Source organism: Paenibacillus sp. FSL R10-2748 (assembly GCF_038005565.1).
Lineage (GTDB): Bacteria > Bacillota > Bacilli > Paenibacillales > Paenibacillaceae > Paenibacillus > Paenibacillus polymyxa_B.
In genome coordinates this window covers 288,357-346,027 of the sequence record NZ_JBBOTK010000005.1, presented here as the reverse complement: position 1 = coordinate 346,027, position 57,671 = coordinate 288,357, and the positions used below count along the sequence as shown (strand labels likewise).

Sequence of the window (57,671 nt, the reverse complement as noted above, 5' to 3'; positions counted from 1 at the left end):
TGCCGCGTGGGTACGGGTGAACACGCATAACGGCTGGGCACGCCTGTTTGATTTTGGAGCAGGCACGGATCGGTATATGTTTTTGACACCCAAGGCCGAGGGAACTGGCATGCGCTTTGCTATCACCGTCTCGGGGAACGGAGAGGAACAACAGTTGAATGCGCCAGAGCTGGCAACTGGGGTTTGGAAGCATGTCGCTGTGACTTTGTCAGGCAATACTGGAATGATGTATGTGGACGGTGTAGAGGCGACGCGTAACACCAACATGACGCTGAAGCCTTCCAGCCTTGGACTGACAGACCGGAACTATATTGGGAAATCCCAGTTTGATGATCCCTACCTGAACGGTGCAGTGGATGAACTGATCATTTACAACAGAGCCCTGACCGCTCAGGAAATCCGGGGCTTGGCCTCTGCAAGCAGCACCATTACAGCCCATGATGAGGGAGCCCGTTCATATGCCGAAGGAGCAGATTAGAATACATTTACGCATTCATTCATGCCGTTAACGTTTTAGATTGTGAATGATTTGTACTGTGAATCATTTGTGTCGTGAATCATTTGCGTCGTAAATGATTGGTATCGTGAATGATTCTTGCTTATATTAGCTCTACCCCCGGATTTCTTAAGTTAAGTCTGTAATCAGGGGAGAAATCCGGGGAGATGATGCTTCCGAGCGAGCCACCCTATGGAAAGCATTTAAAGCGACCGCCTTACCGGGACGATCAGCGGCAACTTTTCCATCTGGAGGGCGTTTAGCTCCGTCTAATGCGTGTCGTCCTTGGTCTTAGGCGAACCAGTTCCTCACTGGTGAGCTGCCTAGTATAAGAGCGAGGGGAAGATCCTGTATCTACCCTGAGCACCCTGCCTGCCCCGTTGGGGCGGGCTACCCGTGTGTTGAATACCTGCATGGCCCACTGCACCGGAAAGGCTATGGATAAGCGACCATCTGCCGTGCCTGCATAGTTGACCGCAGCTGCATAATTATCTGACTGTCTGAGCCATACAGAGCCAGAATCCCCAGGTAGTGATACGGGAGTCGTACCTCTAATAACCGTCTGATCTTCGAAGGTTAGTAAGCCCAACTCTCCACCATAATTGATTTGCAGGTCCGTATAGACGGACTCTACCGTGCCATTGACCCGCCCGGTCGTACGCCCTACCTTCTTCAATCTTTCCCCTATGCGATATGCGGTCACATGACCCGGAATCGCTCCTACTGTAGCATAACGCGGATTGAGCAGGTTGTTGCGGGTCGGAAGCGAAAGCGCCGCATCAATCAGGTTCGTTCCGGTGGTATTCAAGCGTACGTAACGATAGAGCCGTCCTATACGATCCTGGGCAACCGTCCCACCATCGGCTCCGCCTGGCTGAATTGTAGCCTCTCGGTTATCTGTATTGGAGGGATTGAGGACATGGTTATTGCTAAAAAGATAACGTGTCGCCGGCGCTCCAGTTGGGGCAACGATGAGTCCGGTTGAACCGGAGCCTTCAATCGTCCCGACACTGTAGCCGGCGATGACCGGGCGTATGCGCACTTTGTAGTCCGTGGCATTGGCTCTGATCTTTCCAGTCTTTACAATTCGGACTGGAACGTTCGTTTTCTTTCCTAATGCGGTGGCCGACAGGAGTCCGGTAGAGGCCGAAACGAGACGGTCTGTGTACACAATGACAGCGGCTCCTCTTTTGGGATGGGCAGGGTCCCTGTACCCTACGCCAATGCCGTGGACACCGGACATTTTTAAGACTCGCTTGGCCATCCGCTTTTTCACTTGAAGCGCGGCCGAGAAGGTAGCCAACATAATCATCTCCTTTTACATTCAGATGAAATATTGTATGGCTAAGGCCGCTTCGCGTTCCATTTGATCATACGATCGCTGTATTGAAAGGCATATGAAAACATTCCAAAAAATGGTATACTCATTTCCGAAATTGACATCTTATCATTTGATTCTGATGTTCAAGGAGGTACTTTATGTTTTCAATCATGTTGACATACAGCATACAAGCAATTGTAATTTTACTGATTATCTTTGAATTGTTGAGAAAAAACAGAAAAAAAATAGGCTGGGGATCACTTTCACTGCTGTTATCTCTTCTTGGCATGGCTGTTTCTTTCGAATTTGGCAATTACGTATTGGGAGACCAGTTGCTTTCCTTTTTAGGATTGCCCGCCTGGTCTAACAGTGTTGATAATACTAGGTTTCACTACACCATTTTTCTATCCAGTATTTTTTTTATTCCCAGTTTAATCATTGGATATAAAAATCCTAAGGAGTTTGGAGCTACAATCGGAAAACGGATTTCCAGTATATATCTATTTTTGATCATCATTTCACTTTTATTTTTATTATCAGCATTTTCTTGAAGTGAAAGTTGTCTTAGCGGAGGTTGTTGTTTTATACATTAAATCCGAACAATCCGGGGTGAGTAATTAGATCAAGGAGTTGGTATTATCTATAATTCATTTACCTCCATATTCTTTCCGGCACTGACTGCAATCATCCTTATAAAGATGCCAATATTGGAAACAAGAGTGGACAAAGGTACGATGTTGAAAGTGAGAATTACAATAATAACAGTCCTGCTTATCGGAGTCGTGTTGTATATAATTGATACTCAGTGGTGGATTGTGATTGCTTTTGCAGTATTTTTCTGCATACTACTTGTTATAAAACTTTTGAAAAGGCGTAATAAGCCACATTGATTTATGATTCTCATACTCAGCGTCTAACAAAAGCCCTCCATTAATGGAAGGCTTTTTATATTACGTAGCATATTTAAATTCCCAACTTATTAAAACACCCCACCAGCGTATGCCAGCAGGGTGCTACCGATGCTTTCGGATTTATATGGGAAGTATATAACGTTTGGGTGATTATGTAAATAAATATATAGATTAAGCTGATCCCCTCATATTATGACACGTTCTACCCAGTTCCAAGTACCTTGGCTTGTTACTTTGATTTTATCCCCTACGACAAAAAGGCCATATTTATCGTTACTAACTGAAATTTCTTTGCGCTCATTGCTTTCGAACTCGCAAGTTATATAAAATGTTTTTGAAGACGATCCTTCAGTCCAATCTACCCGCTTATCAACCACCTCACCTATACGTTCTATTCTCGGTTGTTTACGATTATTGCTCGCAATCCGAGAACCGCCTATAAACGCTGAAAGAATAAGTCCCACGACTATAAGTAAAAGAATCCAAAAGACCATCTATAATCCTCCTAAGTATTCATTAGTTGGTAATTATGATATCGGCTTTTCAACTGTTTATTTTGATATCGATTGAAAAATGAATATAAAAACACCCCACCAGCTTAGCCAGTAGGGTGTCACCGATGCTTTCGGATTGCACAACAGTACTTCCGTATTCGTTTTATCAATACGATTGGTTTGGATAAATTTGTAAATACAATATGTATGGTTCATGCTGATCACCTCAAGATAGGTATTCGGTGATTGATGTGTTAATTCCTCCAAAATAACAAATCACCGCCAACCACTGGATGGCGGTGATTTGTTTGCTTACGCTTAAGCACCTCCATGCTGTACATGAGGCTGTATATCATGCGTCTGGGCAGGTACAGTAACAATAAACAAAAAACTAGCTGCAATCATTAGCAGTACCATTTTTTTAACATTGTCTAACCATTCATTCTAAAATAGAGGGCATAAATATTAATAGTAAAATAATCTTTCTCTTTGCCCTACACTAACTAAACTTTCATACTTTATAAAAGTTCTAACGTCAGCAAATTGTTTAAACTGCTCAAATAATCTTATGCATCTAATGAAGAAGGATTCTTTGTTATTGGCTAATGATTTAGATAAAACGTCTAGCAGGTATCTGAAGCCATAAGAGTAATTGCCTCTGTTCAAGTAGTATTTAGCAAGTTCATATTTAAAACGTGTTGTTTGCTCTGGTACTACCTGATAGGTATACATATCCGATGATGGCTGTTGTACAAAAGAATCAATAATCATTTCAAACCGTTTAAGTATATCATTCACGTCTAACTGAAATCGGTTAGCTGCAAACATTACGTTCAAAAGCTTTACGATCATTTCCTTATCGACTTTATCACTTGATGCAATAATATATTGAACATAATCGTTTAGCACGCTTACATCTCCAGATAAAAGCTTATATACGTACGTGTTACCTTCTGCCCAGTTTTGGAACAAGCCCATCCAGTATTGGGTGTCCTCGTCCTTCTCCAAAACCCAATCTAAATTAGTGTAGGCGTATGTATACTGTAGGGCTTGGTGGTAATCGCCTTTAGCTTCGCAAGAACCTGAACACAACAAATCAGCATAAGCGATGTACACAAACAGTGGACGACTTAGTTTCTTGGAAGACTCATCACGCATTCGACTCTGCTGTTGATGTTCCAAAGTATATTGGATTTCAGCTTTAGCTCTCATTGTTCTAGCTACTTCCTCAACCTTGTCCCATTTACGCAAAGACCTGTACACGTTTGCTAAATCCTTCAGCGCGTCAAGCTGTTCTATTTCATCCAGACGTTCCACGAAGGATTCAAATAGCGTTGCTGCCTTGAGATTCCGGCTTTGATCGTTTCCAACTTGAATCGTGAATATACGATATTGGCAGACTGCCAATCGTTCAGAATGTTGATACTTCTCCGCTTCAGCCACACCCTCATAGAGCAGTAGTGCAGCCGCATGTCTTCCCTGCTTCAACAATTCTTCTGCAATTTCAAATAGCTTGGGCGAATACAGTAGATTGTCCATGATGGCTCCCACCACTCGACTAATCGCATCCAACTTGTCCAACTCCGCACAACGAAATAGAAATGGCTCGATTCGCCTCATATTCGGGGGGGTGTCGATGATGTAGTTTTCTATAAACAGATCGTAAAAATACCCTTCTGGTAAATCCATAGCCTCAGTGATTAGGTCAAGCTGGTTAACAGACATTGACTTATTCCCTGTCACAATAGCACTTACTATTCCCCTATTCATGCCTGCAAGTTGTCCGAATTGCGCTAAGCTCAAACCCTTTTGTTGTAGGTAACTATCTAATTCTGCTCTAATCGTAGGTGTATGCTTCATGTCATATCCACCTTCCACACAGAAATTCCAAAACTTTTTATTATTGCATTCTATTTTTGTCCATAATTTAACAGTTGTCAATAAGCTTTGAAATATATGTCATGCAATATTCGAATAAAATATATATTTTCGAATATTAATTCTTTTTACCATTTTGTTAACAAAAATATACACTATATTCCTTTTTTTAATGATATACTTGGTCAGTAGTACAAATTATACCAATCGAGAGGGCGATTTTTGATGAAGTTTAAAAACACAGTAATCATTCTTACAGGTGTATTGGCTCTTACGGCAGTAGCTCCGCTGGCTGCTACTGCCGCACCAGTTACGGGGATTAAAGTATCGAAGGATCATGGAGGTATAGTTATCCAACAAACTGGTCAAGAGGTACATGAGGTTCTTGGTGGGACAAGTCCGACGATGGACTTAACTGTTGATAAAGGTTATGGACATGTAAAGATTAAAGTTCGGAATCAAGGAACATCAACTATCTCTTGGAGCTTGCAGGGTAACGGGAAAGAATATGTCTATAAAACTGTTGGCAAAGGAGGCTCATTAACGTGGAATAGTCTTAATTCATTCCCTAATGGGATGCCTTCAGGGAAATACGTAATTCAATTCAGAGCCGACGGAAACAAAGTTGATGGCGAGGCTTGGGCTACTACTGGTCAGTACCCATCAGACATTAACTAACCGTTATTACAAGCAGGGGAGCGTCTTGGAGTTAAATCCAAGGCGCTTTATTTAATTTTTCCAAAAAAATAAAGGTGAAGGTAGCAAAACACCTGATGTAGTGATAATTGTTGGTTTAGTGATCGGAGTTCTCATAGGTATCGCTCCTGTCTTTCTTAGTGGAATACAAGAGTGGACTTGGCACACTACAGTCCTTGTACTTGGTTCTGCGCTTGTTATTGGTCACATCCTTTATAGTTGGATAAAGGAAAAGATAGTATATGAGACAAACTATGTCACGGTATTCGTAAATTAAAGCCCTTGTTGCAAATGGAAGACCTATTCATTGTAATGAAGAGGAGAGAGTGATGAAAAAGAAATTTTTTATCGTAATTGGAGTTATAATAGGCATCCTGTTCTTCTTTTACTTGTTAACTTTATGGGCGGCAAACAATCTCCATGTGCCCTCTAAATAGATTAAACAAGTTATATCGATTTTGTTTGATGTTCATTTACAATTCACATAAACGTTCCTTTCCATAAAGAGTTGCGTTTGCAATATACTCAAAAGTAAAGGAATTGTGGCTAACTTCAAATGAGAAGCATATCTTATTACAAGTAAACTCTCAACATTTTAAGCCCAGTGGAATATGAGGTATGCATAATAATCAAGGGAGCTGATATTATCTATAATTCATTTACCTCCATATTTTTTGCTGCGTTAACTGCAATCACCCTCATAACGCTGCCAAAATTAGAAGCTAGGGTGAGTAAGAGAATAATGTTGAAAGTGAGAATTTCCATAATAACAACAGTTCTGCTGATCGGAGTCGTGTTGTATATCATTGACCAGTGGTGGATCATTGTAGCCTTTGCAATTTTGTTTGTAACCCTTCCTATCTTTTTATTGAAACGTTGGCGCGAAAAAAGCTGAATCAGAGAAAAAGCCTTCCTTGTTGATAGGAAGGCTTTCCACCTTATCCCTTAACCGCTCCCTCCGCAATGCCCTCCATGATGAATTTCTGAAAGAAGGCGTAGATCAGGATAACCGGGATGGAGGTCAGCACAAGTGCGGCCAGAATAAGCGACCAATCCTTGTTGTACTCTCCAAACAGCATATTGGTCGAGAGAATCAGGGTGTAATGGTTCACATCCGTCAGCATTAACAATGGAAGCAAAAAGTCATTCCAAATCCACAGAAAATCCAAAATCGCAATGGTAACTGTGATTGGTAGCAGCAATGGAAATATAATGCGAAAGAATGTTTGAAACTCATTACAGCCGTCCATTTGTGCGGATTCTTCCAGCTCACGCGGAATGGATTTGACGAATCCATGATACAAAAAGATCGCCATATTCACACCCAAGCCGATATAGATCAGGGCCAAGCCGTACGTACTGCCCTGAACGGACAAATCTTTTGCCATTCGCGTAAGCGGTATCATAATAGAGTGAAACGGTACCAGCATCGATGCGACAAACAGGAAGAAAATCGCACTGCTCAGTTTCCCCTGTGTACGAGACAGCTTGTAGCCTGCCAGTGCCGAACAGATCACAATGCCACCAATGCCGATAAAAGAAATAATCGTGGAATTAAGGGCGCTGTTCAGCAAATGAGTCTGATGAAAAGCCTGACTGTAATTTTCAAAGTGAAGCTTTGTCGGCAGCGCCGTAAAGGATGCAAACATCTCACCCTGTGTTTTAAACGAGTTAATTACCGCCATGTAGATTGGGAAGAAGGACACGACAGCGCCCACGCACAGAATCAGCGTAATCAGCAAGGAATTAGCTTTCTTCAGCCTCATGCCTCCACCTCCCTCTTCTTCATGACACGCAGCTGAATCAGGGTGAAAATGAGAACGATTGCGAACAAAATAACGGATTTGGCGCTCGCATAACCATAACGGAAGTTGTTGGAGAACGCCTCCTCATAAATGTTCATCGTAATCACCTGTGTACTGCGCCCCGGCCCCCCGCCAGTCAGTCCGTATACGACCTCATACACCTTGAAGGCACCATTCAGCGTCAGGAAGAAACAGATCGTAATCGCATGAGTAATCATTGGCATCGTTACGCTTCGCAATGTCTGAAATGCGTTCGCCCCGTCAATAATAGCAGCCTCCTTCAAGCTTTGTGGTACACCTTGAAGCGCAGCCAGATAGATGATCATCATATAACCTACACCATTCCAGAGCGACACGATAATAATTGAGAAGAAAGATACTTTCGGATCGCCCAGCCACGATTGGCCCAAAAAGGCGATAGCCGTCTTTTCGGCGATCTGTGGCAGCACGGAAGAAAAAACGAAGGTCCACATAAATGCGCTAATAATGGTACTGATCATATTGGGCATAAAAAATATCGTCCGGAAAAATCCTTTGGTACGTGTACGCGACTCAATCAACACTGCCAGTGCCAGTGCCAGTACATTTTGCAGCACAATCATGACCAATACGTATTTAAGGGTAAACCAAAGGGAATTGAGAAAATCGGGGTCTTCCTTCAACGATTCCACAAAGTTCCCCAAGCCGATAAAGCTGTAATTAGGATTCAATCCGTTCCAGTCTGTAAAGCTGTAGTACATGCCGCTGATCGTTGGAATGAGCAGGAAGATAGCATAAAAGATCAGCGCCGGGGCTGTAAACGCCAGTAACATGACGTATTTTTTATAGATTTTAAAAGGCATGGAGTCTCTCCCTCCCGGTGTAATTCTGTAGGTTACCGTTACTTGTTCACTTTGTTATACGATTTCCATGCCTTATCCAGCGCCTTAATTACGTCATCCTGCGAGAGCTGACCAGCATAATAGGATTGTAGCGATTTGCCTGCCTCGTCCTTAACCGCTTGCGGGATAGATGGATCTTGGTACGACTTGCCTGCTTTCACGTATTCGGTAGCGTCATTAACCCAAGGATAGCTTTTAAACGTATGCACTTTGGAGATCGGGTTAAATTTCAATGCTTCATAGAACGCGCTAGAATCCTTGTCATCCAGCACATAGTTAACAAAGTCGAGCGCAACCTCCTTATTCTTGCTTGTAGAGGATACAGCCAGCGAAGTCGAAGTGGACAAATTAATCAATGTCGCATTGGAATCGTCATTGATCGGCAGCGGTGCTACCCCAAAATCCATCTTCGGATCCGATTTTAAAATCGTTTCCGCAAACCACGGCCCTTGAATCCACATCGCCGCTTTACCCGAGGCAAACGCAGCCGATCCATCATCCCCGCCGATTTCCAGCGCCTTGTCAGTACCGTTGCTATTCACCAGATCAATAATATCGAACATGCTCTTCATTTCGGAAAAAGAGCCTTTATCCTGATTCATCCGGTCGATAAAATCCTTATTCTGTGTGTTCATCATTGCACCTGCCGTAAGTGGCACAAACAGCTGTGGAATCCAGGATTCCTTGTAGGACAACAGGAACGGTTTCACATTATTCGCTTTCAGCTTCTCGACCACAGCCTTCATTTCGGTCAACGTTCCCGGCGGCTGCAAATCCAAATCCTTAAATATCTTTTTATTGTACAAGTAGCCCCATGAGATCGTTTCCAAGGGAACCGCTACGACCTTTCCGTCTTTGGTTGTCACCGAAGGCTTCACACTATCCATCAATTTGTTAACAAAAGGCTGACCGGACAAATCCTCCAAATAGCCCGCTTTATAAAACGGAGGAATTTCATTCACCGCGTGCAATGCAAATACGTCCGGCGCATCGTTGGATGCGAGTCTTGTCTTCAAAATTTGTGCGGCGTTGTCAGCAGGCGGCATCTCCAGTTGGACCGTAACGTCGATATTTTTATCTTTCTTCTCTTTCGCTACGAACGCATTAATGTATTTATCGTAGTGCTCCTTCAAACGGGGCTGAGCAATAAACATTTTGAGATTCACCGTTTTGCCGTCTCCACCGGAACCGCTGCTGTCACTGCCTGAAGAATTCGCTCCACACCCGGCCAATAACGTGCCAACCAGCATCGTGCTCAATACACCTTTCCACACTTTCATGAAAAATGACCTCCCCTATTTTGAAAATAACTGTTACCCATCGGCAAATCAGCTGTTATTCAAAGCAGCTATGCCGCCGGTCTTCAACCTCTATTCAGCTCTGTGCGAACTTCGTAAAGGCCAGTTTCCTTTGTACTGCTTGTTTTGTATACGCTTTCATTATAGGATGGGAGGTCACTTCTGCCATTGGACACCCTTAGCTTATTGAATTGGACTTTTTTAAACTTCCTTCCTCATTTCACCGGGTGCCATGCCAAAATGCTTTTTAAATACCCGATAGAAATAAGACACATCCTCATATCCTGCCATCTCCGCAACTGCTTTAATTGAAATCTGTTTATTGGCCAGCCATTCCCGCGCCTTTTCCATTCTTCGCTCTACGATGTAGTCCGTTACATTTTGACCATACTCCTGCTTAAATACCTTGCTCATATACTCTTTGCTCACAAAAAAGTTTTTCGCCAACTGCTCCAGTGTAATCGGCCCAGCAAAGTGACTGTCGATATATCGCCGTACCTCTTCTAAATTCAGCTTGTTTTTGTATTTCCGCTGCCGAATGAGCTGATCCAGTTCCTGAACATAGCACGACGATACGAATTCCAGCGCATGTTCTACAGAGGACACGGCATCCTGCGGCAGTGGAGATCCTGCCTTTGTCGTAGAATTATCCAGCCCGTTATCCGCTGCGAGCTCTTTCAGCAGGGAAAGAAGCTCCTGCACCAGCCTGCCTAGCATATGTGGACTTGGTGCTCCATAACTCTCCAGCTCCTGCATAACCTGCCTGCAGGTTAGGTTCACCCCGTCACGGTTCAACTCATTAAAATAAAGACGCAGCAGTTGCTTATACCGGGTCAACTTGTGAAAAAACTCATAATCCAGCTCTGTTGCTTCTTGTTGCTGCTCGGCCACCTTGACCTCCAGATCGTTTTTGCATTTGAGTAGCACTGCATTCAGCTCTGCAGGATTGACTGGCTTTAACAAATAATCGACGGCCTTATAACGGATGGCATGTTTGGCATACGCAAAGTCATCATATCCACTTACGACAATGATTTTCACATCAGGACAATGGTTATTTAGTGCTTGCAGCAGCTCCACTCCGTCCGCACCCGGCATGCGCATATCAGTAATCACAATATGGGGAGCTAACTCTCCGACCAGCCTGAACGCCTCGTCCCCGTCTTCAGCCTCACCCACTACCAACATTCCAAGTTTTTCCCATGTGCCAAATGTCTTCAGAATATCACGGTTCCACGGCTCATCGTCCACAATTAATACTCTGATCATACTTTTCCCTCCTCTGCTGAGGTGAATGGAATGCGGATGGTGACACGTGTACCGACTCCCTGCTCACTATCTATCGTCACTCCGTAGGGCACTCCAAAATTCATCCGTATGCGTGAAGACACATTGCTCAATCCGATATGGCTACCCTGCGCCCAGATCGGTTCCTCCGAGGCGTTTTCCAGCTTTGCCCGTAGTTTTTCCAGCTTGTCCGGGGCCATGCCGTTTCCATTATCGCAAACCGTAATACACACATCTTGTTTCATAATCTCCACCCGAATCCCTATTTGCCATGCCCCCGCCTTTCGATCAAGACCGTGCTGAAAAGCGTTTTCCAACAATGGCTGAAGCGATAGCTTAGGCAGTCGAATATCCATCGCCTGTTCTTCCGTCTCCACCTGGAACACCAATCTTTGTGGAAATCGCCGTTGCTGGATGCGCATATAGTGTCCCACATGGTCAAGCTCTGCGCGTAAAGAGGCCAAATCCTGAGGTTCCCGTACCACGTAACGGAACATCTCACTCAGCGACCGAATGACTTCATAGGTGTCCTCCGGCTTTTGAGAAAATACCATACTTCCGATCATTTGCAGCGTATTTTGCAGAAAATGTGGATGAATCTGCGCTTGGAGCGCTTTCAATTCAGCCGTCTTTTTTTGCAAATTTATACTGTATTCCGCCTGAATATGCTCGCGAATTCGGCCTGCCATCCCATGCAGACTTCTTTCCAGCAGCCCAATCTCATCCGGGCGTGTACTTGGCTGTCCAATCGGTCCTTTGATCATATCCAGCTCCTGTACGGAACGCGCCAAATGAACAATCGGACGTGCAGTCCGCCATGCGATGAAAACGGCAATGCAGATGGAAACCAGAATTGAAATCACGCCTACGATAATACCATACAGCATGGTTGAAAAGGCACTGTGGTTAATGGAGGAAGTGGGTACGATTTTGACCAGCTTTAGCCCAACTACATCCAGATCATTATAGAACACATAATGTTCAGCAGTTTGAATCACTCCAGGGCCCGGCTTAACGTCACGAAGAGCTGTCAGCACACCTGCAGGTGGAGGCGACTGCCGAGCCTGTGCTGGATACATGACCCTGCCATCCGCATCTGTAATAAGCACCTGATGCTGATCCCCTCGTCCCAGCAGGCCCAGCGTCTGATCGAATTGCGACCACAATACATCCAATGAAATAGCCCCCGTCTGCTTCTGGTCTTCGAAACGCCGAATACTGCGCGTCAAAGTAAAGCGTTCCGGGTCAGCAGAGCTTGGGCGAATCGAATAATCCTTATTTGCTTGCCACATCTCGGCATACTGTGGGGGAATACCGCTCACTGTCGTAATTTCATTTTGCATACTATTGAAGGTAAACAGGGTTTGCGATTGCTTCAAATAAAGCTGGATGCCGATCACATGACTTCCGGCCGAATAATACACATTCGCCATCGTATTCAGCATTTTTCGCTGGGCATTAAATTGGCTCGAAAGATTGTCAGGCTCGCGCTCATTCAAATAATCGCTCAGATCAGGGCTGATCTGAATGCTGTAAATCAGATGATTCAGACGATCTAGCTGGTCGCTGATATAGATCCCCGTCCATTTCATATTGGACATGTTCGTCTCTGCCACTTCAGTTTCCATGGAAGCTCTACTTTTTTCCGCAGCCAGCACCGTGACAGCAATGACCGGCAGCACAGATAGAACAATCATCGTCAAGATCAGCTTAAGCTGAATGCTGCGTCGATACGGGGCCGTCAGCGCCCGGAACCAGCGGACTGCTCGGGTTGGCATAGCGATGCACTCCTCTACTCAGCCATATGCGAAAACGCCCCGCAATTCGCAGGGGCGCTTCATTTACCGGATACTCCCGGAGAATACCTATATGATATTATTCGTAAGTTGGTTTCAGCTCATTATTCATCATTTACGCTTCTTCGATAATTATAACACCCCAAGGCTCTAATGGAAGCGTTTGTCCTTGGATAACTGTACGCCTCCCGATTAACTCCTTGCCGTCTCCATGTGGATATACCACCGAGCCTGCTTGTTCGGAATAGTTAAAATAGTACCGGATTGTCCGTCCCAGCTCATTTGTGCCGGATTTAACAATGATCGGATAAGACGTTTCCTGATCCACTCCCCATACTCCCGCCTTTTTGGCTACAGAGCTGAATAGTTCGCGGATGACCGCCGGGCTGACGATACAGCCGATGTAGGTCGCTGTTCCCTGACCATAGCGGTTTTGCGTAATCGCGGCATATTTTCCCCAATGCGGGTGATCGTAATAGGCCAACACTTCGGCGGTCGTCGGGGTAATCAGCTCCATCCACGTATCTACCTGATTGTCCTCTGGTGCCACCTCAAAAGGATTATTTTTGAGCGTCACCTTCTTCGGCTCCACGAACAAGCTGTAATGAATGCCGCAGGCTTCGCTAATCACGCCCGGCTGCCGGGACGTTCTCACCTGCACATGCTCGTCAGTAAATCCGCTTCGGAATGTGTATACTATATGACCACCTTTCTCCACATATCGGTTCAGCTTCTCCAGTAGTGCGTCTGGGGCAGAATAGAGGACCGGGACGATCAAGAGATCATAGTCGTCAAACGATTCTGTACCTGGATGAACAATATCCGTCCCGATATTCAGTTTATACAACTCGTCATACAAACGGCGTACGATGTCATTGTAATTCAACGGGCTGCTCATATTAAATTTAAACCAGTCAATCGACGTCAATGCTTCGTTGCTGACCAGAATCGCCGTTTTATTTTTCTTTTTCAGGTTGACCAAATGCGGAGACAATCTTGCAAAATCCTTCCCTATGGTCTGTGCTTCCTCATACACAGGATTCGGTTCAAAATCATGGCTGAGCAGACCCTTCCAGTAGGTTTCGAAGGAATTATGGATGGAATGCCAGTGCCAGTATGCCACCATATTGGCTCCAGAAGCCAGATGGCTGAACGCTTGCAGACGCAATTGCCCCGGATAGGGAACCCAGTGGGTAAAAGCCTGCGCTTCCGTTTCCAGCACTAGATAGTTGTTATTTTTCGTCGAACGCGCTACATCGCCACCGAAGGAAATTTCAATTCCGGTCAGATCATCCTGTGATGGATGGTAAATATCCACCCCAGTCACATCAAAGGCTTGCGATGCCGCAAAGTGATCCACGTCTGGCTGAACACCAAAGGAATGACCTCTCCATTCAAAATCAAAGTTTTGCGTAACAAATTGGTCTTCCCGCTTATATTCATTCACCAGCGCGACCTGCCATGCCAGGAAATCCGTCACCAGCTTGCGCTGGAATTGGGAAAAGGCTGCGCCCAAACTTCCATTAATCGTTCCGACCACCGAAGGAAAGTCCTCCCAGCTATTGATGCGATTACTCCAGTAGTCCAGACCAAATTTGCGGTTTAGCTCCTCCAGCGATTCGAACCGCTCCCGCAAATACTTTACAAATTGCAATTGCACATTGGGCCCACTCGTGTGGTAATGCTTGGTCTCGTTATCCGTCTGAAAGCCAATGACCGCCGGATGCTGACTCACTCGTCCGATCAGCTTGCGTATGATTCGCTCAGCATGGAACAGGTACACCGGGTTCGTAATATCCATAATCTGGCGAGCTCCATATTTGCCCGGACCATGAGGCGTTGTTGCCAATACATCAGGATGCTCCTTCACTAGCCATGTGGGTACGGCATAGGTGGGCGTCCCCACAATGACTTCGATGCCCGCCTTATGCATGGCGTCCAGCACCCGATCCACAGAGGTAAAATCAAACACGCCATTTTGCGGTTCATGCGTACTCCAAGTGGATTCGGCAATCCGCACCACGTTGATGCCCGCATCCTTCATCATTTGGATATCCTGGTCCAAACGGTCATAAGGCATATACTCATCATAATAGGCAACACCGTACAGTAGCTTTTTCATCAAGTCGTCCTCCAATTAGGTTCGTAATAGGGTATGTGGAGCTATATAAGGTTATTTTCAAACACCGTGGCTGTTATGCGGTTTTTTCAGGGATGGAACGGATATCGTCTTGTCGGCAACACCCTGCTTCGCAGAATCTGCCTGTTGTAGATTTTTTTTCGCACTTGCCAGCCAGCCTTCTACGTCTTTTTCTTTAATCTTGTACAGCCATGCAAACAGACCTGCCGTAATTAAGGCCCCCACTCCAGGTACTACTGCATAGAGCGCGAATATCCATGTGAGAACCTGTCCGGTCTGCGGTACATTCGGGATATAGCCTGCAAAGGCAAGCGCATAAGCGACGATTCCACTGGCTGCCGCTCCCCCCAGTTTTCCTGCAAACGTTTGGGTAGCAAAAGCGGTACCACTGGCACGTACGCCTTTTTTGAATGCGCCATATTCCACACAATCGGCCGTAAACATCGGTACCATGAGCTGTGGTGCAGAGCTGAATAAACCGAAAAGAACCGCGAATACACATACGACAACGGGATTACTGTAACCGATTACAAATAAGGACAAGCCCGTAGTAAACAATCCAATCAAGCTGACGACATTCACTTTCCACTTGCCGAATCTTTTAATAATTGGTGGTAAAATCAACGCGGTGAGCAGCTGCACACCCAAGGAAATGAACATGAGAATGGAAATATAAATAGGATTTTTCAAGTTGTATAAGGCAAAGTAACTGACGACAATCCCTTGCAGATTGGTCATAGACAGCATCATAAACGACATCAGGTAAAATAAAAGCTGCTTGTTTTGCAATGGATACGTCATAATTTGCTTGAGCGTAACCTTCTCCGCCTTGTTGGAATACCGTTCTTTGACATTAAAGCGAGTAAAGTTCATGAGTATCAAACCCGCTATGGCAACAATCAGTGCCAAAATTGGCCATGATATCTGATTGGCCACAGCTACCGAAGATGAGGAGATGACCATAAAACCCAAGAAGACCATCGTCCGGCCTCTGGACATTAACAGATCACGTTCATGCGTATTTTTCGTCATCAGTGTAGCCAACCCAAAGCCAGGCGCATCACTGATCGTATAACACATTTCCCATGCCAGATACGTGACGGCGATATAAATCACCTTGGCGGTAAGCGACGCATCATTAGGAACGAGAAAAATAAGTACAGTAAGTATCGGCAAAATGATGGAAGCCAGATTCGTCCACGGTTTGAACAAGCCGCCCTTTAGATTGGCCCGGTCAATGATCACGCCGAAGATCGGAGCACTAAGTGCATCCCATATACGGGCTAGTACGAATAAAGTACCGATAATAGAAACAGATATGCCAACATAATCCGTATAAAATAGCATCGCAAAAGAGGCGACCAGACAGAGAATTGCGTTGCTCCCCAAAAAGTAAACGTAATACGATACACGTTCTTTCGATGTTGTTTCCATAGCTCCTCCTGATTACAATATGGCATCGCTTTCAAAAAATCTACATATAAGCGCTTTCTTTTATGTAAAAGCTTATACTATAGCATTTGTAAACGCTCTTTTATTATAGTTAAATGTTAGATACAATGAGATTGTCTAAGCGGTGTAAAATTTGCCCTAATCGAAGGTGATCTGATGATATTAAATCCTGATGTTGATCCAGCTCTATTCCATGATTGCCGATGGCTGCCCATTATTGACTGGAATGTGAAATTTTTTGGAGCCCATATTCACCGGGTCAAAGCGGATTGGTGCATGCCTGAGGAATCTCATATCGGTTTTGAAATTGCACTTATTTTAGAAGGTCGTCAGGAAACGATTATGGAAAATAACGTATATTCGGTTGGGGAAGGTGATATTTTAATTATTCCGCCGGGTTTCAAGCATGTGAGTCAGTGTGTTTCCCCAAACGGCATGTACTATTTTAGCTCTCATTTTAATGTCGATGATCCATTGTTCCGTCAGGAAATGATTAAGAGCAATCAGCTCTTTTTCCCAGCGGGTACTGAAACGAATACCAAGCTGCAAAAGGTCGTCCATAGCTGGATTGGCATGGTACAGGAAAGCGGAGAATATACGACAGCAGACCGTTTTCGTATGCAAATTGCCTTATTTGAGCTATTCGGGATATTCTCGCAAATGATATCTACCGGTTTGGAGCCCAGAATTGCGCCTTCATCCGTTCAATATGCCAAGGCCATCATGGAAGCCATTCAATCAAGGTTTAAGCCTTATCGGGAAGATGAATCTGGCGAGCAAGCGTTCCGCCTTGAAGATGTGGCGGCTTCGCTCGGGATCAGTCCTGGCTATGCCCAGGAAGTGTTCCGCAAGGTATACGGCTATTCTCCACGTCACTATCTATCGGAGACCAAGCTGCATGAGGCTAAGGTGCTGATCCAGCAGCCCAATCTGCCACTCAACAAGGTAGCTTCCCTGCTCGGATACTCCAGTCTGGCTCATTTCAGCAGACAGTTCAAGCGCTGGACAGGCACCAGCCCACTTAAATACCGTCAGACGTTAAAGCCGATTACTGATGCACAAAGGATTTAAGATATAAGGACGGATAGCAAGGGCTCCACCCTGCTATTCATACAAAAAAAAGAGCGTGACACCGAATATTGCGGTTGTCGCGCTCTTTTGACTCTATTTTCTATAAGCTCTACCGTTGCCTTAATGATCTAAAATCTTGACTAAGATCTCATTACTCGAATCACAGCCTAATATCCCCTATATGCTGGTGCACCACATACATCATCCCCATCAGAAATACGACCAAAGCCAAGTAACCGATGCCGAATTTCCAGCGCGATGATGCGGGTACTTCGTAATATTTATCATTTTCAAACGGAATGCAATCAATCCCACACAGCAATCTGAGCTGGTACGCATCCGGCGTCGGTATATGTTCCACACCGTTCAGCCATACATGCTGGACAAGACACTGCTGTGGCAGCAGAAGCGTCTGTTCCACATCCAGACTTTCCATATACACCGTCACATATTGCTGCCCCTCCAAATCCGAGTAGGTATTAAAAGATAATCTGCGCGTGTGCTCCGGTCCGGGCAGCGGATATCCTTGCTCATACAGATGCTGTACGTTCACCAGCGGCTTTTGCAAAAAGGATTGGACCTTAACCTCCTCTTTATTGCGTTTAACATATTTTTTGTACAAATCGTAGGCAAAGAACGCCCATATCAAGAAAAATAAAAAGGATTTTAAATATACTACGACTACAATTCCACCCAATAGGCCCACCAGCCACAGCCAACGCGTCACTGCCGTGGAAATCCGTCCTCCGTCGAGCGGATGAATCGGCAGCAGGTTGATCAGGTTCAGGAAAAATCCGACATACGAGAGCGCATACAACAGGGGACTGTCTGTGGCATAGGCTCCTGCGTATACCGCCATAGCCCCAACCGTCCCCAGTAACGGGCCGCCCATGGCTACATAAGCCTCTGTCTGCGCATCCAAAGGTTGCCGTTTCATTGTGATCAGCGCACCGAGAAAAGGAATAAATAACGGTGCTGATACGGGAAGCCCCTTGCGCTTGGCGGCCAATACATGCCCCAGCTCATGCACAAACAACAGCAACACGAATCCGACCGCAAATCCCCACGGGTAAATGATCGCATATGTGCCAATCGTTATCGCCATAGATATCAGCGCACCGCCAAATTTACTGAATTTTAAAAGGGCAAGTAACGACTTACCTTTCAGAAGAAGCAATGCTGCTGCACTACCAAGGTACCATTTGGATGAGCCGGATTTGGAATCGTTCTTTTTCTCTTCATTTTGCAAAAGTATCCGCCTCCTTTCTTTAACACTTCCATTGTATCCTGCTATGTGCAGCTTGTAAAAACTTCTCTAACCCACAGATAAGCGAACTGGGGTAGCCATTTATATTATTCTTCGTATTGTAGACATCCTCCAATGTAGGATGTTATATTGGTGCTGGGTTAGATGCCCTATTTTGTAAAGGAGGTTTGCTCTTTCATGTGTACTCACTACATGCGTCTCAGATAAAAGGATAGGCTTTTCAATGAAGCTCAACCCGTTTTTTTATATGGAAGGTTGAGGCTTGTTTAAGTTACCTTTTTTTTAAACTAAATCTGAACAATGAGGTGTGTTTCATATGACTGAAAAGCGTTCCTTGACTAACTCAAAAGACGTTAGTGATATATTGGCCCTTGCCAAAAGCAACGGGCTTCACATACTACATGAAGGATTAGAGCTCAACGAGTCCGGGCTAGATTTCCGGGCACTATTCGCCAAAGACATTCAGGGTACCCCTTGGGTTCTACGTACACCGCGACGAACAGATGTGGTCCAATCAGCCGCTTACGAGCACAAAGTGCTTCAGTTGATTCGGAATACTCTTCCTGTAGCGGTACCGGATTGGCAAGTGTATCGTCCAGAGTTCATCGCCTACCCTCAACTGGAGGGCACTCCTGCCGCTACCATTGATATGGAAACCAAAAGCTACGTATGGTTCATCAATCCTGAGGCTCTGACGGAAAGATTCGTTGCTTCGCTCGCTAAAGCCCTAGCCGCGTTGCACCGGACGGATCACCAACAGGCAGCAAATTTCGGTGTCCGCGTAAAGCAGCACGACGAAGTTCGGCAATTGATGGACCAGCGGATGAAGGAAATAAGGAGCGTCTTTGGTGTATCTGGCGAGCTATGGCAACGATGGCAAACCTGGCTGGCAGACGATAGCTACTGGCCGGAATATTCCGTACTTGTACACGGTGATTTGCACCCAGGCCATATTTTAGTCTCTTCGAATACAGAGGTTACTGGAATGCTGGACTGGACCGAGGCCGAAGTAGCTGATCCGGCGATTGATTTTACGAGTTACTATACTTTGTTCGGAGAAGTAGAGCTTACTCGTTTATTGAAGCTTTACGAGGCAGCAGGCGGACGTGTATGGCCGCGTATGATCGAACATATCGTTGAACTGACCGCGGCTTACCCTGTGCTTATCGCCGAATTCGCCCTCAAATCCGGGCTAGATGAATATATGGAGATGGCACGTAACGCGCTGGGTGTCCATGAGCAAGAAGAAGGACTGCCCGACATATAATATAGCTGTAGCCACCTGGCAGGCTTTGGTTCAATGACGGACCAAGGCCTGTTTTTTTCTGCTCTCCTTTTTTTGTAAAGTTACGTTTCGCGCCCAAGTGTCCATCCTCCTGTCTGTTCTGTTATCATGTAAGAAAACGGAATAACTCAGGAAAGGATTACGAATCATGAGTTTTGAACTTACCCGGCGAGCCATCAGACAACTATGCAGTCAAGCTGCTTATGACGACGGGGATGCCTATTACCGGGCCAAAAGAGTGGCCTTTACACAAATAGATCATGATGAAGGGGTATACGAAGCTACGGTCAAAGGAAGCAGCTTTTATGCTGTTGCGGCGATGATCCGATCCAATGGAAGTATCCGAGCAGAGTGCACCTGTAGCACATTTCAGAACACCGGACGATATTGCAAACATATCGCTGCTGTTCTCCTTAACGCCCATGATATACGCCGTGGAAAAAGTCTGTCTGTACGCTCCTACGCCTCCAGACTTCATCCCGGTACTACCCCAGATACAGCAGGAAGCATGGATTCAGACGGGATGTACACATCTACAGATGCTCCGTATGATTACACTGCTAAAACGGCACGATCCTCTGACATCACACAAGGGGATCTCCAGCTGACCGACAGTATGTTAAAACTATTTGACCGCAAGCGACCGCTTCGCAGCACGCCTACCCTGCTGGATACTCGTGCGGTCTTGGATTTTCAATTCGTCATCCGGCCTTTTGCCTACGGTTACCAAAAATATATGTTTGGTGTAGAAATGAAGGCTGGCCCCAAACGATTATATATCGTCCAGAAAATTCGTCCGTTTCTGGATAGTATTGACCGTGGGGATAGCTACATGTTCACGAAAAGCTTCTCGTACGAGCCTGAGTTGTACCGCTTCCGACCTGAACATGACGCTATTCTCCAGCAATTATCCCAGGTGTGCCACCATGAGCGTATGATTCGGGAAACCTCAGGCACGTATTCATCTTCCAGTAGCCATATGAGCGGCGAGCGAATGCTCCTCATTCCGCCTGCGGCTTGGGAAAAGCTGCTCCCCTTGCTGACAACAGCACAGGGCGTCTACTTTGAAATTCACGGAAACATGAGTGAGGGTATTCCCCAGTCCGACCTGATGCTTCCACTGCAATTTGAATTTGATGAGGCCGGGGCCATAACCGAAGGCTACCAGCTAAGCATACAAGGATTGGATGACTTGACCATCATGGAGGACTATGGTGTCGTCATTGCCGATGGCAAGCTTGTCAAACAGAAGGCCGATCCCTTACGGCGTTTGTCCGAGCTAAAACGGATGGTAGAGGTACACCACAGGCGAAAAGTTCTGATTGCGCCAGAGCAGATGGAATCTTTTATGGACAAGGTTGTACCCGGGTTAATGAAGCTCGGACGTGTTCATATGACTCGGTCCGTCTCAGATCGGGTCACACAGCAGCCATTGAAGGCAAAGCTATATCTGGACCGGGTAAGAGACAAGCTACTGGCAGGGCTGGAGTTCCAATATGGGGATATCATCATCAACCCGCTGGAAACAGATGCACGAACGCCTGGTAACGACCGAATTCTGATACGTGATGGGGAACAGGAGCAGCGTATTTTGGAACTGATGGAGCATAGCTCCTTTGCCAGAACAGACAGCGGATATTTTATGGAAGATGAAGATGCAGAGTATGATTTTTTGTACCATACTGTTCCTCAACTGGAAAAGCTGCTGGACGTCTATGCTACAGGTGCAGTCAAAGCGAAAATAAACAATACTCTGCCTACCCCAAGGATACGGGCGGAATGGGATGAACGTACGGATTGGCTTGAATTTAAATTTGATATGGAGGGCATTCCGGAACCGGAAATTCGCAAACTGCTCAAATCGTTAGAGGAAAAACAGAGATATCACCGTCTGCCTAATGGTGCCTTGCTGCCGCTGGAAACAGAGGAGTACAAGGAATTGATTCGGTTCATGAATGAAACAGGTATCCGTAAAAGTGATCTGGATGCAGCGCAAATTCGTGTTCCCGTCACACAAGGACTGTATTTAATTGATCCTCACGATCATGGGAAAAACCTGACTTTGGGTAAAACCTTTCGCCAGCTGCTGGAAAATATACGTAACCCAGACCATCTCGACTTTCCAGTTCCAGACGTGCTTGCTCCTATCTTGAGAGATTATCAGGTTTACGGCTTTCAATGGCTTAAGACATTGGCGCATTACCGTTTTGGGGGCATTTTGGCAGATGATATGGGGCTGGGTAAAACGCTGCAAAGTATCGCCTTTCTCGTCTCAGTATTGCCGGAGATTCGCAGCCAGCAGCTTCCAGCCATGATCGTGTCCCCTGCATCACTGGTGTACAACTGGCGGAATGAGCTGGAGAAATTTGCTCCACACGTCCGCGTCACTATCGCAGATGGCAGCCCGGAAGAACGCGGCCGGATCATACGGGATGCCGCCAGTTATGACGTCGTCATTACGTCCTACCCGCTGCTACGGCGCGATGCAGATGTGTACAGCAAACCATCGTTTCATACGCTCATACTGGACGAGGCGCAGGCTTTCAAGAACCATGCCACCCAGACGGCACAAGCTGTTAAGGATGTAAAAGCCCGTTACCGTTTTGCCCTGACAGGAACGCCTATAGAAAATACATTGGAAGAGTTATGGTCCATATTCGACGTTGTATTTCCTGCGCTATTTCCCGGTGGGAAAAGAGTGTTTCACAACCTGCCTCGAAATGTGATTGCCAAGCGGGTTCGTCCGTTTCTGTTGCGCCGTCTTAAGAGCGATGTCCTCAAGGAGCTGCCGGAGAAAATCGAATCCGTGCAGGTATCCCGGCTTCTGCCAGATCAAAAAAAGCTGTATACAGCCTATCTGGCCAAGCTCCAGCATGAAACGTTGAAGCATCTCAACGAGGAAGGATTTCAGAAAAATCGGATCAAAATTCTCGCAGGTCTGACCCGACTTCGTCAGCTCTGCTGTCATCCGGGCTTGTTCATCGAAGGATATACGGGAAGCTCCGCCAAATTTGAACAGCTGTTGGAGATCATTACGGAATGTCTCAGCTCCGGGAAACGGATACTCATTTTTTCACAGTTCACTACGATGCTTCAAATGATCGGACGTGAGCTTGCTCGAGAAGGGGTGTCCTACTTTTACCTGGATGGGCAGACTCCCGCTCCGGAACGAGTCGAGCTGTGTAGTCGCTTCAATGAAGGAGAACGCGAGCTGTTCCTGATCTCCCTAAAGGCAGGAGGCACTGGCCTGAACCTCACCGGCGCAGATACAGTCATTCTGTATGACCTGTGGTGGAATCCCGCTGTAGAGGAGCAGGCTACCAACCGCGCACACCGAATGGGTCAGAAAAAAGTCGTACAGGTTATTCGTCTCGTCGCCCAAGGCACGGTAGAGGATAAAATGTATGAGCTGCAACAAAAAAAGAAAAACATGATCGACCAGGTCATTCAACCGGGGCAAGAAACCCTTTCGGCACTGACCGAGCTGGAGATTCGTGAACTGCTCATGATCTAGCCAACTCTTCCACGCTTATTTATACGTTAGTATGACAATTCCACACGCAAAAAAGGTCCAATCACGGTAGAAATCTTCCCGCATTGGACCTTTTTGCTTCTAAATATGATTGTTTGGATCGAGCAGATTAATCCTGTTTTAATACTCTAGGTTCAATAGGAACCAGGTTAGACTCAATCTGGGTGCGCTGAGGCTCATACCATTCAGGCAGCATCAGCTTGTGCCCTAACTCATTCAATTCCTCATCCACGGTAAATCCGGGTGGATCGGTTGCGATCTCGAATAAAATACCGCCCCGCTCGCGGAAGTATACGGCATTAAAGTATTGGCGATCTACAATACCACTGGTCCCAAAACCATGCTGATGAACCCATTCGTTCCACGCCTGATGCTCCGTATCGTCCTGCGCGCGCCAGGCAATATGGTGAACCGTACCGGCGCCGCCATTCCCCCACGGGACATCTTTGACCGGAATGTCGATCAGGTTGCCCAAATCACCTGTCGCCTGATAGCGGATGTAGCCTGCATTTGCGTCTTCTCCGATGGGAGTCATCCCCAGGACGTTCTCCAACACCTCTTGCGTATGCTTGGAATCCGCACTGTACAGTACCGCCCCGCCAAAGCCCTTGATAGCTTTATCCGTAGGCACGCCGCCAGCTGTCCACGTGTTCACCGGGCCATCTTCCCGCTCCACCAGCTCCAGATGCAAGCCCTCGTTGTCTCGGAACTGGATGAATGACTCGCCAAAACGAGTGGCCTTCGTGAAAGACACCTTCAAGCTGTGCAGACGGTTTTCCCAGTATTCCAAAGCACCGGACGGCACGACATACGTCGTAATCCCGACCTGTCCACCTCCAATCTTACCCTTGCGTGTACCCGGAGCTGGAAAAAAGGTAATGATCGTTCCCGGGCTGCCCTCTTCATTACCAAAGTACAAATGGTATACTTCTGGAGCATCAAAGTTGATCGTCTTTTTAATCAATCGCAGACCAAGTACGCCTGCGTAAAAATCAACGTTGCCCTGCGGGTCTCCTGCAAAGGACGTGATATGGTGAATTCCAGCGGTTTTCAATGACATCTTTATCACTCCTTCATTAACATGATGATTTATTTACACAAATGATTTACAAATTTCAAAATCCATTGTAGCTGACAAATTGTCCAACCGGCTTGCGGTATCCCCGTGCCCGCTGACCCGATTCGTCCTCTTTACCCAAGGTAATCATCATCACGGGTACAAATTGCTCTGGAATATTCAGTACTTCCTGCACCTTCGCCGGATCAAAACCGATCATCGGGCAAGTATCCCAGCCTTTGTCCTTGGCAATCAACATCAATTGCATAGCCGACAGACTGGCATTACGGATCGCTTCTTCTCTCTGGAAGACAGGTCCCCGCTCGCGATAAAACTGAGTTACCGATTCCACCGTACTATCATATTCCTGCTTGCTTAGGACACCTAAATTCAGGAATCCTTCGTTGAGGTCAGCTACCTTGGTATAAGCTTCTGTATCCCCCAGCACTACAATGGTCGCCGAAGCCGTTAATATTTTATACTGCTTACTTGCCTCATCATGCAGTCTTTGTTTGGTATCAGCATCCTGCACTACGATATAGCGCGTATGCTGTAAATTAAAAGCCGATGGAGCAAACTTCACCAACTGAAATATTTCTTCTAGTTCTTTTGCATCTATAGTAACATCAGGAATAAATTTAGAAGCTGATCTTCTCTCTTGAATAATATTCACCAGTTCGCTCATGTTAAGTTCCACTCCTTGATATTATTTTCAAATAAATTATCTTTAAATTAAGAATATATCTATTCGTGTTTTCTGTCAAGTAAAACTATAATAATGTTAGTAAGTATTTTTGGATACAACCTAAGGGCTTCACCAGCCCTTTACAAATCCGTTGCCCGTATTCTCATCGTAATCGCTTCGCGTTGCGCTTTGGTTAAGCTCTTGAAGACTAGCTCATACGAATGGTCGATCATGCTGTACAAATCCTCCAGTGGGAAGGTAGCATCAACCTCAATCGTATTCCAATGCTTTTTATTTAAATGATAGCCTGGCTTAATTGCCTTGTTTTGTTCACGCAGATTTACCGCAATGATCGGATCACATTTCAAGGATAGATGGCTAATGCCGTCCTTTTCAGATAATAGAGCAAACATCTTGCCTCCAACTTTCAGTACTAGCGTTTCAGCACCGAATGGATAATCCTTAACAGCCTCTTTTTGGCTCAGACCATACGCTACAATTTGTTCATACACCAGCCTTCACTCCTCTGCTTGAGTCATCATCTATAAAACGATTTGTGCCCTATTATATCACGCTCTCCACATACAATAGTCCCATGCTACAATTAGAATTCTATCGGGAGGGTCAATCCTTTCTATATGAATTTATTGACCGTCCGTGACCTCATACACGTCCTGATGATTTAGCAATATTTCACATACTGTATCTGCAAGCTGACAGCCCTTCACTTCCGAATAGGAAGTTGGAGGGGCTTGTTTTGTTCATATAGTAGAGAATGTTATGCAACAGCCCTATATTTTGGTATACTTCCGTGAGAGGCTGTATCGATACATTCGAACGGTACTCTAGTTAGTGTAATTCAATATGTAGATGTGTGAGCCTATGGAGGTGAACTCGTTGGATTTTGCTCTGATCCGCAAGGACCGAGACAAAAGAACGGTCGCAAATTGACTCTTTTTTTGCCTTTCGGACCTTTTCAGCCATGTGCTGAAAGGTTTTTTTTGTGATCTAAAATAAAGGTAGGAAAGGATTTGAATGCAACCATGGCAACCTCGAAAGCACTTAATATTTTGCAATTGAAGAAAATGAAACGAGAAGGTTCACCTATAAGTATGATTACGGCGTATGACTATCCATCTGCTCGTTTGGCTGAGGAAGCCGGGATCGATATCATCCTTGTCGGTGATTCCGTAGGTAATGTGTTATCTAATTATAACTCCACACTGCCCGTCACTATGGATGATATGGTCTATCATACACGGTCTGTCGTGCGCGGTGCGGAACATACTTTTATTGTTGCTGATATGCCATTTATGACGTACCACGGGAGTAGTGAAGAAGCCCTTACTAATGTGCGCAGGCTCATGCAAGAGGGACATGCCCATGCCGTGAAATTAGAAGGGGGCATGGAAATTTGCGACACCGTGAAGCGAATTGTTCAATCCGGCGTCCCACTACTGGGGCATATCGGACTTACACCACAGTCTGTGCATCAAATCGGCGGATACTTCATTCAAGGTAAAAACTCACAGGCCGCTGAGCGCCTTCTAAATGATGCCCGGGCCCTGGAGCAAGCGGGAGCTTTTGCCATCGTGTTAGAGCTGGTGACAGAGGAAGTAGCGAAGAGCATCACCCGAGAGATATCTATTCCGGTCATAGGCATCGGTGCGGGGAGATACTGTGATGGCCAGGTTTTGGTGTATCATGACATGTTACAATACTCAGCTCCTTACCGGGAGAAGAAGTTCGTAAAAACCTATTCGGATATAGGTGCTTTGATTCGTAACAGCATCGGGCAATATGTCGAAGACGTGAAGAATCGTTCTTTTCCAGGCGAGGAGCATGTTTTTAAGGCAGATGAGAACGTAGTAGAAGGATTATACGGGAATGCAAAAGTAAAGGCAGGGACCCTATAATGCGATTTCTGATTGTAGGTGCAGGGGCGATTGGAGGCTATTTCGGGGGACTTCTTGTTCAAAAAGGAGAAGACGTGACCTTCTTCGTACGCCCTTCAAAAAAATCTCAGTTGGCAGAAGTCGGTCTGATTGTTAGAAGTGTTCATGGAGATTTCCAGACGCCAATCCGTGCTATTACAAATGGTGAAGCCGCCGATCCGTTCGACTGTATTATCATTTCGGTCAAAGCGTATCATCTTCCCCAATTGCAGTTCGATCTTGAGCCTTATATCGGTGATCATACCATGATTCTTCCGTTACTTAATGGTTACGAACATTTTGACTTTTTGCGCAAGCAATTCGGTTCTGAAAAAGTGCTGGGCGGACTTTGTTATATTGAAACTACGCTGGATCATGATGGTTCTGTTGTTCAGACAAGTCCGTTCCACCGTATCGTCTTCGGTGAATGGAACGGAGTGCACTCAGAGCGTACACAATTGCTGCTGAATCATCTTGATCATGCAGGCTTCACAGTGGCACGAAGCCACGATATCCAGCGTGAAGTTTGGCAGAAATATATATTCGTTGCCAGCTTGAGTGCAATTACAACACTGATGGATGCCTCGGTTGGAACTATACTTGCCACGGCAGAGTCACGTGCTATTTACGAAAAGCTGCTGCATGAGATTGTCACACTTGCTCACAACGCGGGGATGCCGATTGATTCAGAGATGGAAGCTCATACACTGAAAACGATGGAATCCTTACGACCAGAGATGATGTCATCCATGCAACGCGATATGCTTAAAAAGCTTCCGATTGAAGCCAGCCATCTACATGGTTCACTGCTTGCATTGGCTGCAACCAGTAATACTGTTTACCCCATACTCGAAACGGTATATGCCCGATTAAAGGTATACGAGAGCTTATTGGACACTGTCTAAAATTCAAACTTTAAAATCAATTAAAAGAGGAAGCGGCAGCTTCGAAGGTGAAAATGAAATCTTAGACTGCCGCTGCTTTTCCTTTATTAAACTTCAAAAATCTAAAGAGTTCCTGTGCTTGAGCATGCTTGCTCAAGCCCTTGAAGTAATGCTTCTAGCTCCTGCCTAGTTTCAGCGTTTGTAATTTCACCTTCCTGATTTAGCTTCAAGGTGATATGCGGAATAATGACCTTTCCATTCTCCACAATCTGTGCATTGATCATTTGCAATGTGAGCAGCAGCGAGGCATGCGCAAGATGGCCGCCCATAGGAGACGGTGACGCGCTAATGACCGCTGTAGGTTTATTTACAAATTCACCTGAAGATACGAGCCAATCCAAGGCATTTTTCAAAGCACCCGGCACACCATTCCCATATTCCGGTGTACAGATCAGCACTCCATCCACTTGTTTCAATTGCTCCCGTAGCTCTTTTACGGAAGCTGACCCCTCATCTACATCCAAGTCAGGGTTAAAATGCGGGAGATCCCCCAATCCATCATAGACTGTGAATATCATATTTTCAGAAGCCAGCCCAATAGTAGCCTTCATAAGCGCTGTATTGGAGGACTTTTGACGAAGGCTACCCGATATAGCCAATACCTTAATTTTCTGTTCCATCCGATCATCTCATTTCTTTTAACTTGATCTAATCTTGCATATTCAGTGTACTATAGCTAACAAGAGAATTAAAAAGCAAGTGAGAATGCATTGATAATGCCGTTGGACACCTCCTGCATGATGATGAGCGTCAGCGATTTTTTCCTATGAACAAAAGGGCAATAAAAAAATGCCTGCGGCTTCGCAGGCATTCGTGATGAATCAATAGTCACTATACAAGGGTGGAATCTGTAGTGCTGAATCAAGTATCCTTCTCTTGCTTGCGTTTTATCCCAATCAGATCAAGGAAGAAAACAAACAACGGAATACCTACAATCAAGCCCCAAATTCCAATCAGATGCTCAGAGAAAATAAGTACGACAAAGGTAAAGAAGATCGGTAAATTCGTTTTGGATGACATCAGCTTCGGATTTAAGAAATAGGCCTCAATCGCATGAATCACCACGATCAGAATAACTAGATAAATCACATATTGAATGCCGCCGACACTGAAAGCGATCAGGCCGAGCGGTGCCAGTGAGATAAACACACCTGCCACTGGAACCAATCCAAGTACGAAAATGATGAGCGCAAGACCAAGCAGATTAGGGAAACCCATAATCCAGAGTGCAATCGTGGTCAATATACAGTTAATAAGTGAAATCAGTAGTTGAGCCTCCAATACCTTCCCGAACGTATCCAGAAACATACGGCCAAAATGACCCACTTCCTTGAAAAACCAACCCAGTTTGCTATCTACAAACGTAGCTGTAAAACGTGTAATATATGATTTTTCCATCAGGAAGAACAAGCTCAAAATAATCGACACCAGAAGCTGTGTTCCCAATTGACTGACCTTCATCACTGCACTCAGGCCAGGCTCAAATAGCCGCTGAACATTCAGCGTGTCCATAAATTCGATAATCGTTTCGTTCCATTGATTACGATCAGGATACATATACGCTTGCTGAATCATGAGATACACCTGCTTGACCTGTACAACGATTAGCGGCACCATTCGGTAAACGCCCCACACCATAATCAGAATTAGCAGCCCATACACCAGTAGCAACACGATCATTGACGGCACATTGACGAACCGCTTGACCAGCTTATTCACTCCGTTATATATACTACCAATCAAGATCGTAAGCAGCAGTGTTAACAACATAATATTCATCATGCTTCTTAACATAAACAACAGTAAAACGATTATCGCAAGGACGGCTACCCGCCTGACGCCCGCATGATTCATCCAGTTTCTTACCATTCGTCTTTATTCCCTCTTTCCCACTTGACTGTCAACTTTGCAATCTTCCTGAGCATCAATTTTCTCTTTTTATCAATTTACTGTTAGCGATCAATAGAGAACCTACCATGACTAGGATAGCAATAGACCACCAGAATGTATTTTTAGCATCATCATGATCTACAATAATGAGCCTGATGACAGCCGTGATCCCAATATAGATAAAATAACGTAATGGAAAATGAAAATTGGTTTTAAAGTACTTAACTATTAATGCTATGAATTCAAAATACAAGAAAAACACAAGCAACTCTTCCGTGAATTCATAGTAATTTTTGTCGGCCTCTGTGTACAAAAAAACATAAGAAAAAATGGACCATGTTTCTTTTAGAAGTAAGAAGCTTAAAATCAGCCCGACCAGAAACAGCGAGATATTCAAGATCATTTGCAGAAAACTAGGTAACTTCTCAATATACTTCATTAATGCATTCAATACAGATCCCCTCACTGGTTGTACAGTATCTTTATTTATATTATCGGTGGTATACGTGAAAAATGCTACATTACTTTTGAGGTCACCTTAATGAAAGTTTATATTCGCCCCTGCAATATAACCAATGGAGATAAAGATAAGCGTCCATATCAGAGAACCTGCGCTTGCCACCAGCATATATTTTCGGACAGGCATCGCACTAATGCCCGACAAATAGCTTGTCGCATGTCTGACTCCTGGGATAAAATAACCAAACAAAATGGTCCATAACCCAAAACGCGCAAACCACCCCTTAACTCTTGCAAATCGCTTCGGTGTCAATCCAACCCACTTGCCGTGCTTATCCACCAGCGGCTGACCCAGCTTTTTGCCTAGCGTGTAGCTGATCATCATCCCTGTCATTGCACCGATGAAGCTGACTAATATAGACACCGAATAATTCAGTACCATGATAGAGGATAAATAGCCGACAAAAACCATAATAATTTCATCCGGAACCGGTAGACCGATAATCCCAAGAGCAAGAAGAGCAAAAATAGCGATATATCCGTATTGTGTAATCATGCTGATGACCCATTCCATAGGAGAGCCACCTCCTGACCGATTATTTTTTGAAGGACGGAAAGGGAATACGGCTAACCATCAGGAACGACAGCACTACCATTAATGCAAGCAACAACCCCGGCTTCAAATGCTCACTCCATAAAAACATAAAGGACAAAATCACACCCGCCGCCGTAATCGGCATACCTACAAAGCCTTTGCTAAAAGCCATTAGGTTGAATCTTGCCAATCTTACCGCACCGCATATGACAAACAAAACAGCCACAAGCGGTCCTATCCAATGGGTATCTCCCAGTTTGTATAACAAGATCAAGAAAGCAGGGGCAACCCCAAATGAGACAACATCCGCCAGCGAGTCGAGCTGTTTGCCAAAATCACTGGAGCAATGCAACAGCCTTGCCAGCAAACCGTCTAATACATCCCATAAAGCAGCCACCACCACGAGAATAAAAGCGGTCATGTATTGCTCATGAATCGTAAAATACAGGGATAAGACCCCTGCCCCCAGGTTTGCAATCGTGAATAGTGAGGGCAACCAATTCCATTTCATACTCCTTAACTCCTTTGCCGTAGCTTAGCCTCCGAATATAACAACAAAACGGACGCCGTCCTTGGTATTCTCCACCTTATAGCGGAATTCGTGCAAATCTAAAATTCGTTTGACGATCGACAGCCCCAGTCCTGTCCCACCCGTCTGGCGGCTACGTGACAGCTCGGCCCGGTAAAAACGGTCCCATATCTGCTCCAGTTGATCGTCAGGAATGGTCTCACCTTTATTTTCAATGGAAAAAAAACGGATTTCCTCAGCGCCTTCGATACGAATCGTGATTGAGCTTCCTTCCTCAGCATGCCGTATGGCATTGACAACAAAGTTGATAATCACCTGTTCCATCCATCCTACATCGGCATGAATCGGCATCTCATTGGCGGGGATAATGACCACTTCCAGCTTTTTCTCCTTCAACAGATGGAATAGCTTGTCCACGACTTCCTCCACCAGCTCACTCAAGATAAAGGTCGTCTTGCGAAGCTTGAGAGTACCCGATTCCAATTTGGCGAGGTCCAGCATATCTTTGACCAATCGCTCCATTTTGTCCGCTTCCTCTACAATGACTTTCATATAATGATCCTGCTTCCCGGCGCTAACCCCATCTTGTAGTCCTTCTGCGAAGCCTTTAATGATACTCAGCGGGGTTTTTAGCTCATGAGAAGCGTTGGCAAAAAAGTCTTGTTGCACAGCCTCCATCCTCTGTTTCTGTTCCATGTCCTCGACCAATTGTTGATTGACCTCCTGAAGCTCGCGCAAAGCCGTGTCCAGGTTCTGGGACAGGGTATACATGCTGTAGGACAGGCTGCCCAGCTCATCATTCTGCCGGATTGGTGTATGGGCTGTAAAATCGAGCTTAGCCATTCGCTTGGCGGTATTATTCAAAGCAATGAGCGGACGGGTCACCATCCGGGAATAGAACAGGGACAAAATCAGAATGAGTGCAAATCCCCCGATCCCTAGGTACAGATAAAACCAGCGCAGAGCTTCATTCGTCTCACTAATTTCCTGCAACGATGTCACTGTGAACAGGAGGTCGATCTCGCCTGTGTCCTGACGAACAGGATGGACTATGACTGCATTACGTACCCCTGTCCAAGGTTCCGTCCAATCTTCCTCCAACACTTCGAAATTCTTAAGTTTCTCCAGATGCGCCTGTGATAAAGGGAACCATTCCTCCAGCGCACCAAACAGTAATCCTTGTCGCTGACTCCATGTTTTCAGATCTGGCAGTGCAATCTCTGTCACCGTACCGGATAACCTTACACTGTCATCTGTGCCAGCCGCTTGCGATGTCGTTCCTATATTTTTGAAACCAGGCTTCTGAATGCCTAATGGATAAATTAAGTTGGGGGAAGTGATGCCGTCAGTCCCCAATACCTCACCTTCAACCGTTACCGTATCACCGGGCTGAATCCGGGCAGCTCTCAACTCATCTCCGTACTCGCTCATAAACAGAGACAGCGATATCTTAACAACTTTACCATCTGCTGTTCTGAGGCTGATATGAAACGCATCATCCAGCTTTACTTTGCCGTCTAGGGTAACAATCGCCAACTGGTTCTTATTCTGAAGCATAAAGCGAGCTGCCTCTCGCGAAACCCTGCCCGATCCCCAAGCCTCCTGGACATAACTTTGACCGAAGCTTTTCAAACGGCTTTCCACACGACCAATCTTCTGTTGCTGATAAAAATTTTCAAAAAACAGAAATTGACTTAAAATCACCATACCGTAAAAACACAGGAAAAACACAACCGTCATAATGAACAACTTAAAGGTAACTCCCCGTTTGTTCATTCTTCCTCCTCAAACCTGTAGCCTGTACCAAAAACCGTGCGGATATGGCGTGATTCACGGCCTAGCTTACTTCTCAGCTTTTTGATATGAGTATCGACAACCCGTGTGTCTCCTTCAAAGTCGATGCCCCACACCCGGTTCAGTATCACATCCCGTGAAATGACTATGCCTTTATTATGTATAAGCAGCCGCAGCAACTCATACTCCTTGGGCGTCAGCTCGACTTCCGCCTGATCCACCTCAAGTCGATGAGCCATCGTATTGAGAATGGCAGTGCCGAATCGCAAAATATGCAACTCCGGCTGCACATGTCCTTCCACTCGCTTCATCAGCGCGTTTGCGCGGGCGATCAACACCTTGGGGCTAAAAGGTTTGGTAACATAATCATCGGCTCCCAGTTCAAAGCCTAATATTTTATCATCATCACCGGATTTGGCTGTCAACAAAATGATCGGCACACCTGAACGGCTGCGTACCTGGCGGCACACCTCCCAACCATCCAGCTCCGGCATCATAATATCGAGTATAATCAGGTCCGGCTGCACCGAATCAAACCAGATTAGTGCATCTTTTCCATTACCTGCTTCATAGACTTCCCAATTATTTTGTTTAAAATAATCAGCAATAACTTCACGAATACGTATTTCATCCTCCACGAGAAGAACCCTTTTCTTCAATCGACTTCCCTCTTTCGTCATTCTAGGACACCAGCATATCAAAGACATGTGTACTTTATGTGTTCTTGATACCTCTTATCAGCAGAACTTCTCATCAGCAAATTCGACCTTGGATTAGGGCAAATTTGTCTTGGCTCAGACCATCTCATCTCCTGTGATCCTACCCTATAATAAGAAGAGATACAAAAAGCTTGAACAGGAGGGTAATACATGAGTAATCAAACCATTCAGTGGTTTTCCACTTCTAAAGCTAAAGCTTGGCAATCCCAAGCTCATCATCTTACCGATACCCAAGATAGTGCCAACCTAACCCTTACGGGAGAAACACATCAGCTTGTCGAAGGTTTTGGTGGCTGTTTTAATGAATTGGGTTATGTAGCCCTGAACCATTTGGAAAAGGACGAACGAGATCGGGTGCTTCATTCTCTCTTTCATCCAGAGGGCGAGCACAAATTTGCAATATGCCGACTTCCTATTGGAGCGAGTGACTACGCGCTGGAGTGGTACAGCCACAATGAAACAGACGGCGACGTGGAGATGAAGCACTTTTCCATTGAGCGTGATCAGCAATATCTCATTCCTTTTATTCGGGAAGCGTTACAACTCAATCCTAACCTGAAGTTGTTCGCTTCACCCTGGAGCCCGCCGACATGGATGAAATCACCGAAAGCCTACAATTACGGCACTCTGCGCTGGGAAAAGGATATTTTGAAAGCGTATGCATTGTACTTTGTCAAATTTGTTCAGGCTTACCGCGAGGCAGGTATTACGATCCATCAGATTCATGTTCAAAATGAAGTCATTGCCGATCAGAAGTTCCCTTCCTGTGTATGGACCGGAGAGCAACTGCGTGAATTTATTCGCGACTATTTGGGTCCTGCTTTTGAGGAACACGGACTGGATACGGAAATTTGGCTGGGGACCATTAACGCTCCCGATCCGTGGGAGGAATTAATGAAGAAGACTTCTACCGGATTCGATGAGTATGCCCATACCGTATTGAGTGACCCCGAGGCCTACAAATATATTAAAGGCGTAGGCTACCAGTGGGCAGGCAAAAATGCCATTCAGCGCACCGTTGCCAGTTATCCTGAGCTTCGTTACATGCAAACAGAAAATGAATGCGGCAACGGAGAAAACTCATGGGACTACGCCAAATATGTATATAATCTGTACCAGCACTACTTCACCAATGGTGTGAATGCTTATATTTACTGGAATATGGTTTTGGAACCGAAAGGCAAGAGTACATGGGGCTGGGAGCAAAATTCGATGATTACTGTTGATCCCGCGGATCGAAAACCTGTCCTGAACCCGGAATATTACGTTATGAAGCATTTTTCTCATTTTGTATTACCAGGTGCCCGACGCATCGGACTTCGTGGCTCATGGACTGGAAATGCAGTTGCTTTTCAAAATACAGACGGGCAAAGGGTGGTGGTCATCGCCAATCCGTTCAAGGAATCGCGTGTGCTGAATCTGTCTCTCGGTGAAACAACACACCGCTTGGAGCTGGAGCCGGAGTCCTTTAATACTATCGTGATTCCTTCTTAACGCCACAGATTTCTGGACTCTTCCAGCTTGCACATATCATTAGGTACCCCTGTCCGGTCTATAAGTGTCCAAGCATATGTATAGTTTCCAAAATGGATGTATATCCTTTTGCGTATAGTAGCTATAAATAGTATACTTGGAATAACTACGGACAGGAGGTCGATGAATATCACTACTGTAAAAGACCGGATTGATTTGAAGCTGATTAATTGTGATAAGGAATTGACTCTCGCGGTCATCGGTGGAAAATGGAAGCTGATTATTTTGTGGCATCTCGGTATGGAAGGCACCAAGCGGTTTGGTGAATTGAAGAAGCTGATCCCCCATATTACGCAAAAAATGCTGACCAACCAATTGCGCGAGCTGGAGGAAGATAAACTCATTCTTCGTAAAGTCTATCCCGTCGTCCCTCCACATGTGGAATATTCACTGACGGAGCATGGCGAAAGCCTGATTCCGGTACTGAGAGCAATGTACGATTGGGGATCAAACTATCGCGAGAACGTGATTTGGAAAGAAGAAGAAGCGATTCAGGATGTCACACCCGTGTGATCAGCAAAACAAGCATTTTGCAAAATGCTGAACTATATTTTTGTAGAGACGACCCTGGGGAGATCTGGGGTTGTTTTTTTGTGATATAAAGACGTTCCCCAAGATAATAAAAGAAATGGATGCAAGTATCCGTTTCCATTGGCATTAAAGCTCGTTTTCCGCTACATATCCTCATTTTACACTTGTATTCGTGATTTACATTACATCCGCTGTGACGTATGATTCTTCCATCCCTATTTACAGTGAATCCGAGAAGGAGGCCGTTCTAGCATGAGCATGACGCTTGCCCAGCCCACAACATCCCAAGCGACCCAATTAAGCATTGGTTCCATGGAAATGATTCAATACGACTATCGTCAGTTTCCTGACTCAAAACCTTATCAACACCATTGCTGTGGCTTGCTTACTATGTCGTGTAACGGCGCTCAAGGTCTGGCGGAATATGAGCTGCCTGAAATTAAAGGTGCCTTTGACCTCGTCCGCTGGGCTTCCGTGTTTACCTCGCTCAAGGGTCTGTCCTTAACCGAGGCTGAGCAATATATTCAGCACCATGCTGATCACTGGGGGCCTGATAAAACAGAGCTAGCTCTATCTGCCTTATCCGATCTGACTACCCATGCGAACCTGCACATTCTCTCCCCATCAGCGACCATACTCCCCCCTCGGATTAGTCGTTCATATCTTATCGAGCATGGTCTGGTCTACTATTCATTCTAAATATCGTCCACAACTCCATTAGCAATCCACTTTCCAGTTGACGTAAAAAAGCCTGAGACTGTTTATCACAGGCCAGGCTTTTACACTTTCAGCACAGAGTTGATTACACTTGCAGTTTACCTGCACGAATATCGTCTGTCATTCCTGCATAAGGTGCTTGGGAAATTAATTGTTCGTTGTTCACACCTGCATTTTCGATGAATGTAATATCTGCAAATTCAGGAACCACATACTTCGGATATGTTTCATACTTTTCACGCGATTCCTCCATCAGCGGAATAAAATCGTTTTGATAGCGCACAGTGATTTCCGGATGCTCATGAACCCATTTAGGGAAGAAAATAATGCCGTGCATACGTTTTTCCTCAGGCATAAAGTTCAGAGACACGTCAGTGCCTGTCGGTTCGGTCCACGATACTTTATACACATTTTCCACCAGCTTCACCAGATTGACCTTCTGATCACGTACCCAGCGACCGCCTACCATACCACTATGAATGCGATAATCGATCGTATCTTCATTTTTAATATATATTTCGTACTCCCAACCATTCTCATAAGTGTAGATCATGTGGCTGCCGATAAACTTGTCCATCTTGCATCCTTCTTTCCTAAATTATAAGTTTTCATGAATTGAATAGGAGACCAAAAATAAAAATATTCAATTCAAAACATGTAATGTTAAACATGTTTTTAAGTACATATAAATTGTAGCACTATGGTATACTAGTGTCAAATAATGTTTGACAAGGAGAACTACGTTGAAGCGCACATTAAAATACGCCATTTTGGGCCTGGTTCATAAAGAGGAAATGAGCGGCTACGATATTACGAGTCAATTCAAGAAGGAAATCGGACAATTTTGGAGCGCCAAACACAGTCAGATTTATCCTGAGTTAAAAAGGCTGACCGAAGAGGAGCTTATTGAATATCGCACCTCCATTACAGGAGCCAAGCTGGAAAAGAAGCTGTACTGCATCACCCCCAAAGGAACCCAAGAGCTGACCGAATGGCTGTTGAGCGCCAAAGAGTTACCGGAAACGGAAAAGGATGAGTTTATGCTCATGCTGTATTTCTCAGCAGCCATCCCCAAGGAAGAGAACAAGCGATTGTTCGAGGACCAGATAATCAAACGTAAAGAGAAGCTGGAGTATCTGTACGAAAGTAAAAAATCCCTCCAACGGCTGGACGAGAACCTTCAAGCCCCCGGTTCTAATCAATTTGGGCATTATCTGGTGCTGAGCCGTGCCATTAATCGGGAAGAAAGCTATATTACGTGGCTGGAAGAAACACTGTCCCTGTTTGAATAGCCTAAAAAACCTTCAACGCCACGTAGATTCGTGGTATTGAAGGTTTTTCTAAATAGGTGCAAACTAGTCTGCCGTCGTAATCGAAGAGCCGTAATCTTCAATATGGATATCTGTGCTAAAACGTACAGGAATGGTACTAAAAATGTTATCCCAATCCTCTTTAACCTTACGCCAAACTTTAGGATGCTGAATCCTCAACGCTTCTCCGAAACCTCCAACATCAGCCTGCAGCTTTTGCATTTTGGCTACAGTTTGTTCAGCTAATGAATTAACTCTCTCCTGAAAGATACTCTCTTCTTGTCCGAGCACATCATTGCTACGCAAATTTTCTTTCTTGTTAAAAACCTCGGAAACGCGCCCCTCTGAGGTCATTTTTACTTGGAAGGAAATGTCGTCTCCCTGAACGATGGCCTTGATCCTGCTTTTCACCGCTTTGATCTCATAGGCTATATTTTTACCGGTTTGGGGATCACTACTTTTCAGCACGCCTCCAACCAATTGGCCTTTGATCCACATGAGACCCTCGACCTCTGACTCATTCAGAAAGCCACCGTAGGTTTGTGTCTTTCCCTTGATGATTCCCGCACCTGCGAGCTTGATTTCATTCTCAGCCGTAATGACATTGGGCAATATAAAGCTTCTTTTACCCTTCATGGGCCCGACCACTTTAACCAAAGCCACGGGTTTTATCAACCGGGCATTCCGTTTACGATTTTCGAAAATATCCTTTAAGATATAGGCAGGAATTTGACCAGGAATTTTCTCCTGAAGCGCATTGCCCGCCTTGTCTGTACTAATCAGCAGCTGGACGCTGGGCCGAATGTCATTATCCCCCAAGAAAAAGTCCAGCAGCTCATACAATGGAATTTTGCGAAGCAGACTGGAGCTGATAATAATCGTTTTCAAATGTTGTCCGATGGGCGGTCGATTGGTTCGCAATGAAATTTCTCTTAACATTTCAAAAACGGAATCCCCCGTTTCCGTAATATTAAAAAACTTTTTAGCTTGTGGGGAGGAGCTGTTGGAGCCGCCGCTTTCCTCTGGGATGATAAATTGAAAGGTTCCGGTGATTAACTCTTTTTTCGGATAGTCTCCTCCTTTCCGTTTAATTTGTTCTTCTTGTGAAGATTGTGACACTACATCCATAGCAATGCCCGTCTCCAGATTTAGATCCTCCACCGGAGAGCTGCTCCAGCAGCCTGAAAGTGTACAGCATGTCAGGAGAGCCACCATTCCGAGTAATCCTGACTGGACTCTCTTCATGACCGCACCCCTCTCCAATGAGAAATAAGCAGCAGAGGGAGTGGAAGCAGAGCGAATAGAACGAAAGCTGCATTCCCGATCATCGTTCCAAAAGAAAATAACTCATTCAGATTTTTGGGAATTTGGGACAGGACGTAGATGAACGGGAGCAAAATAAACAGCGCCTTGGAATAAGAGCTATTCAAAATTTGAGAAACTCCGAGCGAAGCGCAATAAAAAGCAATACTGAATGTAGCAAAAATTTGCATGATCCAAATGGACAACAATAGGGATTCGAACCGTTCCAATAACAGATACTCCACTTCAAAACTGCGGGCCAAATCTAAAAAAGGCCAGGTTCTGGTCATAACTCCTTCCACCGAAAAGGCGCCAATGCATAAGATCATCGTAGCTGTATAAAAAATAGTCGAGATCCCGATTGCCAGTCCGACCGCCTTGGTTGCTTTCTCCGGTTTTTCCATCCGACAAAGAATAAACAGTAGGCACTCTGTCCCCGTTAGGGTCAGGGTTGTAGTCTTGAGCGCTTTAATCACTGGCATCACACCCTCGGACAAAACAGGACGCAAATTATTCAATTCGAAAATATTCAAACTCAGCAAACATATCAATAAAAAGATAGCTGCCGTAATCGGGAATATAACTTGACATATTTTACCCAATGTACCTATCCCCCCCAAGCAGAGATACAGAGAGATCCACATAAAGGGTGCTGAAATAGCCCACACTGGAGTTCCTTCAAGCAAAAAGAACGACGTTACTTCCTCCACAGCTCGGATTTCGTATGCAGCTATACAAATAAAATAGATGACGAACAAGATGCCCAACACTTTGCCGATGGCTTTGCCAGTTATCCGCTGAACATACTGGTAAAAGGTGCTTTCTGGAAACCGTGAACTTAGTTTGACTATAATCCATCCGAATAGGAAAGTGGCAGCCCCTGCTAAAATGACGGACATCCACACATCCGGTGTTTTTGCAGTTTCAACGGCTACTCTGGGAAGAGTAAGCAACCCGGCAGCCAGCATAAAGCAAAGCACGATTTCCGTCGTCTGTAACGTTGTAATTTTATCCGTTTTTTTCCCACGGGCCATCTTGCTCCCTCCTGTGTTGTTGAACTCATCCTTGTCGCTTAGGGTCTTTATGCTTCAATAGAATGGGTCTATTTTTCATAAATTGTAACGGTGCTCGCAAAAAGTAATCTTTCCAGTCCTTCAATGAACGTGGGGCCGTTAAGCTAAGATATGGCACGCCGAAGCTGTGTAATTTAGCCATATGAATGCTCAGCATCAGGAAAAACATGATCACGCCATACAAACCGAAGATAGCTGCCGTGAACATGGCCCCAAAACGAAGAACACGCATAGAGATCCCGGCGCTGTATACAGGTGAGGCAAAGGAAGAAATCGCCGTGACTGCTACTACAATAACGAGAATCGGACTCACAATCCCGGCGTCAACAGCGGCCTGTCCAATAATCAAACCGCCGACGATGCCCATCGCTGGACCGATGGGTTTGGGGAGCCGAAGTCCTGCCTCGCGTAAAATTTCGATGGAAATTTCCATAATCAGGGCCTCAATCAGCGTCGAAAACGGAACTCCCTGTCTCGCACTGATAATGGAAATGACCAACTTGGTTGGAATCAGTCCGGGATGAAACGAGATAAAGGAAATATAGAGCGCCGGGGCGAACAGAGATATCGAAGTTGCCATAAAACGAAGAAATCGAATAAGCGACCCCGGTATCCATCGTTCATAGTAATCTTCGGGAGACTGGAGCATCATCCCGTAGGTCACAGGCATAAGGAGCGCAAAAGGTGTACCGTCCAGCAGAATCGCCACGCGTCCCTCCAGCAATGCAGCCATGACCCGATCCGGTCTCTCCGTATTTTGAATTTGCAGAAAGGGGCTAAGAAAATTATCCTCAATAAGTTGCTCCACATAGCCCGACTCCAGCACCTCATCCATATCAATGGTTTTGACCCGCCGCTTCACCTCATCTACAAGCTCCGGGTCGGCAATATCTCTGAAATATACTACCATCAGCTGCTTTTCCACTCTTTTGCCGACTTTAAAGGACGACATGGCTAGTTCCGTACTTTCTCCATGCCTGCGCAGCATCGCTGTATTATCGCTGAGTATCTCTGTAAAACCGACTCGCGGTCCCCGCAGCACCGATTCCGATATGGGGTCTTCCACCCCTCGTGTATTCCCTTTGGGTGTACCCAGCACGAAAGCACCCGGTATGCCCTGAATCAAGAGTATGACTGAACCGAACAGCACCTTTTGCAAGGAGAACTGCACCTCTAACGTATGCTCTGTCTCCGATACCAGCATAACCTGACGAATAAACATATCCCGAAGCTCTTCTCCTCTCGGGAGATCTTCCCCCTCTTGCCCGGAGCTGCCCCAATCCATCAACGGCTTTAAAATATTCTGATCCATGCCAACCTTGTCCGTTAATCCATCCACAAAAAAAAGTGTGCCTACAGCGTTCAATTTTTCCAGAAAAATAGATCGTTCGTTCACGTCTGACATATCCGTAACTGCTTGTCTGATTTTTGCTACATTGGCTTCATAATCTTCGGTAAAGGTCCCTTTTACCTTCTCAGCCTCACTTACAGACGGATTACGATCTGCATGCTGCGAACGGTCTTCTTCTTCTAAAAGCTTTAATCGTTCCATACGTCTGCTCTCTCGACCATCCATCGCTCTAATTTGTCGTACCGTCAGAAAAATAATCAAAGGGATGAGGAACAAAAAGAAAGCTTCCATCCATACGTTCCATTTAGGCATATGAGTTCCGATGACCTGCCACACACTCTTTCCTCCTTCACTTCCATAGGATTTGTATATAGATTTACCTGGATTAGAAAAAAGATGCATGGGCAATGGAATAAATTTCTTTACTCACAAAAGGAATAAAAAGGTGAATTTGATAGATGAACTGTAGTGCCAAAAGTGGAATTACATGATAATATCTATTCATTCTATGACTAATGTCACAAATTTGTTGAATTCGTGGGCCATTATTCGAAACTAAAAAGGAGTTGTAGGTATGAAGAATCATTTTTGGAAGAAAGCCGCTGTGTTGAGTTTGTTAGCGGTCATTTTGTTAGGGGGAACGGCGATCAGTCCCAAACAGGCACATGCAGGTTATGAGCCTTATATTGGGGAAATTACGGTGTACCCGTACATGTTCGCTCCTAAAGGTTGGCTAAAATGCGAGGGTCAGCTCTTATCTATTTCGCAAAATACAGCACTGTTCAGTCTGCTGGGCACTAATTTTGGCGGCGATGGAATGAGCACATTTGCATTACCCGACTTGCGCGGGGCTTCCCCGTTGCCGAATGTAAACTACTATATCGCAACCGAAGGGGTTTACCCATCCCGCCCTTAATGAATGTGTTCATCGGTGGGCTAATTAATGAAGAAGAGGTGATGGCGTGCTCGAAGGCAATAACTTCACACGCAACAATTCAAAACCGTATCGCTTGCTGGTTCCATTGCTGCCATTCATCGGCGGTGCATTCCTGCTCATAGGGACGAATGAGGTTCACGCTGCCGGTTGGGAAAATGTGGTGCTTAACAAGCCAGCCACATCCAGTGGCTACAGCCAGCCCTATGATCCTTCCAGAGCTGTGGATGGGTCAATCGAACCAACAAGCCGCTGGTATCAAGCCAGCAACGGTGAAAAATGGATTCAGGTAGATCTGAGAGACTGGTATATCGTAGATCGATACGTTGTTACAGGTATGGGAGTCCATAACGGATGGCAGGATCAACGTGATCCATACAGTTTCCGATTGCAAACAAGCAGCAACGGAAGTAATTGGGTGACCGTTGATACCGTCCAGAATAATGGGAGCTCTAATGTTGAAAAGAGCATTATCCCTGTAACTACACGATACTTGCGATTATATATTGATCAAGGAAATGCGAGAAACAATCAATGGGCTTCCATCATGGAATTCGCAGCTTATGGGGAGCGATTGCCCGTTCCACAGGCTCCGGGTCATTTTACAGGAACCAAAAATGGAAATACGGTGGAGTTAAGCTGGGATGCTGTTCCTTATGCAACTTCATACAAAGTCATACGTGATAGTGTAACCCTCTATACAGGTAACTTAACCCAATTCATAGACACCTCAGCATTGCCGCCAGGTGAAGCCCTTTACACGGTTCAGGCCGTGAATGCTAAGGGGGAGAGCACTCCCTCAGAGCTTAAAGTGAACATACTTACCGATGCCGAGAGAGTTGCACAGGCAAAGGCTGCTCTTGCATTAGGCTTCGCATCTGGAGATACAGTTGATTCCGTATCCCAAAAGCTGACACTGCCACTCGCTGGATTGAATGATACGACGGTGAGCTGGAGTTCGGATACTCCTGACGTCATTACGAACGAGGGGGCTGTCACACGCCCGCGGTACGATCTGGGTGACCGAAAAGTAAAACTGACAGCTACGATTGCGAAGGGAAGCTCCTCGGATACTCAAACTTTCGAGGTTACCGTACCGAAGATAACTGCACAAGATACATTGGATCAAGCAGCAGACACCCTCTCGCTTGGCAATTTGTCTGCGGTAACAGAAAATATTTCTCTCCCTTTATCCGGTTATGGTGGAGCGCAGATCGAATGGTCCTCAGCCAAACCACTAATTATTGCAGCAGATGGAACACTCACCAGACCCTCTTATAATAGTGGAGATACGGATGTTACCCTAACGGCTACCCTGCAACTTGCAGGCTTAACGAAAACAAAGAACTTTACTGCGCATGTACTCAGTCTGCCCATGAGCGATACAGAAGCCGTTGACGCAGCATACAGGGCGCTTGAGCTGCCAATGACTACAGTAACCGGAGACGTATATTTGCCAAAAGACGCTCTGCATGGTGTTCAGGTGTCATGGTCATCGACTCAGCCCCAGTTCTTGGATCATACTGGGCATGTAACATTCCCAAGCTATGTGCAGGGCGATCAGACCATCACGCTGGAAGCAGTTGTGTCACGAGGCGGGGTTGAGCTACGAAAAACATTCAGCCTGCTCGTGCCTGCACTGCCCGTAAGCGCTGATGAAGCCGTAAATTTGGCAGCTAATACACTGAATTTAGATTATCCGCAAGGGATTAAGGATTCCATCGCTCTGCCTCGTACAGGAGCATTTGACACCCAGATCGACTGGTCTTCGGATCAACCAGATATCCTCAGCAATAGCGGTCAGGTGAATCGGCCTAAATATACAGACGGTGATGTGAATGTACAATTAATTGCCATTATTTCTAAAGGTGCAGCTTCTGTACAAAGAACATTCACGATCACAGTGCTGAAGGCATTACCGAATACACCTTACGTACGATTAAACGGTAGTAATCCAATTGTTCTGGAAGCCGGTGACAGCTTCACTGATCCGGGAGCCAGTGTACTGGACAGCGTATACGGCAATATCCTGATCCCTGAGCTTTCAGGTAACGGGAATGTCGATATAAATGTACCCGGTGTATATGTATTGAACTATGCTTATAGCGACAATGGAGGTTGGACAGCGGAGCCAGCAGAGCGCCATATAAACGTGCTGCCCCGTGCTGTTGGGGCCGCAGCAGGCAATGGGGATATAGCCTCTGTGGTCGTTACAGGTGCCTTACCAGGCGCACGGCTTGAGCTGTACAATGCCCAGCAGGAGCTTATAGCGGAAGGAATCGCTTCGGGAGAGGGAAAATATACATTTACACCTGTTCCTGAAGGAGCCAGCTACTATGTGCTACAGAACGTAAATGGTATGAAGAGTGCCCCGTCAGGGCTAGTATATCCGCAAGGGTTAACCGCGCAGCGCGTTGCGGATTCCATCACAAGCATAACAACTCCTACAACAAGTGATACACTGCTCAGTTTGCCTGTTGTACCTGATGGTTTCCGTGTGACCATCAGCAGCAGTAGCCAGCCAGACATCGTGCGTACAGACGGAACTATTGTTCAAGCAGATACTCCTTCCGTTGTAACTATCATGCTGGATGTTATGAGGGTAAGCGATGGTTCTCGTGCTTTGACGCAAGCCATAGAAGTCACCGTTCCTGCCAAGGTAATTGCGAACACAGGCAAATCTAACAAAGATAAGAATGAGGATCTATCTGCTTTCATACCACAGATCGGATTTTCCGAACAAGGGAAAGAGTTCTCCCTCTTTGTTCCTTCGCCGGCATTCCTGGATGAGCAGATACAGCAAGCACTTCGCGAAGGCAAAGCATACGCAGACATTCGTTTGGAGCAGGAGAAGCAACTGAGTCGTGTTATCCTTTCTCATTCTTTACTGAATAAATGGGATAAGATTGGTGCATCGGTAATATCCCGATATGGAACACTGATGATATCCAGTGACACCTTAACCAGCATGGCCTCAGGCCAGCAGGACGTTACATTGTCATTCCAGCAGGTAGATGTACAACGTGCACAGCAGATCCGTGATTGGGCTGAGCAACAATCCAGCCTGACGCTGATGGGTCCGGTTACAGACATCAAAGCCAATGTGACAGGAACCTCGTCGATCATTCTACCGCTGGATAACGAATCCTTAGGTGAGTTACACAATGCAGAGCCCCAGTTCTCCATTCTTGTTATTCATGAGAATGGCGAGCGTGAGATTCTAAAAGGGACTGCTGTAATGGATTCAAAAGGGATTTTGTCGGGTGTGAGTGTCAATACGACCGGGTTAGGTACCTTTGTCGTCGCCACAGACGCAAAGTCTCAAACCAATAATGCCAGTGTGCAAAATGACCAAATCAATTCGTCAGATTCGCAAGAGCTAGCTCAGGTATGGCCGGATGTACAAGGCCATTGGGCAGCGAAGTCCCTGCAATCTCTTGCAGACAAAGGCTGGATACAAGGCTATAAAGACGGCAACATACGCCCTGAGCGCGCTGTAAGCCGTGCAGAATTTGTAGCCATACTGACCAGAGCATTGGGAACTGCTGGAGATGAGAGCCCTTCTACCTCATTTACAGATATGCAGGGACACTGGGCTGGATCAGCCGTGGATTCTGCTCATCGTCAGGGATGGATTCAAGGGCTAACCGCTCAAACTTTCGGACCTGATGAGAGTCTTACCCGTGAGCAGGCGATGGTGATCCTGTCACACGCGATGCAGAATCAGACATCCATTTCCAGCACTACTGCACTGCAATCCTACAAGGATGAGCAGCAGATTTCAGCATGGGCCTCCGCAGCATTTCAAAATGCAGTATCCTCCGGTTGGATCAGCGGTTATCCAGATGGAACACTCAAGCCAAAAGCAGCCATCAGCAGAGGTGAGATGGCTGAACTGCTGGTACGTATTCTTAAATAAGACTTTTCAAGCTTCATACATCAGATGAGTATAAGCAAATACAACGCGGCCTCCAAGCTTTTCGGGGGCCGTATTTTTTTATGTATATTTTATGTACAAGCCTCCAACAATCATTTTCGCTTGTTTATTCACCCTTTTCGCTTCAGTAAATATATTATGAATATCTGCGAAGCGGGGCGATGAACCACCTATCACCTCTACAGTAGGAAGAATGATAAGGAGGAGATATTTGAGCATGAAACATAAAAAACCGTTCAGGTTCAGTGGTGCTTCAAAAAAAGACGAAGACTGTAAACCAACAAGAGTAAATAAAAGTATCGAAGCTCTTCTCAGACTGATTAATGAATTGACCGCGATCATCCCCGTCGTATTCGCAAACCCCTCTGCGGCTAATGTATCTTCCTTGCAACAGATTTTAAGACGTTTGTTGTCTCTGGCGAAAAGCTTAAGACTTAGAGGCGGGGTTAAGGCAGACTTGCTGGCAGCGCTGGAGCTTGCTATTGTTGCGTTAGAAGCTACACCTTTCTCTCCGATCGGCGTAGGTACTGCACTGCAACAATTGCTGGATGCCCTATTGTCCATCGTTTTACAAGAATCCCTTGATCCTGCTCTTAAAGACAGCTTAATCAGCGCGATCAGAATCGCTGGAACGACGGTTAGCAACGTATTAGGTGAAACATACTTGTCAGGGGAGTCCGGTGCACAAGGACCTCCTGGACCTGTGGGACCCGGCGGTGCGCCTGGACCCGCAGGTGGACCAGGGCCACAAGGGCCTCCCGGACCTATCGGAGCACCCGGACCTGTTGGCCCTGCCGGGCCCGTGGGGCCTGCGGGGCCCATTGGAGCGGCTGGACCTGTTGGCGCCGCCGGGCCTATCGGGGCCGCTGGACCGGAAGGCCCGGCCGGACCTGTCGGCGCTACAGGTGCTGCGGGCCCTGCCGGGGGTGTGACAGGCGCCACGGGCGCTACGGGCGCGGATGGATTGGTCGGGCCAGCCGGGGCCATAGGGCCTGCTGGAGCCACGGGTGTTACGGGCGTTACAGGGATTACCGGAGCCACCGGCTCGGGAGCCATCATCCCGTTTGCTTCAGGAGGACCTGCTATACTGACAACTGTTCTTGGCGGAGTGGTAGGAACCACAAGTTTGATCGGCTTTGGGAGCTCAGCAACAGGTATTAGCCTCGTAGGCGGGGTCATAGACCTGACAGGTACACTTGTAGGACCTCTGATTAACTTTGCTTTTTCCGTACCACGGGATGGCGTAATTACATCTATTACTGGTTACTTCAGTACAACAGCTGCATTAACTCTCGTGGGTTCAACTGCGGCAATTACTGCCCAGCTGTTTAGTTCCCCAACACCTAATAACACTTTCACAGCAGTTCCGGGAGCTATCGTTACATTGGCCCCTCCACTGAATGGCATTGTTGCTTTGGGAACGACCTCTAGCGGCATTACTACTGGTTTGGCTATCCCCGTAACCGCACAGACTCGTCTGCTCCTTGTCTTCTCTGCAACAGCTACGGGACTTTCCCTCGTAAACACTATCGTAGGTTATGCAAGCGCAGGCGTTACCATTACCTGATCCAAGACGAAAAAAGGGCCCCACAGGATTGTTCCTGTCGAGCCCTTTTTATTTGTATTCCAACAGACGAACTAAACCGTTTCGAACGATATTTTTACTTCTTCTCCCTCTTCACAAACGGCGAACGTTTTAATTTGTCCGTGATCAGGCTCTTGAACGATGCCCGTCTGCAGATCAATTTTCCAGTCATATAAAGGATCATAGATATAATGACCAGATACTATAGCCTCTGTAAGAGGACCTCCTTTGGGATGAGGACTGCTATTTTCAACGGCATAAAGCTCATTCTCCGAAGTGCGGAAAACAGCAATTTCAGTACCTTTGATATGGATGGTACGCCCTATTCTGATCGGAAAATCCTTACTATGACCGACGACAAGCCATTCGGCATTTTTGATCATTTGCTTGATCGCTCCCTTCCTCAGGCATTTTAGATACAATTACACAATAGACGGGGTGACAACCTCGAATAAATTTTTGCGTGAATCCTCATCATTGATGATCTTTTTCCAAGGGTCTTCGACCTGTTGTAATGCAAATTCGATGCGTTCTACTAAAGCTTGTCGATGATCTGTATCATGAACGACAGCCTTCTGAATCTCCTCCAGACCGATCCGTTCCACCCACTCCGAAGTACGTTCCAGGTATTGTCCTGTTTCCCGGTAGAGTTGCATTACGCTTCCTACAATATCAATCAACTCGGCGTCGGTTTTTACTTTACAGAGTGAATCAGCCAACCGCGCTTTAATACCGCCATTACCACCGATAAAGATCTCCCAGCCCCCATCATTACCTACGATTCCGATATCTTTGGTACATGATTCCGCACAGTTGCGTGGACATCCATTAACCGCTAATTTGAATTTTGCCGGGAAATCCAGTCGTTCGAATTTCCGTTCCAACACTTCTCCCATTCCCATCGAGTCCTGTGTGCCAAACCGGCAAAATTGTGATCCAACACAGGTTTTAACTGTACGAAGTGACTTCGCGTAGGCATATCCCGACGGCATATCGAGTTCTTCCCATACTTTAGGCAGATCCTCTTTACGGACACCGATCAAATCAAGCCGCTGTCCTCCTGTTACTTTAACGACCTTAACGTTGTATTTAAGAGAAACATCTGCTATCTTCTTCAAATCTTCTGGGGTCGTTACACCACCGTACATTCTAGGAACAACTGTAAACGTTCCATCCTTTTGAATGTTCGCGTGCAATCGCTCATTTACAAAACGGGAATCTCCCTCATTTTCATAGGTATCCGGGTTAATCATTCCCAGATAGTAATTCAGCGCTGGCCGACATTTGGAGCATCCTTCATCATTATGCCAACCCAGTACATTCATAACTTCACGCGTTGTTGTCAGCCCTTTGGTTTTGATCGCTTCCACAATCTCGTCCCGACTCAAAGTTGTGCAGCCACATATTCCTTGCTTGGCTGACGTCTTGAAGCTGTCTCCAAGAACGTACTGCAGAATTTGCTCTACAACCGGCTTACACCCTCCACAGGAACGCGTTGCTCCGGTGCATGCCTTAATTTCATCGACTGTGGTCAGTCCATTATCATTAATCGCATCCACAATCGTCTTTTTGGTTACACCGTTACAGCCACAGACAATTTCGTCATCAGCCATCGTTTCAGCGGATAATGATTTCGCCCCGTCCTTGCTGCATCCAGTACCCATGATCTGTCCATATATCTCATCTGTCATCAATGTTTGCTGACGCACATATTTTTGAAGGCTAGCAGATTCGCTCACATCGCCAAACAGTACAGTTCCAACAATCTTATTTTCACGAAGCAGCACTTTTTTGTATGTGCGCTTCCACTCATCCTTTGCCACAATCACCGTATGTTCAGGCTGGGTTATGAATTCGCCAGCTGAGAAAACATCCACCCCTGAAATTTTGAGCTTGGTGGAAACCACCGATCCCATATAACCTTCAGTATCCGCACCTGCCAAATGTTTGGCAATTACACTCCCCTGTTCAAACAGCGGAGCTACCAAGCCGTAACAGGTTCCGCGGTGTTCAACACATTCCCCTACAGCATATACATCCGGCACGGAGGTTCTCATCAAATCATCGACTACAATACCACGGTTCGTTTCCATACCACTTTGCACAGCCACCTGAATATTAGGTTTGATCCCGACGGCCATAACGACCAAATCCGCTTCCAGCTCGCTTCCGTCTGAAAACCGCAGTCCTTGTACCCGATCTTGACCGTACACCTCCGCAGTTTGCATTTGCATAGCAAACTTGATTCCCTGGCGTTCTAGTTCTGTTTTCAGCATCGCAGAGGCTTCCCGGTCCAGCTGGCGTTCCATCAAATCCTCCATTAAATGAACGACCGTAACATCCATACCCAGGTTGACCAAGCCTTTAGCTGCTTCCAGCCCCAATAGGCCTCCACCAATGACAGCTGCCTTTTTAAAGGTCTTTGCTGCCTCAAGCATTGCCGAGCAATCGGCGATATCTCGGAAACCGATGACACCCGGTAATTCTTTACCCGGAATAGGCAGAATAAATGATTGTGAACCAGTAGCTACCAAAGCTACATCATAATCAATTTCCAGTCCGTCTTCGGTGCGAATCTTCTTGTTCTCACCGTCAATGCTTTTCACCATTTTTCCTGTATATAAAGTAATCCCTTGATCCGCGTACCATTGCAAATCGTTCAGTATGATATCATCAATCGTTTTACTACCTTCCAACACATAAGAGAGCATGATCCTGTTATAGTTCGGATGCGGCTCATTTCCCAGGACCGTAATTTCATACTTATCCGTTAATTTCAAAATTTGTTCGACCGTATTGATACCAGCCATCCCGTTCCCTATAACCACAAGTTTTTGTTTACTGTTTATCATATACCGGTTCCTCCATTCATTCGACGATGCTTCCTATCCGACGACATCTCCTACGTTCCTATGAATATTGCTTATGCTTCTATTTTAATGCAGCAGATAGAGCTATATGTGATTAGAATCACAATGTAGTTCAAATTAAAAATATTTAGGGATTTCCCTATTCTGCTTCAAGGGATAAAGGTAAGCAGCTGAAATTGAGTTAAAAAAAAGGACCAGCTAGCTGGTCCCTTAGTTTAATTTATGAATGATGGACTTTGACTCAAATGGGTGAAATATTCAGCAACTTCCCGTGCAGCCCGGGATGGACGCCAGCCGCGATTTTTTCCATCTGTGTACTATGAACCATAAGAAATTTATTTTTCTTAGTCAGCAGTAGGTTCCCCCGGCTACCTTCTCCCGCTTCAAGTGGCATATTCGTTCCTGCCGGAAGGATCACAATCGTCAAATATCCTTCACTGTCAACTTTACAGGGAGCATAATGAAGTGTCGTTGAATATATCTCGACAACCGTGTTTTTAGGCTGAAAAAACACCTGAACATTTGCACTGTCATAGGAATTGTCCTCAATGTCCTGTACTCTGCCGACAAGATGAATACAGTCTGTAGCGGCAATCACCACCTCGCTGCCCTGATGATATTCCAGCCCGGTCAGACCCGTATTCTGACCTGCGCAAAAACCAGCCTGAATTGGAAGTTGGCCGTACACCTCATCTTGAATCCGGTGAATTACACCGAAGTCTTCGAGTTCTGCGACCGAAGGTACATAATGGTTTCCTTGATCGGGTACGCTGGTCGTTTCTTTTGCATACTTGATAAGCTCTGTGGTATTAAAATGAGGCAGCAGCCTTCCATACGGGCGGAATGCTTCGCTCATTACCTCATAAATGACCAAAGGTGCATTGATTTGATTTAGTCTTTCCGTAGTCTTCATAGCTTGACCTCCAGCAATGAATCTCCTGTGTACACTTGGTTATTTCCCAGCACCTTAACGTCAGAGTATTCGGCTGTATTCGTCACAATAATCGGTGTAGTCATGTCATAGCCCATAGCTTTAATTGCTCCAATATCAAACTCGACCAGCAGTTGACCTTTGGTAACCCGATCCCCTTCTGAGATATGCGTTTTAAAATGCTGTCCTTTCAACTTGACGGTGTCCATACCGATGTGAACCAAGATCTCCGTTCCTCCATCCGATACAATACCAATCGCATGGCCTGTACGGAAGGCATTAGCTATAGTTCCGTTGAATGGAGAGAGCAGTTTGCCATCCTCAGGCACAATAGCAACGCCTTTACCCATGGCTCCAGTAGAGAACACTTCATCAGATATCTCGGATAACGGTTTGACAGTACCCGTCAGCGGGCTGGAAATATTCTCGTTCGTTAGCGCAGGAGCTGGGGTTGCAGCTTCTTTCTTCTCTTCATGGACTGCAATCATTTCTGTTTCCATGGAATCATTAAATCCAAAGAAATACGTAGTAATGGCTGTGAATATATAAGCTACGATAATGGCAATTACAAATCCGGCAAATCCTGTGCCGAAGAATATCGGCAGGGATGCCAAGCCCGGTATACCTGGAGCAATCGCCACGGAACCCGCCGCACCTGTGATTGCCCCGGCGATAGCGCCCCCGATAATAGCCCATACGAACGGTTTTTTGTAGCGGATACTAATCCCGTAGATGATCGGTTCCGTGATGCCAAACAAACCTGTTATCGCTGCAGGCCCGGCAATCGCTCTCACTTTTGGATTTCTGGTTTTAAGGAATACACCCAGTGCCGCACCTGCTTGTGCAAAGTTAGAAGGCGCAAATAATGGTTTCAAAGTATCATGACCGTATACCGCAATGTTATTGTACATGATAGGAATAAACGCCCAGTGCAGCCCCATAACAACTAACATCTGCCACCCGGCACCTACAATGACTCCCGCTACAATCGGACTCAAATTGTATAAGAAGGTGTAGCCCTTAGCCATTCCCAAGCTGGCATATATTCCAATCGGTCCAACCGCGATCAGAGTCAAGGGAACAATGACCATTAGACAGATAAGTGGCGTTATAAAATTTTTCACGCTATCATGAATTACTCTATTCAGGAATTTCTCCAGAATCGATAGCAACCAAATCGCGATAATCACTGGAATAACCGAAGAAGTATAACTCATAAGAACAACTGGAATATTGAAGAACGTAATATCCACTTTATCGTTATACAAAGTAATAATATTCGGGTATACCAGAGCTCCCGCTACTGCAAGCGCTACAAACGTATTCGCTCCAAACTTTCTCGAAGAAGTGACTGCAATCGCTAGCGGCAGGAAATAAAAGATACTATCTGCGGCAGCGAACCAGATCGAATAGACACCACCTGTTTTGGTGAGCCATCCTAACGAGACAAGCATTAATAAAAGCCCTTTCAAAATACCGGAAGCTGCCAGCGCCCCCAAAAATGGTGTGAAAATACCGGAAATAATATCCACCGTTTTGTTGAACCAGTTGCCATCAGAAGCAGCGGATGCATTCGATTTGTCGTCATCTCCAAGGCTACTGATCTTTAAAATGTCTTTATATACATCCCCTACCGTATTTCCAATGACCACTTGATATTGTCCACCGTTTTCAACAACCGTAATAACCCCGGGAATATTTTGTGTTTGGTTCTTGTCGGCCTGATCCCTGTTTTTTAATTTAAATCTTAACCGAGTGGCACAATGCACCAAGCTAGAGACATTTCCTTCTCCGCCAACGGACGCTAAAATGTCTTTTGCCAGTTTTTCATTGGACATACTGCTCGCTCCTTTAATCCTCATTTGGCATTTTTCTATAAAAGTAAACGTTTACATGGATGGTGGTAATTCAAAGACTCTACGCGCACTCCAAGGAGTACGAAAAGAATATAGAGTCTTTGAATTACACGGGTTCAATCGTTACCGACTTCTTCCTACCATTCTCTTGATTGTATGTCTGCGTCCTTTAATGGACAGCGCAAGCTGGTATACGTTCTCAGGAAGAGGTGTTCCTGCATAACCACCATCTCCAATGGCATGAATATCCGCGCCCGTCTGTTTCATCATGAGTGCGATCCAGGCAATCGTTTGAACATCTGCCCCTTCAACTGAGCTGTTCAGGAAAGAAAGAGCAAGCGTTCCGGGTTTATATGAATGGACAAATTCTACACATTGTCTGACGTGCTCCACTGTAATACCATGTCTGGAGCCAGGTGCAGGCAACGTAATAACGTCAGCACCAGAATCGATCAAGTCCTTAATAATTTCATTGGAAGGTCTCTCGCTCAGTGGATCACCCAATACTTTCTCAATGGTTCCGTCTTCCCATTTTCCGGCGCAGATCAGGATTTTGTCTCCCAGTGTTTCTTTTGCCAGCTTGGTAGCCTCAATGATCCGTTCAAAGGTTGTACCTGCGGAAGGATTTCCTCCCAATACGATAAAGTCAGCTCCAATCTCTAAGGCACGCAGGAAGTTCTCTCTGGAAGCGATTCTTCCTTCTTTGGCCTCCACATATTGTTCTCCCGCAACCTGAGCATCCGGGCTTGGACACTCAAAATAAATACCGAGCGGAACACCGGCCCATTCCTTGATTTGCTTCAGGCTATACGGCTTATCAGCCAGCTTGCCATGCTTCATTTCACGCAATCCGATATTGGATTCTTCCTTGATCATATCAAAGCCATTCAGCATAACCATATCTGCGCCGTAAGCTGCTTGGATCTCCGCATTGGTAACGCCATCGACCAGGCCGGAATTCAGCATCACATGATGCTGTCCCATAATGACGCGCCCTTCAGAAGCCAGAATGGATTCTTTTAGATCTGCTGCGCTAAATTTCAAAATATCCGTTTTCGTGCTTGCGATTAATCTTTTTGCCAATGTAATCTCCTCCAAGTCATTTATGTTTTAAGTGGTCGTTCGTCAGCACAAATGCTGTTCCTCGATGTCGGATATCATCTTGATGCGGTCGCCATGGCGTCCTCCTTCAAACTCAGCCTCCAGCCATGATTTCACTATCATTTTCGCCAATTCGCTTCCGACGACACGTGCACCGAATGCAAGAACATTTGTATTGTTGTGCTGCTTGGACAACTGTGCAGAATAAGGCTCGCTGCATACTACAGCCCGAATTCCCTTGACTTTGTTGGCCGAGATGGATATTCCCACGCCTGTGCCGCAAATCAGAATGCCTGCGTCAGCCTGCTTTCCGACCACAGCCTCTGCAACGAGCTTTCCATACTTCGGATAGTCGGTTCTTTCTGAAGTTTGCGGTCCATAGTCCATGACCTCATGACCCAGTTCATTAAGATAAGTTGAAATCGTCGTTTTAAGCTCTACAGCCACATGGTCGCTACCGATGGCAATTTTCATGGCTTTATTCCTCCCCGAATTAGATATTTTTTAATCTGTTAATGATGGTTTTGTAAGATTCTTCTTTACCAAACAAAGTGGATGTCCCCAGTACGAATCCTTCAACCCCGTAGTGTGCCAATTCGTTGATCTTCTCTTCGGAGATAGCCCCATCAACCACGATTGTATAATTCAATCCCTTTTCGTGTTTAAAAGCTTGCAGCGCTTTAATCTTGTCGTTCACGAAGGGTAAATATTTTTGCCCTGCAAAACCCGGATTTACGGTCATGACCAACACATAGTCAACCATGCCAAGTAAAGGTTCTACTGCAGCAATGGCTGTCCCCGGATTAAGAGCGATTCCCGCTTTTACCCCGCTTCCAACAATTCGGTCAATGGTGCGCGTCGGGTGCATATCGGCCTCCGGGTGAAAATAAATGATGTCTGCACCCTTATCGGCAAATAAATCAATATAGGCGGAAGGGTTGTCTATCATCAGATGTACATCCATTGTTTTTTGGGTTTGTTTACGGATAAACTCCAAATCCTGAAGCCCCATTCCGAAATTAGGGACAAATCTACCATCCATAATATCAATATGATAAATATCCACATTGGCTTCTTCCAGCGCGTTTACTTCATGTTCCAAGGAGCTGAAATTAGCGCACATCATGGAAGGACATAATAACATACTCATTCATAATCACCCTTCTTCTAAAATAGAGTAAACGATTACTCAAACGACATAATCTATTTAACATTTTCCAAAAAGCAGCAGTTGATCTTTATGCCCTTTGGTATTGAATAAATTGGTAGAGAAAACGTTTACCCATTAAAAAAATAACAACAGTTCATGGCTCGAACTCCATCACTTGTTGGTTCCTCACACATCATATGGATTCTGATCTCTCTTGGGTAAACGATTACATTTAACATAATTAAAGTTATCATTTTCTGATATTGTTGTCAAACCATTTTTTTGTTGGATATTAAACGGGAAAGTTTACAGCATAATAGAGCACAGCTCGACCATCTTACTCTGGAGAGGTAAAACAGTACCTATGCTCACCTCTCCCTTGGCTAATGCAAGATGATATCTGACCACGAAACTAGGTGGTACTGCGTTGTATCAATCGTACTGGGATGGAATAATGCTGCTCTTGTTCCATCTTGTCTCCACTCAGCATACGAAGCAGCATACTGGAAGCTTTATCTGCAAGTGTTTCTTTATCCTGTTCAATTGTAGTCAATGGTGGATTACAGTATTGGGAAATTGTGTCATTATCAAAACCCACTATCTTGACTTCACCGGGGACCTGTACTCCGAATTTCTGTAACGCCAGTAATCCGCCCAAAGCCAACCAGTCATTAGTTGCAAAAATACCGTCAAACCGCAGTCCTTTTTCCAAGACATGTTTAATAGCAGCCTGTGCGGTCTCCAGAGTAGGCCCATCATTGCGAACTGCAACCAAGTGGTCCTCGGATGGATGCAGTCCATGCTTTTGCAGAGCATCTTTATACCCGTACAGACGCTCATTAACAGAGGATAGATTGTTTTGCTTGGTCAACAGCAAAATTTCCTTGCAGCCTTTGTTAATCAGCTCCTCTGTCGCCAAAAATCCACCCTCATAATGATTGGACTCAATAAAAGCTACGTTCGTATTAATCTTTGGTCGTCGGTCAATACATACAATCGGAATGGGACGTTTAAGCAATTCCGCAGAAAGCTCCTCCTGACCCGAAATGCAGATCAGACCATCTACCATTTTTCCATCCAAAGTTTTCAAATATTCTCGTTCCTTCTCCGCATCTTTAGCAGTATTACATATAATGGTAGAATATCCTTGTTTAAAAAAGAAGCTTTCCACTTTTTGTACAATGACTGAAAAAAATTCATTATTAATATCCGGCACCAAAACGCCAATCGTCTGTGATTTACTCATCCGCAGGCTTTTGGCGATGCTGTTAGTC

At 45.6% G+C, this 57,671-nt stretch carries 49 protein-coding genes (2 of these 49 cut by a window edge); 16 read left to right on the top strand and 33 right to left on the bottom strand.

All coding sequences use genetic code 11. The features are described from left to right. On the top strand, window positions 1-478 hold the 3' portion of the coding sequence (locus NSS66_RS17630) for a DUF5695 domain-containing protein (protein WP_340959472.1). It extends 2,822 nt beyond the left edge of the window; the window shows 478 of its 3,300 coding nt (coding positions 2,823-3,300); its start codon lies off the left edge, out of view; its stop codon occupies window positions 476-478. Between the two features lie 277 nt (window positions 479-755). On the opposite strand, the gene NSS66_RS17625 is transcribed toward NSS66_RS17630, so the two are convergent. Continuing rightward, window positions 756-1,802 carry a hypothetical protein gene (locus tag NSS66_RS17625; protein WP_076160555.1) on the bottom strand — a complete coding sequence of 349 codons (1,047 nt, stop codon included), beginning with the start codon at window positions 1,800-1,802 and terminating at the stop codon, window positions 756-758. Between the two features lie 173 nt (window positions 1,803-1,975). Between NSS66_RS17625 and NSS66_RS17620 the strand changes: the two genes are divergently transcribed. Next, window positions 1,976-2,368 (top strand): hypothetical protein, encoded by a 393-nt coding sequence (locus tag NSS66_RS17620; protein ID WP_071559328.1) that lies wholly within the window; start codon window positions 1,976-1,978, stop codon window positions 2,366-2,368. 545 nt (window positions 2,369-2,913) lie between these two features. Here the strand turns inward: NSS66_RS17620 and NSS66_RS17615 are convergent. Both NSS66_RS17615 and NSS66_RS17610 read right to left on the bottom strand, forming a co-directional pair. Continuing rightward, window positions 2,914-3,222: a DUF2500 family protein gene (locus tag NSS66_RS17615; protein WP_028541043.1), complete on the bottom strand. Its 309-nt coding sequence runs from the start codon at window positions 3,220-3,222 to the stop codon at window positions 2,914-2,916. A 465-nt stretch (window positions 3,223-3,687) separates the two neighbouring features. Continuing rightward, window positions 3,688-5,082, bottom strand: coding sequence for a helix-turn-helix domain-containing protein (locus NSS66_RS17610; protein ID WP_049828369.1), 1,395 nt, complete (start codon window positions 5,080-5,082; stop codon window positions 3,688-3,690). A gap of 243 nt (window positions 5,083-5,325) precedes the next feature. Here NSS66_RS17610 and NSS66_RS17605 point away from each other — a divergent pair, with 243 nt between their 5' ends. Both NSS66_RS17605 and NSS66_RS17600 read left to right on the top strand, forming a co-directional pair. After that, window positions 5,326-5,778, top strand: a complete 453-nt coding sequence (locus NSS66_RS17605) for a hypothetical protein (RefSeq protein WP_028541046.1) — start codon at window positions 5,326-5,328, stop codon at window positions 5,776-5,778. A 760-nt stretch (window positions 5,779-6,538) separates the two neighbouring features. Further along, entirely contained in the window at window positions 6,539-6,691 is a 153-nt protein-coding gene (locus NSS66_RS17600; RefSeq protein WP_340959470.1) for a hypothetical protein, read from the top strand. Between the two features lie 43 nt (window positions 6,692-6,734). On the opposite strand, the gene NSS66_RS17595 is transcribed toward NSS66_RS17600, so the two are convergent. The 7 genes from NSS66_RS17595 to NSS66_RS17565 all read right to left on the bottom strand — a co-directional run bounded on the left by NSS66_RS17595 (window position 6,735) and on the right by NSS66_RS17565 (window position 16,437). Next, complete coding sequence (locus NSS66_RS17595) at window positions 6,735-7,562, bottom strand: carbohydrate ABC transporter permease (protein ID WP_013308681.1); 828 nt, start codon at window positions 7,560-7,562, stop codon at window positions 6,735-6,737. Next, window positions 7,559-8,443 (bottom strand): carbohydrate ABC transporter permease, encoded by an 885-nt coding sequence (locus NSS66_RS17590; RefSeq protein WP_023986930.1) that lies wholly within the window; start codon window positions 8,441-8,443, stop codon window positions 7,559-7,561. Before NSS66_RS17590 ends, NSS66_RS17595 begins: the two co-directional genes overlap by 4 nt. 38 nt (window positions 8,444-8,481) lie before the next feature. Then, window positions 8,482-9,762, bottom strand: coding sequence for an ABC transporter substrate-binding protein (locus tag NSS66_RS17585; protein WP_023986929.1), 1,281 nt, complete (start codon window positions 9,760-9,762; stop codon window positions 8,482-8,484). Between the two features lie 219 nt (window positions 9,763-9,981). After that, window positions 9,982-11,049, bottom strand: coding sequence for a response regulator transcription factor (locus NSS66_RS17580; protein WP_340959469.1), 1,068 nt, complete (start codon window positions 11,047-11,049; stop codon window positions 9,982-9,984). Then, complete coding sequence (locus NSS66_RS17575) at window positions 11,046-12,845, bottom strand: sensor histidine kinase (protein ID WP_340959468.1); 1,800 nt, start codon at window positions 12,843-12,845, stop codon at window positions 11,046-11,048. The genes NSS66_RS17580 and NSS66_RS17575 overlap by 4 nt, the downstream gene beginning before the upstream one ends. A 133-nt stretch (window positions 12,846-12,978) precedes the next feature. Continuing rightward, on the bottom strand, window positions 12,979-14,985 hold the full coding sequence (locus tag NSS66_RS17570) for a beta-galactosidase (RefSeq protein WP_340959467.1): 2,007 nt from the start codon (window positions 14,983-14,985) through the stop codon (window positions 12,979-12,981). 57 nt (window positions 14,986-15,042) lie between these two features. Continuing rightward, a complete protein-coding gene (locus tag NSS66_RS17565) occupies window positions 15,043-16,437 on the bottom strand; it encodes an MFS transporter (protein ID WP_340959464.1) in 1,395 nt (464 codons plus the stop codon). A gap of 174 nt (window positions 16,438-16,611) precedes the next feature. Between NSS66_RS17565 and NSS66_RS17560 the strand changes: the two genes are divergently transcribed. Next, entirely contained in the window at window positions 16,612-17,526 is a 915-nt protein-coding gene (locus tag NSS66_RS17560) for an AraC family transcriptional regulator (protein ID WP_023986924.1), read from the top strand. Between the two features lie 160 nt (window positions 17,527-17,686). Here the strand turns inward: NSS66_RS17560 and NSS66_RS17555 are convergent, their stop codons facing one another. Beyond that, window positions 17,687-18,775 carry a site-2 protease family protein gene (locus NSS66_RS17555; RefSeq protein ID WP_340959461.1) on the bottom strand — a complete coding sequence of 363 codons (1,089 nt, stop codon included), beginning with the start codon at window positions 18,773-18,775 and terminating at the stop codon, window positions 17,687-17,689. A gap of 334 nt (window positions 18,776-19,109) precedes the next feature. Here NSS66_RS17555 and NSS66_RS17550 point away from each other — a divergent pair, with 334 nt between their 5' ends. Both NSS66_RS17550 and NSS66_RS17545 read left to right on the top strand, forming a co-directional pair. Next, window positions 19,110-20,060 carry a macrolide 2'-phosphotransferase gene (locus NSS66_RS17550; protein ID WP_340959460.1) on the top strand — a complete coding sequence of 317 codons (951 nt, stop codon included), beginning with the start codon at window positions 19,110-19,112 and terminating at the stop codon, window positions 20,058-20,060. Between the two features lie 166 nt (window positions 20,061-20,226). Continuing rightward, complete coding sequence (locus NSS66_RS17545; RefSeq protein WP_023986921.1) at window positions 20,227-23,592, top strand: DEAD/DEAH box helicase; 3,366 nt, start codon at window positions 20,227-20,229, stop codon at window positions 23,590-23,592. A gap of 127 nt (window positions 23,593-23,719) precedes the next feature. Here NSS66_RS17545 and NSS66_RS17540 read toward each other — a convergent pair whose 3' ends face one another. From NSS66_RS17540 to NSS66_RS17530, 3 genes are all read right to left on the bottom strand, one after another. Further along, the gene (locus tag NSS66_RS17540; RefSeq protein WP_053324602.1) at window positions 23,720-24,670 is read right to left on the bottom strand and encodes a ring-cleaving dioxygenase; all 951 of its coding nucleotides are present in this window, start codon (window positions 24,668-24,670) and stop codon (window positions 23,720-23,722) included. A gap of 55 nt (window positions 24,671-24,725) precedes the next feature. Further along, a complete protein-coding gene (locus NSS66_RS17535; RefSeq protein ID WP_023986919.1) occupies window positions 24,726-25,352 on the bottom strand; it encodes a nitroreductase family protein in 627 nt (208 codons plus the stop codon). A 140-nt stretch (window positions 25,353-25,492) separates the two neighbouring features. After that, window positions 25,493-25,864, bottom strand: a complete 372-nt coding sequence (locus NSS66_RS17530; RefSeq protein WP_023986918.1) for an MmcQ/YjbR family DNA-binding protein — start codon at window positions 25,862-25,864, stop codon at window positions 25,493-25,495. Between the two features lie 531 nt (window positions 25,865-26,395). Between NSS66_RS17530 and panB the strand changes: the two genes are divergently transcribed. Further along, a complete protein-coding gene (panB, locus tag NSS66_RS17525; RefSeq protein ID WP_068941424.1) occupies window positions 26,396-27,268 on the top strand; it encodes a 3-methyl-2-oxobutanoate hydroxymethyltransferase in 873 nt (290 codons plus the stop codon). Then, window positions 27,268-28,191 carry a ketopantoate reductase family protein gene (locus NSS66_RS17520; protein WP_053324600.1) on the top strand — a complete coding sequence of 308 codons (924 nt, stop codon included), beginning with the start codon at window positions 27,268-27,270 and terminating at the stop codon, window positions 28,189-28,191. The genes panB and NSS66_RS17520 overlap by 1 nt, the downstream gene beginning before the upstream one ends. Before the next feature lie 101 nt (window positions 28,192-28,292). Here the strand turns inward: NSS66_RS17520 and NSS66_RS17515 are convergent, their stop codons facing one another. The 7 genes from NSS66_RS17515 to NSS66_RS17485 all read right to left on the bottom strand — a co-directional run bounded on the left by NSS66_RS17515 (window position 28,293) and on the right by NSS66_RS17485 (window position 34,156). Continuing rightward, window positions 28,293-28,850: an NADPH-dependent FMN reductase gene (locus NSS66_RS17515; protein WP_028541058.1), complete on the bottom strand. Its 558-nt coding sequence runs from the start codon at window positions 28,848-28,850 to the stop codon at window positions 28,293-28,295. 241 nt (window positions 28,851-29,091) lie between these two features. Beyond that, window positions 29,092-30,099: an AI-2E family transporter gene (locus NSS66_RS17510; protein ID WP_023986914.1), complete on the bottom strand. Its 1,008-nt coding sequence runs from the start codon at window positions 30,097-30,099 to the stop codon at window positions 29,092-29,094. A gap of 55 nt (window positions 30,100-30,154) precedes the next feature. Beyond that, entirely contained in the window at window positions 30,155-30,571 is a 417-nt protein-coding gene (psiE, locus tag NSS66_RS17505; RefSeq protein ID WP_025723919.1) for a phosphate-starvation-inducible protein PsiE, read from the bottom strand. 87 nt (window positions 30,572-30,658) lie between these two features. Next, a complete protein-coding gene (locus NSS66_RS17500) occupies window positions 30,659-31,153 on the bottom strand; it encodes a DedA family protein (protein WP_013308662.1) in 495 nt (164 codons plus the stop codon). A gap of 22 nt (window positions 31,154-31,175) precedes the next feature. After that, on the bottom strand, window positions 31,176-31,685 hold the full coding sequence (gene pssA, locus NSS66_RS17495) for a CDP-diacylglycerol--serine O-phosphatidyltransferase (RefSeq protein WP_023986912.1): 510 nt from the start codon (window positions 31,683-31,685) through the stop codon (window positions 31,176-31,178). Window positions 31,686-31,709: 24 nt separating this feature from the next. Then, complete coding sequence (locus NSS66_RS17490) at window positions 31,710-33,479, bottom strand: sensor histidine kinase (RefSeq protein WP_028541059.1); 1,770 nt, start codon at window positions 33,477-33,479, stop codon at window positions 31,710-31,712. Further along, a complete protein-coding gene (locus NSS66_RS17485; protein ID WP_028541060.1) occupies window positions 33,476-34,156 on the bottom strand; it encodes a response regulator transcription factor in 681 nt (226 codons plus the stop codon). Before NSS66_RS17485 ends, NSS66_RS17490 begins: the two co-directional genes overlap by 4 nt. A gap of 210 nt (window positions 34,157-34,366) precedes the next feature. Here NSS66_RS17485 and NSS66_RS17480 point away from each other — a divergent pair, with 210 nt between their 5' ends. The 3 genes from NSS66_RS17480 (at window position 34,367) to NSS66_RS17470 (ending at window position 36,979) form a co-directional block, all read left to right on the top strand. After that, complete coding sequence (locus NSS66_RS17480) at window positions 34,367-35,710, top strand: glycoside hydrolase family 30 protein (protein WP_340959459.1); 1,344 nt, start codon at window positions 34,367-34,369, stop codon at window positions 35,708-35,710. A gap of 162 nt (window positions 35,711-35,872) precedes the next feature. Continuing rightward, a complete protein-coding gene (locus NSS66_RS17475; RefSeq protein WP_023986908.1) occupies window positions 35,873-36,262 on the top strand; it encodes a winged helix-turn-helix transcriptional regulator in 390 nt (129 codons plus the stop codon). A gap of 270 nt (window positions 36,263-36,532) precedes the next feature. Further along, window positions 36,533-36,979 (top strand): hypothetical protein, encoded by a 447-nt coding sequence (locus tag NSS66_RS17470; protein WP_028541062.1) that lies wholly within the window; start codon window positions 36,533-36,535, stop codon window positions 36,977-36,979. A 103-nt stretch (window positions 36,980-37,082) separates the two neighbouring features. Here NSS66_RS17470 and NSS66_RS17465 read toward each other — a convergent pair whose 3' ends face one another. Continuing rightward, entirely contained in the window at window positions 37,083-37,574 is a 492-nt protein-coding gene (locus NSS66_RS17465; protein WP_013308656.1) for a phenolic acid decarboxylase, read from the bottom strand. 166 nt (window positions 37,575-37,740) lie between these two features. Between NSS66_RS17465 and NSS66_RS17460 the strand changes: the two genes are divergently transcribed. Further along, entirely contained in the window at window positions 37,741-38,289 is a 549-nt protein-coding gene (locus tag NSS66_RS17460; protein ID WP_023986906.1) for a PadR family transcriptional regulator, read from the top strand. 63 nt (window positions 38,290-38,352) lie between these two features. On the opposite strand, the gene NSS66_RS17455 is transcribed toward NSS66_RS17460, so the two are convergent. The 3 genes from NSS66_RS17455 to NSS66_RS17445 are packed head-to-tail and all read right to left on the bottom strand — an operon-like array spanning window position 38,353 to window position 42,369. Continuing rightward, window positions 38,353-39,552: a Ger(x)C family spore germination protein gene (locus NSS66_RS17455; RefSeq protein WP_023986905.1), complete on the bottom strand. Its 1,200-nt coding sequence runs from the start codon at window positions 39,550-39,552 to the stop codon at window positions 38,353-38,355. Beyond that, window positions 39,549-40,643 carry a GerAB/ArcD/ProY family transporter gene (locus NSS66_RS17450; RefSeq protein WP_023986904.1) on the bottom strand — a complete coding sequence of 365 codons (1,095 nt, stop codon included), beginning with the start codon at window positions 40,641-40,643 and terminating at the stop codon, window positions 39,549-39,551. Before NSS66_RS17450 ends, NSS66_RS17455 begins: the two co-directional genes overlap by 4 nt. A 25-nt stretch (window positions 40,644-40,668) precedes the next feature. Continuing rightward, complete coding sequence (locus NSS66_RS17445) at window positions 40,669-42,369, bottom strand: spore germination protein (protein WP_023986903.1); 1,701 nt, start codon at window positions 42,367-42,369, stop codon at window positions 40,669-40,671. A 238-nt stretch (window positions 42,370-42,607) separates the two neighbouring features. Between NSS66_RS17445 and NSS66_RS17440 the strand changes: the two genes are divergently transcribed. From NSS66_RS17440 to NSS66_RS17430, 3 genes are all read left to right on the top strand, one after another. Continuing rightward, window positions 42,608-42,949 (top strand): phage tail protein, encoded by a 342-nt coding sequence (locus NSS66_RS17440; protein WP_023986902.1) that lies wholly within the window; start codon window positions 42,608-42,610, stop codon window positions 42,947-42,949. Window positions 42,950-42,995: 46 nt separating this feature from the next. Then, entirely contained in the window at window positions 42,996-46,886 is a 3,891-nt protein-coding gene (locus tag NSS66_RS17435) for an immunoglobulin-like domain-containing protein (RefSeq protein ID WP_023986901.1), read from the top strand. Window positions 46,887-47,121: 235 nt separating this feature from the next. After that, window positions 47,122-48,471, top strand: coding sequence for an exosporium glycoprotein BclB-related protein (locus tag NSS66_RS17430; protein ID WP_023986900.1), 1,350 nt, complete (start codon window positions 47,122-47,124; stop codon window positions 48,469-48,471). A 71-nt stretch (window positions 48,472-48,542) separates the two neighbouring features. On the opposite strand, the gene nirD is transcribed toward NSS66_RS17430, so the two are convergent. The 8 genes from nirD to NSS66_RS17390 form a co-directional block, all read right to left on the bottom strand. Further along, complete coding sequence (gene nirD, locus NSS66_RS17425) at window positions 48,543-48,872, bottom strand: nitrite reductase small subunit NirD (protein ID WP_023986899.1); 330 nt, start codon at window positions 48,870-48,872, stop codon at window positions 48,543-48,545. Window positions 48,873-48,911: 39 nt separating this feature from the next. Beyond that, window positions 48,912-51,341, bottom strand: a complete 2,430-nt coding sequence (gene nirB / locus NSS66_RS17420) for a nitrite reductase large subunit NirB (protein ID WP_023986898.1) — start codon at window positions 51,339-51,341, stop codon at window positions 48,912-48,914. A 259-nt stretch (window positions 51,342-51,600) separates the two neighbouring features. Continuing rightward, on the bottom strand, window positions 51,601-52,272 hold the full coding sequence (locus tag NSS66_RS17415; RefSeq protein WP_023986897.1) for a DUF4867 family protein: 672 nt from the start codon (window positions 52,270-52,272) through the stop codon (window positions 51,601-51,603). After that, window positions 52,269-54,128, bottom strand: coding sequence for a beta-glucoside-specific PTS transporter subunit IIABC (locus tag NSS66_RS17410; RefSeq protein ID WP_340959455.1), 1,860 nt, complete (start codon window positions 54,126-54,128; stop codon window positions 52,269-52,271). The genes NSS66_RS17415 and NSS66_RS17410 overlap by 4 nt, the downstream gene beginning before the upstream one ends. Window positions 54,129-54,269: 141 nt before the next feature. Beyond that, on the bottom strand, window positions 54,270-55,229 hold the full coding sequence (locus NSS66_RS17405; protein ID WP_023986895.1) for a DUF7916 family protein: 960 nt from the start codon (window positions 55,227-55,229) through the stop codon (window positions 54,270-54,272). Between the two features lie 42 nt (window positions 55,230-55,271). Further along, the gene (gene rpiB / locus NSS66_RS17400) at window positions 55,272-55,721 is read right to left on the bottom strand and encodes a ribose 5-phosphate isomerase B (RefSeq protein WP_023986894.1); all 450 of its coding nucleotides are present in this window, start codon (window positions 55,719-55,721) and stop codon (window positions 55,272-55,274) included. Window positions 55,722-55,740: 19 nt separating this feature from the next. Beyond that, window positions 55,741-56,397 (bottom strand): ribulose-phosphate 3-epimerase, encoded by a 657-nt coding sequence (gene rpe, locus NSS66_RS17395; RefSeq protein ID WP_023986893.1) that lies wholly within the window; start codon window positions 56,395-56,397, stop codon window positions 55,741-55,743. A 412-nt stretch (window positions 56,398-56,809) separates the two neighbouring features. After that, window positions 56,810-57,671 carry the 3' portion of a LacI family DNA-binding transcriptional regulator gene (locus NSS66_RS17390; protein WP_028541072.1) on the bottom strand. 149 nt of this gene lie beyond the right edge of the window, so only the last 862 of its 1,011 coding nucleotides appear in the window; its start codon lies beyond the right edge, outside the window; it ends in the stop codon at window positions 56,810-56,812.

Coding starts and splice junctions, on each gene's coding strand:
- NSS66_RS17620 (WP_071559328.1), top strand. CDS start 1,976: ATGTTTTCAATCATGTTGACATACAGCATACAAGCAATTGTAATTTTA.
- NSS66_RS17615 (WP_028541043.1), bottom strand. CDS start 3,222: ATGGTCTTTTGGATTCTTTTACTTATAGTCGTGGGACTTATTCTTTCA.
- NSS66_RS17560 (WP_023986924.1), top strand. CDS start 16,612: ATGATATTAAATCCTGATGTTGATCCAGCTCTATTCCATGATTGCCGA.
- NSS66_RS17455 (WP_023986905.1), bottom strand. CDS start 39,552: ATGAAGAGAGTCCAGTCAGGATTACTCGGAATGGTGGCTCTCCTGACA.
- NSS66_RS17410 (WP_340959455.1), bottom strand. CDS start 54,128: ATGTCCAATGAAAAACTGGCAAAAGACATTTTAGCGTCCGTTGGCGGA.
- NSS66_RS17600 (WP_340959470.1), top strand. CDS start 6,539: ATGTTGAAAGTGAGAATTTCCATAATAACAACAGTTCTGCTGATCGGA.
- nirD (WP_023986899.1), bottom strand. CDS start 48,872: ATGATCAAAAATGCCGAATGGCTTGTCGTCGGTCATAGTAAGGATTTT.
- NSS66_RS17590 (WP_023986930.1), bottom strand. CDS start 8,443: ATGCCTTTTAAAATCTATAAAAAATACGTCATGTTACTGGCGTTTACA.
- NSS66_RS17610 (WP_049828369.1), bottom strand. CDS start 5,082: ATGAAGCATACACCTACGATTAGAGCAGAATTAGATAGTTACCTACAA.
- NSS66_RS17450 (WP_023986904.1), bottom strand. CDS start 40,643: ATGGCCCGTGGGAAAAAAACGGATAAAATTACAACGTTACAGACGACG.
- NSS66_RS17535 (WP_023986919.1), bottom strand. CDS start 25,352: ATGAGCGAACTGGTGAATATTATTCAAGAGAGAAGATCAGCTTCTAAA.
- NSS66_RS17595 (WP_013308681.1), bottom strand. CDS start 7,562: ATGAGGCTGAAGAAAGCTAATTCCTTGCTGATTACGCTGATTCTGTGC.
- NSS66_RS17510 (WP_023986914.1), bottom strand. CDS start 30,099: ATGGTAAGAAACTGGATGAATCATGCGGGCGTCAGGCGGGTAGCCGTC.
- pssA (WP_023986912.1), bottom strand. CDS start 31,685: ATGAAATGGAATTGGTTGCCCTCACTATTCACGATTGCAAACCTGGGG.
- rpiB (WP_023986894.1), bottom strand. CDS start 55,721: ATGAAAATTGCCATCGGTAGCGACCATGTGGCTGTAGAGCTTAAAACG.
- NSS66_RS17580 (WP_340959469.1), bottom strand. CDS start 11,049: ATGATCAGAGTATTAATTGTGGACGATGAGCCGTGGAACCGTGATATT.
- nirB (WP_023986898.1), bottom strand. CDS start 51,341: ATGATAAACAGTAAACAAAAACTTGTGGTTATAGGGAACGGGATGGCT.
- NSS66_RS17490 (WP_028541059.1), bottom strand. CDS start 33,479: ATGAACAAACGGGGAGTTACCTTTAAGTTGTTCATTATGACGGTTGTG.
- NSS66_RS17625 (WP_076160555.1), bottom strand. CDS start 1,802: ATGTTGGCTACCTTCTCGGCCGCGCTTCAAGTGAAAAAGCGGATGGCC.
- NSS66_RS17520 (WP_053324600.1), top strand. CDS start 27,268: ATGCGATTTCTGATTGTAGGTGCAGGGGCGATTGGAGGCTATTTCGGG.
- NSS66_RS17470 (WP_028541062.1), top strand. CDS start 36,533: ATGAGCATGACGCTTGCCCAGCCCACAACATCCCAAGCGACCCAATTA.
- NSS66_RS17565 (WP_340959464.1), bottom strand. CDS start 16,437: ATGGAAACAACATCGAAAGAACGTGTATCGTATTACGTTTACTTTTTG.
- NSS66_RS17545 (WP_023986921.1), top strand. CDS start 20,227: ATGAGTTTTGAACTTACCCGGCGAGCCATCAGACAACTATGCAGTCAA.
- NSS66_RS17605 (WP_028541046.1), top strand. CDS start 5,326: ATGAAGTTTAAAAACACAGTAATCATTCTTACAGGTGTATTGGCTCTT.
- NSS66_RS17515 (WP_028541058.1), bottom strand. CDS start 28,850: ATGGAACAGAAAATTAAGGTATTGGCTATATCGGGTAGCCTTCGTCAA.
- panB (WP_068941424.1), top strand. CDS start 26,396: ATGGCAACCTCGAAAGCACTTAATATTTTGCAATTGAAGAAAATGAAA.
- NSS66_RS17465 (WP_013308656.1), bottom strand. CDS start 37,574: ATGGACAAGTTTATCGGCAGCCACATGATCTACACTTATGAGAATGGT.
- NSS66_RS17550 (WP_340959460.1), top strand. CDS start 19,110: ATGACTGAAAAGCGTTCCTTGACTAACTCAAAAGACGTTAGTGATATA.
- NSS66_RS17440 (WP_023986902.1), top strand. CDS start 42,608: ATGAAGAATCATTTTTGGAAGAAAGCCGCTGTGTTGAGTTTGTTAGCG.
- NSS66_RS17475 (WP_023986908.1), top strand. CDS start 35,873: ATGAATATCACTACTGTAAAAGACCGGATTGATTTGAAGCTGATTAAT.
- NSS66_RS17430 (WP_023986900.1), top strand. CDS start 47,122: ATGAAACATAAAAAACCGTTCAGGTTCAGTGGTGCTTCAAAAAAAGAC.
- NSS66_RS17540 (WP_053324602.1), bottom strand. CDS start 24,670: ATGTCATTGAAAACCGCTGGAATTCACCATATCACGTCCTTTGCAGGA.
- NSS66_RS17415 (WP_023986897.1), bottom strand. CDS start 52,272: ATGAAGACTACGGAAAGACTAAATCAAATCAATGCACCTTTGGTCATT.
- NSS66_RS17570 (WP_340959467.1), bottom strand. CDS start 14,985: ATGAAAAAGCTACTGTACGGTGTTGCCTATTATGATGAGTATATGCCT.
- NSS66_RS17585 (WP_023986929.1), bottom strand. CDS start 9,762: ATGAAAGTGTGGAAAGGTGTATTGAGCACGATGCTGGTTGGCACGTTA.
- NSS66_RS17575 (WP_340959468.1), bottom strand. CDS start 12,845: ATGCCAACCCGAGCAGTCCGCTGGTTCCGGGCGCTGACGGCCCCGTAT.
- rpe (WP_023986893.1), bottom strand. CDS start 56,397: ATGAGTATGTTATTATGTCCTTCCATGATGTGCGCTAATTTCAGCTCC.
- NSS66_RS17480 (WP_340959459.1), top strand. CDS start 34,367: ATGAGTAATCAAACCATTCAGTGGTTTTCCACTTCTAAAGCTAAAGCT.
- NSS66_RS17500 (WP_013308662.1), bottom strand. CDS start 31,153: ATGGAATGGGTCATCAGCATGATTACACAATACGGATATATCGCTATT.